Source organism: Streptomyces marianii (assembly GCF_005795905.1).
In the GTDB taxonomy this organism is placed as follows: Bacteria; Actinomycetota; Actinomycetes; order Streptomycetales; family Streptomycetaceae; genus Streptomyces; species Streptomyces marianii.
The window spans coordinates 230687-286480 of the sequence record NZ_VAWE01000001.1; the positions used below are offsets into that span (position 1 = coordinate 230687).

The following is a 55794-nucleotide window of genomic DNA, read 5'->3' on the forward strand; positions in this document are numbered from 1 at the left end:
TTCGGCGATCCGCCGGCCGACTACGCCGTACCTGTCGACTGGGCGGCAGTCGAGTCCTGGTTGGGGACGAGCCTGCCCGCCCACTACAAGGCCATCGCCGCCGCGTACGGCCCACTCGACATTGGCGCCTGGCTCTGGCTTCACATGCCATGTGTCAACCGCGGTTGGTTCGACTACGGGGCCTGGGTCCAGCAGACTCGGCGTGACGCCCCGGGCGTCCTTCCCTTCGGGGCCACCCGTACCGCCGATACCCTCTACTGGGACACCACAACATCCGACGACCCCGACCAGTGGCCGGTCGTCATGCACTGTCAGGATGACGAGAACGCGGGCCGCGACCCCTGGCGGCGCTTCGCGACCCCGCTCGTGCCGACGCTGGCCCGTCTCGTAGCCGACGGCATGCGCCCCGTGGCCGCCCGAAGTGGCATGCAGACCGACCTGGAGCACACCCCGTGGACACCGCCGCCTCGGCGACCGGAGCCAACCGCTCAGCAGCGGGCGGCGCTCACCACAGGCAGCGGGCTGGAGACTTTGACCGCACTCGTGACTCTGTTGCTGAATTGCCTGCAGAGGCACGGGCAGGTCGGCATGATCGTTGGTGCGGTCGTTCTGTCTGCTCCGGCCGCAGGGGGTTGGCGCGGTGTCCATGCGGCCGGGGGGATTGCCGTCCATTCCTGAACAGACGGCCAGAACGGCCCGTGCGGCCTTCCCTGGTGGGAGCCTGCCCATGCGCGTGCGTGACCACCTTGCCGAGGTTTTCGACGACGCGTTGTTCACCGATGCGTTTCCCGATCGTGGGGCTCCCGCCCAGTCTCCGGCCCTGCTCGCGCTGGTGACGGTGCTGCAGTTCACGGAGAACCTGACCGACCGGCAGGCGGCGGACGCGTCGCGGGATCGCCTGTCGTGGAAGTACGCGCTGGGCGCGGAGCTCTCCGATGCCGGCTTCGACTTCTCCGCGCTGTCGAAGTTCCGTGCCCGGCTGGTCGGGCACGGCCTGGAGCGGACACTCTTCGACAGGCTCGTCGAGCACTGCCGCGAGGCCGGGCTGATCAAGGCCGGTGGCAAGCAGCGCACGGACTCCACCCATGTGATCAGCGCGGTCCGTGACCTGAACCGGACCGAGCTGGCCGGGGAGAGTGTGCGGGCCGCTCTGGAGGCGCTGGCGGTGGCGGCGCCGTCCTGGCTGGCCGGCGTGATCGACGTCGCCGAGTTCGCCGAACGCTACGGGCCGCGCGTGGATGGCTGGACGATGCCGGGCTCGAAGACCAAGCGGGACCGGCTTGCCCAGGTCTTCGGCCAGGACGCGCTGGTCCTGTGCCGGGCGGCCTGGTCCGATACCGCGCCGGTGTGGGTCCGCGAGATCGAGGCGGTGGCCCTCCTGCGGCAGGTCATGGTGCAGACCTACATCATCCGTACCGATGGCCGGGGACGGGAGGTGATCAAGAAGCGGGACGCCGACGACAGCGGGGTCCCGCCCGGCCATATCCGCCTGGCCTCCCCGTACGACCCCGACGCCCGCTGGTCGGCCAAGGGCGACGACCTGTTCTGGCTCGGATACAAGGTCCACCTCACCGAGACCTGCGACACCCTCCCCGAAGCCGAAGCCGAAGCCGAAGCCGAAGCCGAAGCCGAAGCCGTGAGGCTTCCATTACGGCTGATCACGGATGTCCACACCACCGAGGCGACCGTTCCGGACGTCAAGGCCACCGCGCCCATCCAGCAGAACCTGGCCGAGCGGCAGGTCGCACCGGGCGAGCACTACCTCGACTCCGGATACCCCTCCGTCGACCTGGTCGTGGAAGCGGCGGGCCGGGGCATCGGCATGGTCACCCCGCTCCTGGCCGACCACTCCCCGCAGGCCAAGGCCGCCGAGGGCTTCGCCAAGAGCGCCTTCCGCGTCGACTGGAAGGCCCGCCAGGTCCACTGTCCCCAGGGGGCCACCAGCGCCGGCTGGTACCCGGTCACCCAGCACCGACGAGACGCCATCGTGATCGAATTCGCCCGAGCCGACTGCCGTCCCTGTCCCTCCCGGACCAACTGCACCAGCTCGGTCCGCGGTACCCGCATGCTCACCCTGCGTCCCCGTGAACTCCACGAACGCACCACCACAGCCAGAACCGAACAGGACACCGAGTCCTGGAGGGCCAAGTACGCCCTCCGCGCCGGCATCGAGAGCACCGTCAACCAGGCCCTCGACGTCACCGGCATCCGCCAGGCCCGCTACCGCGGGCTACCGAAAGTCACCCTCCAACACGCCTTCTCCGCCACCGCCCTCAACATCGTCCGCCTCGACGCCTGGTGGACCACCAACCCACTACGCAAGCCCCGCACCAGCCGACTGCAGCGCCTCAGCCACCAACTCGCCGGCTGAAGGATTCAGCAACAGAGTCACTCGTCCCGCCGCCGGAGACACCCGCGCTCGGTAAGCACAACTGGGACTGGCTGTACGCACGACTGGGTACACGTCTGCCCGGGGAGTACATACAACTGATGGAGCGTTACGGGGCCGGCTCCTGGTGCGGCTGGCTGCGCTTCAACGTCCCCTTCGGCGAGGACCAGTACGCGCTCGCACCGTGGGCCGGGTGGTACGCGGAGACCTACCAGGGGCAGCGAGCCGAGTTCCCTGAGTATCATCCCCTGACTGTCTATCCCGAGCCCGGGGGATTCCTGCCCTTCGCCGACTCCATCGACGGCGACCAACTGTGTTGGCTGACCGAAGGCGCCACGCCGGACGACTGGCCATTGATCATCGTACCGCGCCATACCGACCAAGGCCCACCGCTCAACCCCGACCTCACCGAAACCCTGCTGGAGTGGCTGCGCGGCCGGTTCGCGACCGAGGGCCTGCCCCCGCTCGGACGCCGCGACGAGGACCCCCTCGACTACATCGGATTCGAGCCCTACGACGCAGAACCGGCCGCTGATGCCCAATGATCCAGCGCCGCATTGAGAAGTTTTCATCCTGATTCCGCAGGTCATGGGGCTGGTGTGAGGCTGCGGTAACGTACTCGCGCCGGTCAGGGGCGTGATCTTCTGCGGGAGATCGTCTGTCACCTGTGGACTTCGGTGTTCGCGAGGACGAGCAGGGCGCGCAGGAGGGTGGTGGCGTGCCGCGGTGATCTCGCTGGACGGGCCGGGCTTGGCCGCGGAGATCCAGATCAGGTTGCCCTTCTCGTCGGTCAGCGCGAGAAACAGCAGGCCATGGGCTTTGTGCTTGCCGGAGAAGTTCTTCCGGTTGTCCGCCCCGGTGCGGCGGCGAGTGTGCACGAGGGTGCCGTCCAGCAGCACTACGACGCCGCCGCTGTGGGCGATCTTCCTCAGCGCCCGGTCCAGCCGCGGGGGCGCGGGCGGACAGCAGGGTGAGGACTTCCAGCACCCAGCGGCGCACGGTGGAGGCGGAGAGGTGGTTGCCGCCGGCCATGTCGGTCAGGCGCTGGTCGTGCCGGAGCACGGCGAGCACGATCACCGCCTGGGCGCCCGGGGCGAGCTTGCGCCACCGGGTGCCCAGCTGGTTGCGTCGGCGGCGTATCAAGCCGGCGACGAGATCGATGGTCCGCTTCGACAGCGGGAGGCGGACCTGGTAGACAGCATCCTGAGGGCCTTCGGCGGGCTGGTTTTTCGTCACAGATTCACCAACTCCCGCTGGGGACCGTCTTGTTACGGCCGAAATCGGCTGGTCCGCCACTGCCCTGACCGGTCAGCGCGTCAGATAGCGTCCCGCGCCGGTCCGCGAGATCCAGCCCCGGTCGGCGAGTTTGCGCAGCTGCCCGCGAACCGGATCCACCTTCGCCGGTGTCGTCTCCCTGCCCAGCGCGACCGCGACGTCCTTGGCCGTCACCGGACCGTCCGAACTGGCCACGATCTCCATGATCCGCCGGTACTCCGGGGTGAGGACCTCCACCCCATGCCCTCGACACGGTCCGGCACCAGCCGCATCCCACCCGCACCCGGGCCAGCCACCACCGGCTCCGGCTCCGGCTCCGGCTCCGGCTCCGGCTCCGGCTCGATGATGCCGCACGGCTGTCGTCCGCCGTCGGTCGCCTCCGCCCACTGCCCGAAGACGACCTCGGCGGCCTCCAGCCGGGCCACCTCCACCTCGATCCCCGCCAATTCCTTGCGCAGCAGTTCAGCCCGCTCGGCCAGGTACATCCGCCGCTCGACAGTCCACGTCAGCACGTCCACGATGACGATCCCTCCCGCGGCCGAAGCTACGCGGCAAGCCGAAGCCCGCACCCGGGAACCGCGGAAGGCGCCCCTGACGGACGATCAGGTGCTACCGATCTCCGCTCCGACCAGCACGAGAACCCCATCGAGACGGCACGCCAGCACCGCTGACCAGCAGGAATCAGGATGACGGGTCCTCAATCAGGGCGATTTCAAAGTCTGGCTGTTCGCGCGTCTGTGCTGGTCAGCGGGGTCCGAGGAGTGTCAGGGGACGGGTGAAGGGCTCGTAGGACATCTCGCGGAGTCCAGCGGCGATGTTGTGGTGGCCGGCGGCACGGAGGCAGTTGATCGCGAAGCTGCGCAAGGTGGCCATGTTCTCCGGGCCGTGCTCGGTGTGGGCCTTGGAGGCGTCCTCGCGGAATGCGGTGTCGCGGACGAAGTGGAGCCGGATTTCGATGACCCACTGCGAACGAATGATCTTCGCGAGCCGCTGCGGGGAGGCTTCCCGGCTGGTCAGATCTGTGATCACGTACGCCGTCTCGCGGCTGCGCCTACCGGTCTTCAGGCAGGTGCGGTGGCGTACGCCCCGGGCGACCTGTGCGGCGTACGGGAAGTCGAGGCCATCGACGGTCAGGACCTGCACCACGCGGGTCTCCTTGCGGCCGTGCCCCTCGGTGCGATCGTAGAACTTCGCGGTCACTTCCCTCCAGGGCAGCGTGTGCAGCCGCTCGTAGAGACCGGCCTGGTTCTTCTTCACGCACAGCGCGTAGTGCGCGTTCTTGTCCTCGACGAGGAAGCGGGCGTGGCCCCGCTGGGCGTGCAGGGCATCGGCGGTCACGGTCACCCCGGTCAGGTCGAACGGTGCCAACAGGCTGGCGAAGCAGGTGATTTCATTCGTCTTGTCCGGGACTCGCAGTTGCGTGACGGTCAGCCCGCCACCGGTCATAGCGGCGAGCAGACGCGCGGCCGGGGTGTCACCGTGGCGGGAGCCGCGAGCGCTCTTGCCGTCCACCGCGAGGGTGTCGGACCCGGCCGGGTCCGTGCCGAGCAGGGCCGGCAAGCCCGCCGGGACAGGTGCGGTTGATGATCCGGCGGATGGTCGCCGAGCTTGGCGCGACGCGGACGGCGAACACGCTGGTGGCGCGGGCACCGAGCCGGGCGAGAGCCTCCTGCGGGGCATTCCTGGCCCACGGGCCGATCGCGGCGAACGAACGCGCTCCGCTCAGCACGGCCGAACACGCGATCAGCAGCACGCTCACGAACGGGTGACGCTTCCCGCGCCGGTGCCGCGGATCGGCCAGCGTCGCCAGCCGCTGCGGCAGTCCCGGCAGTGCACGGTGCTGACGCGAGGGCGACTTGATCAGGCAGACGCTGGCAGACTGACGGCACATCGAAGCTCCGGTTCGGCAGGGCGACTTGAGAGGTCACCCACTCCAACCGGAGCTTCGATGTGTGCGAGACGGGTCGACCGACAGTCGTCACGCCGCCGTGACCTGCGACTTCGCACCATCACTCGGACTTTGAAACAGCCCTGGGTCCTCAATGATCACGAACCCTCGTGCCTGCACTGCTATCCGTTCCTACCGGCCCTGATCGTCAACCACCCGCGCATCCGCGGAACTTGACGGAGCCCTGCCCACCACCGAGATCAAAACCCCTGGACCGGAATAATCCAGGCAGTCGCCGGGCTCTGGCGGGAACCTGTGTTTTCAACCGGACGATCACCCCGCGGAAGCAGCCGCATCAAGGCAGCAGTGCCCCGTCAGGCGATCACGCAGAAGAAGACACAGCAGTCTCTCATCAATCGTCGAGAGAACTGTAGAGAGCGACCGCCAAGGCGTTGAACTGCGAGGATTCCAAACTACTCGAGAGAGCCTGCAAGAGGGGCTGCGTCACCGGGTCCGGAAACTTGAAGGCGAATGTCCCGCTGACAGCCGAACGCGGATAGACGATCATCCGTCCGTCGAATCCTTGACTGCCCGTCCATTTGTCGAAGTCGGGCAGCGCTATCATGCGTCCGTCACTACCTGTGCCAAAAGTCCAGTTGTAGGGGTAGGCAATCAGTCGTCCGTCTCTGCCTGTGATCGTTCGCCAGCTGCCGTCATAGGGGAGCGCCACCATGCGGCCGTCAGGACCCCCGTCAAAGGTCCATCCGGAAGGCGGGTAGGCGACCAGTCGTCCGTCTCTGCCTGTGATCGTCCGCCACCCATAGGGGAACGCCACCATGCGGCCGTCAGGACCCCCGTCAAAGGTCCATCCGGAAGGCGGGTAGGCGACCAGTCGTCCGTCTCTGCCTGTGATCGTCCGCCACCCATAGGGGAACGCCACCATGCGGCCGTCAGGACCCCCGTCAAAGGTCCATCCGGAAGCTGGGTAGGCGACCAGTCGTCCGTCTCTGCCTGTGATCGTCCGCCACCCATAGGGGAACGCCACCATGCGGCCGTCAGGACCCCCGTCAAAGGTCCATCCGGAAGCTGGGTAGGCAATCAGTCGTCCGTCTCTGCCTGTGATCGTCCGGAATGTCGGGATGCTGCCGGAGAGCGTGGCGAGGAGGCTGTTGGTGTCGGCCGCGCTGCCGGCGTCGGCGGCGCGCGCTTGGGATGTTGGGACGGAGAACGCCAACGTCATCAGAACGGCAAGTAGCCACGGTATGAGCCGATGCCCGGATGAGCCGGTTCGGGCCTTCCTGGAAATGAGCACAGGTCTTCCTTTCTCTGGTGAGCCGCGCACCACGCGGCACGGCGGACTTGACGGCTGACAGGGTGGGTGTGGTTCCGCTGTTCGGTCTGGCCGGCGGCTCGGTGGAGTGACTGTGGATGGAGGTACGTCAGCGCCCTTGCGTTTGCACCCTGAGTGGCAGGTCAAGTCCTGGTCAATGGCGCAACGGGAGCCCTGATAGGTCAACTTGTTGCTGAAGCAAGGCGATCACCGGGAGTCCCGCTGCGGGAGAAGTTTGCCATGACCAGGACGGTCGAGGTGGCCGGAGGTGTGTACGCGCCAGGGCACTTGGGTGAGAAGCCGTTGTCTTTCCGGATGTGAGGGTTGAGTTTCCGATGTTCAGGCATGGTTTCGGGGTTGCTGCGGGAGAGTTTGGGCGATCAGTCCGTTCTCGTGACTTGGAGATGATCGATCAGGCACGGACCACCTCATGATCGTTGAGCTTCGACACCCCAATGAGGACCCGTCATCCTGATTCCTGCTGGTCAGCGGTGCTGGCGTGCCGTCTCGATGGGGTTCTCGTGCTGGTCGGAGCGGAGATCGGTAGCACCTGATCGTCCGTCAGGGGCGCCTTCCGCGGTTCCCGGGTGCGGGCTTCGGCTTGCCGCGTAGCTTCGGCCGCGGGAGGGATCGTCATCGTGGACGTGCTGACGTGGACTGTCGAGCGGCGGATGTACCTGGCCGAGCGGGCTGAACTGCTGCGCAAGGAATTGGCGGGGATCGAGGTGGAGGTGGCCCGGCTGGAGGCCGCCGAGGTCGTCTTCGGGCAGTGGGCGGAGGCGACCGACGGCGGACGACAGCCGTGCGGCATCATCGAGCCGGAGCCGGAGCCGGAGCCGGAGCCGGAGCCGGAGCCGGTGGTGGCTGGCCCGGGTGCGGGTGGGATGCGGCTGGTGCCGGACCGTGTCGAGGGCATGGGGTGGAGGTCCTCACCCCGGAGTACCGGCGGATCATGGAGATCGTGGCCAGTTCGGACGGTCCGGTGACGGCCAAGGACGTCGCGGTCGCGCTGGGCAGGGAGACGACACCGGCGAAGGTGGATCCGGTTCGCGGGCAGCTGCGCAAACTCGCCGACCGGGGCTGGATCTCGCGGACCGGCGCGGGACGCTATCTGACGCGCTGACCGGTCAGGGCAGTGGCGGACCAGCCGATTTCGGCCGTAACAAGACGGTCCCCAGCGGGAGTTGGTGAATCTGTGACGAAAAACCAGCCCGCCGAAGGCCCTCAGGATGCTGTCTACCAGGTCCGCCTCCCGCTGTCGAAGCGGACCATCGATCTCGTCGCCGGCTTGATACGCCGCCGACGCAACCAGCTGGGCACCCGGTGGCGCAAGCTCGCCCCGGGCGCCCAGGCGGTGATCGTGCTCGCCGTGCTCCGGCACGACCAGCGCCTGACCGACATGGCCGGCGGCAACCACCTCTCCGCCTCCACCGTGCGCCGCTGGGTGCTGGAAGTCCTCACCCTGCTGTCCGCCCGCGCCCCCGCGGCTGGACCGGGCGCTGAGGAAGATCGCCCACAGCGGCGGCGTCGTAGTGCTGCTGGACGGCACCCTCGTGCACACTCGCCGCCGCACCGGGGCGGACAACCGGAAGAACTTCTCCGGCAAGCACAAAGCCCATGGCCTGCTGTTTCTCGCGCTGACCGACGAGAAGGGCAACCTGATCTGGATCTCCGCGGCCAAGCCCGGCCGGTCCAGCGAGATCACCGCGGCACGCCACAACAAGATCACCGGCCATCTGCGCGAGGCCGGGCTCGGGGCCCTGGCCGACCTCGGCCTCGTCGGCCTGGACGACGATCCCGATGACCCGGTGATCATCACCGGCCGCAAGGCCACCCGCGCCCACCGCCTCACCGGCGCGGAGAAGGAAGCGAACCACCTGCTCAATCGCGAACGCGCCGCCGTCGAGCACGGCTTCGCGAACCTGAAGTCCTGGCGCTTCCTGACCAAGATCCGCATGAACGCCCGGCACGCCACCACCCTCCTGCGCGCCCTGCTCGTCCTCGCGAACACCGAAGTCCACAGGTGACAGACGATCTCCCGCAGAAGATCACGCCCCTGACCGGCGCGAGTACGTTACCGCAGCCTCACACCAGCCCCATGACCTGCGGAATCAGGATGAAAACTTCTCAATGGTCGAGTTGCGGAAGCCGAGGTGTTCCATCATCCGCATCACCAACCTGGCTCGGGCCGTCCCTGGCGACCGCGCAGGCACATCTCACGCGCCGGTGACTCCGTCGATCTGCTCGCGAATGAGATCAGCATGACCGTTGTGACGTGCGTATTCCTCGATCATGTGCACCATGATCCAGCACAGGGAAACCCCCGGATCGCCGACGAATCCCGCTTCCTGTTCGGACAGGCGACCGGAATCGTCCAGAGATGCGTCAGCGATCAGCTCACGGCGTCGGGCAACCTCGGCTTGCCAGACAGCCGTCGCCTCGTCGAACCCTCGGTCCGGTCGGAGGGCATATCCGTCGACGTTGTTTTCCCCGAAGACCGGCGGCACGTCCTGACCTGCGAATACACGCTGGAACCAGTTGCGTTCCACCTCAGCAAGGTGCTGAACGAGACCGAGCAGCGTCATTGATGAGGGTGACACTGCGGCAAGCCGTAATTGATCGTCCTTGAGGCCAGAACACCGGGCCTGCTGCGGCGGGAGCCGATGACGGCGCCCCACCTCAACGGCACGTCCCTCGGCCCCACCGACTTCATGGCAGTAGTCGAGGAGAGGCCGCCGCCTTCGCGAGGGTGACCTCCGCCTCCACGACAGTGGCCACCTGGGATGGACCCACGCCCCTCTCATCTCCCCGAACCACATGAAGCGGCTCGTCGGCGAACTCGTCGACGGCCGACAGAGCCGCGTGCGACCCGCCGAGGAAGCGGCGAGGTAGACAACCAGGGCGGACTGAGTCAGGGCTACCCACCCCGGCGAGCGGCACGCGCCCAGTTGCGCTGTCGGGAGCCAGACGAGGAGGATTGCCGTGCCCACGGCCGACGGACTGATCAACGCACACACCACCGACAGGCTCGCCTCCGTCATGGCGGCGGCGGGCGCCCCGCCCGCGACCGCGATCCACGACTGCGGGACCGCTCCTGGAGGGCCTGACCGTCAGCGAGCGGGTCGACGCTGCGAAGGAGGCCGTTCTCGCCGATCTGCCCGACGTCTACCCTGACTTCGCGGAGATCGTCCGCACGGCTCTGCGCGACTCCGCCTTCACCGGTTGGATGACCTTTCCCGGGAACGCCGCAGTCAGCGAACGCGCCCTGACACGCGGTGTGTTCGAGCCCGCTCTGGACCTGCTCGCGACGAGCGGGCCAAGGCCGCCGAGCTGTCGGCGGCCGGGCACAAGCTGCCGGCCGGCGGCATCGAGCAGCGGCGCCAGCCGGGGCCCGGGCCCGCACTCCCCTCGCGCCGCCGGCCGGGGACGCCGGGTCAGGCGTCGGCGGCCGGATCGCGGCCCTCCAGGGCCTGCACTCCGGTCGCGGGCCCGCTCAGGGGAGTACTCAGGCGCTGTACCCGGGCCGCGCTCGCCGACCGTTCCTTGGTCTCCGCGAAGCACCGGCTGTTGCGCCTGCGCTGCTCGTCGAACCACTCCCTTCCCTCTGCGGCCACCGCGACCAGGATGCGGCTGGCGGTCGAGATCCCCGACGCCTCCTGGGACAGGCTCAGCAGGTGCGACAGGTCCTCGGCGGAGGACTGCTCGGTCGTGGTGAAGTTCTCCACCAGCAACCGCGTCTCGTGGCTGCTGTCCCGCTCGATGACCAGCTCCTCGCTCAGTGTCAGCTCACCGGACTCCGCGTTGCCGCGGATCGACCCGTCCGGCAGAACGGTGACGGCCTGCCGGAAGCCCGACCGGCGATCGGTCAGCTGCACGCTCTTCCGGTCCACCTTGACCGACGAGATCGACTCGTAGCGCTGCGAGGTGTCCGAGCGGCCGTGGTGCGTCCCCTCGGCGAAGTCCACGGTCCAGGTGGCGAGCCGGATACCGCGCTCGGTCATCACGTAGAGGCGGATCCGGTAGACCGAGTACCGCACCGGGCCGTTGCTCACCTTGGCCCGCCGGGCACCCTCACCCGCCTCCAGGACGAAGAAGTCGTAGACGATCTGGTGCGGCCGCAGTTCGTAGTGGTGCAGTGCCTCACGGCGCAGGTGACGCATGTCGTAGTTGAGCCAGCGCCCCATCTCCCAGTCGTGCGGCTGGTGGGCGTCCAGGAACGCGCGCCACTCGTCGAACGTTCGCTGCTCGCCCTCCCAGCGTGTCCGGAACTCTTCACGGTCCACGGCGCGGCGCAACTGTTCGCCGCGGAACGCGGCGGCGCCCTTGACGCCCAGGTACCCGCCGAGCGCCCACAGCGCGAGGGCCTGAAGGAACGCAACAGGGTCGGCGGCGGCCGAACCGCCCGTCAGAACGCCTCCGGCCAGGGCCAGCAGCCCTCCGAAGAACCCGGCGTGCACGGCGAGGGGGACGTCGCGCCGCCGGCGGCCGCCGGTGAGCAGCCCGGCCCTCCATCGTCCGGCGGTGTCCTGCGCGTGCTTGCGGATCAGCCAGTCCAGTCCGTACGGGTCGTTGTCCGGCCCGTACATGTCGCTCAGTTCCTCCAGCAGGTCGGCCCTCGGGACCGCGGTGACCGCGCACCAGGCGTCGAAGTCCTCGCCGGACCGGACCTGCCGGGCGAAGTGGCCTTTGATGATTTGGTCGACGGTCGCGGCGAACGCGAGCTGCGCCGGGGAGGGGCCGCCGGGACCCGACCCCGGATAGGCCTGCCCGTACCGGCGGGTGGCCGGGCCGCCGTTCGCCCTCCAGCCGTCCTCCTGCCGGGCCCGGCCGCGCCGCCACGCCCGGTCGACGCCGAACCACGTCGCCGCTGCCCCGCCGCCCACGAGCAGCAGCAGGGCCGCCAGCGCGGAGCCCGCCGAGTCGCGGAACATCGTCGGGGCGCCGGTGACGAGGCCCGACAGCACCAGCAGGACGCCGCCTGCCAGCATGGCCTTGAACCGGAACGTGACCGGTATGAGGACGGCCGGCATCTGCAGCGGCGACAGCGGGTCGGGCTCGAAGAACAGCGGTACCCGCTCCGCCCGCCGCGTGTCCGTCCGGTGGGCGCGGATGTCGTCGGCCTCCTCCGCGTCCAACCGCTCGCGCACGATCTCGGAGAGGAAGTGCCGCAGGTGGTCGAGGACCTCGACCCGCCTGGCCTCCGGGAGCGAGTCGATCGCCTTGGCGGCGGCGTCGCCTCTGCGGGCGGCCAGCTCGTCCGGGCCGACATCGGCCGGCGCCTGGCCGAAGGCCTCGTTCAGCAGCAGCAGGACGACGCGTGCGGCCCGCCCGTACGAGTCCGCCGGGCGCTCGCCCAGCAGGTGCTCCAGGGTGTGAAGCTTCTCCATGTCGTCGGTGGTGAGGTCCTCCACTGCCCGGCGGCTGACGATGGCCAGCGCCCAGCGGTAGAGCACCTCGGTGCCGCTCAGCCGCTGGGCCACCGCCTCACCGATGAGTTCCTCGGCGCGGGCCCGCAGACCCGCGTCGAGCAGCAGCCGCCCCTTGCCGAACCGTTCCTGAGGAGTGGCGTCGGGGTGGACGACGTACTGGGTGACCGTGCCGTGGTTGACGCCGACAGCCTGTTGTCCGCCCACGGACGCACCGGGCGCCGCCGACTGGTGCACGCGGCCGTCCTCCGGCCCGGGGGAGAAGCCCTGTCGGTGCGGTGTGCCGTTCATGGTCACGCCCCCTTCACCGCCGTGATGACGGCGGCCGCGGCCGCCGCGAGAGCGGCCACCGGCTCCACCAGGCCCCGGAAACTGCGCAGGGCGAGCACGAAGCGGTTCCGCCCGGACGGGCCCGAGGCGGCCTCCCGGGTGGCCTCGTCGAGCGCGTGCGAGGCGCCCTCGAAGGTTTCCTCGTCGACCTCGTGCCGCTCGTGCGCCTCCCGCAGCGCCCGGCGCAGCGCGGTGACGTGCGCGAGTAGTTCGGGGTCGGCGGCCGGGCCGTCCCCGCCGTTCACGCTCTGGGTGACGACACCGTCGTTCGTGCCGACGTACTGCTGGGCGACACCACCACTCTGGTAGACGATGGGGCGCTCGTAGTCGTCGGATCGTTCCGCGGTCATATGTGTGCTCCTAACGGTGCGGTCCGGCGCCGTGCACTCCGCCGGGGTGGACGAGGAGTGCTGCGGGGCGGGACGGGCGGTCTCCTCGGCACGGCCCACAGCGACGAGAGGGGGGCCCGCCGCGGGCGAGGCACCGTCGAGTCCGGGCGGGACGGCGTATCCGGGCACCCGGACCCAGACCGTCGCGTCGTGGATCTCCTTGGTGTCGAACCGGACCGGCCGGAAGGAGTCGGTGTCCAGTTCCGGGTAGTCGTGCCGCAGGACGGCGCGATGCCAGGCGTCGGAGATCCCCAGCACCAGGTGGGCGTCCGCGGCGGCGGACAGCGCGTCCCGCAGCGGCTGGTGGTCCACCATGCGGCAGGCCGTGTTGAGGTCCTCGCCGACCCAGCCCCGGCCGTCCCAGCCGACTTCGCCGGAATGCAGCACCACCCGCAGCCGCAGCGCTGCCGTGGCGTTGCTGGTCTGCGCGTGGGCCCGCAGACCGATTCGCAGCCGCGCGACGAAGGGACCGACCAGATCGGTCTTGGCCACCGACCCCGGCAGCAGGAGGAACATCCCGTCGCCGCGGTCAAACGGCCGCGAGGCGCCGAGGCGGTCGATCCCCGCCTCGTCCAGCGCCCGCTCCATCAGTCCGTACAGGCTGTCGCGCAGGAAGGACTGGACGGGGTTGGGCCGGGCGCCGAACTTCTCTATGTCGACGACCAGAATGTTGAAGTATTGCGGTTTAACTGCCACGTGCCGTCAGCCTCTTCTCCCGGTACACGGCGCCCGTGGGGGCGGTGACGGTGCCCGTGGCACACGCCCCCTTCCGGCCCCGCCGCCCGCCGTTGATGTGATCTGGATATCGAGTGCCCGGTGCCGTCCGCAGCGTCATATGACGCAACTCCGGGGTGTCACCGGACCTGTGTCAGCCGGAACCCCATTGCGCCAGCCCTTCGGGATCGGTCACGAGCAGCCGGCCGCGGACTGTGGTGACCAGGCCCTCCTCGTGCAGGTCCCGCAGGATGCGGACCACCGACTCGCGCGAGGTGCCGGCTGCCCCGGCAAGATCCTTCTGGGTGACGACGACGGCGAGCGCGCCGGCCGGAGCAGGCACGGGGACACCGTGGGACACGGCGAGTTCCACCAGTACCCGCGCCACCCGGACGCCGGCAGCGTAGGCTCCCTGGTCGGCCCGCCTGCGGTCGGCGTCGCGCAGCCGCCCGGCCACGGTCCGCAGGACCGCGAGCGCCAGTCCGCCGTGCTCCTCCAGCAGCCGCAGGAACCGGCCGGCGAGCACGGACACCCCGGTCACCGGCTGCATGGCGACGGCGCTCGCCGACCGCGGCCGGCCGTCGAGACAGGACAGCTCGCCGAGCAGCTCACCGGGGCCCCGGACAGCCAGCACGCTGGTGTATCCGTTCGGCGACTGCCGCACGACCTTTACCAGCCCGGCGCCGATCAGGATGACGTCGTCCGGACTCGACCCCTCGGACAGCAATGTCTCGCCCCGGCGCCAGGAACGTTCCCGGCCCGCTTCGTGCATGAGTGTCAGTTCGCCCTGCGTGAAGGGAAGCTGCCGCATCCCGTACCCACCCCCTGTGCCACGGCCGTCGCGCAGGCATATACGACTGATATCGAGCGGGGCGACCACGCCTGAACCGGATGCCGGAACATCACTCTTTCCGATGAACCGTCATCGTTACGCCTACACGGGCATGGCCGATGTGATGGACCCCAAGCCCACCGACTCGCGACCGTCTCTCTCCCCCGGACACCGCGAGCGCCCCCGATACCGTGAACGCCGTCATCACCGAGCCGTCCTCCCCCTGGGACGCAGCAACGCCCACGTGGCCGCCGGGGTCCCGCCTCCCCGACCGGCCGGGACGGGCGGAGAAGAGCCGACCACCCACATCAGCACTGTGAGGCCCGCGGAAGCATCGCCTCCTAGCGCAGCGCAACTGGACTACGTACGACGGACAACGTCAGCCCGTCACGGCGGCCACCTGGACGACCACTGACAAGGTGACCGGCCTCGGGGGAGCAGAATGGGGCCCGCCACGCCCCTCCCCCTGCGCGCTCGCCGGCCTGCTTCCGCCAGGCCCGTCTACACCTGTTTCGCGCCCAGTCGACGCCGAGCGCGAGGGAGATTCGGAAGCTGGGTGCGGGGGTTCGGCTCGGCCGGCCCAGAGGGCGGCTTGTGTGATCTGGTCTTGTGCCAGCCCGCCTTCCACGGCGAGTGCATAGAGGCTGAGGCCCTGGGACTGAGCGGCCAGCACACGGGCGCCATCTTCCCTGCCCACAGTTCTTCGTCCAGGAATGGCGGTCGTCGACGGTGCCGACGGGGCCGTCGGTGGCCATGACGGACCAACCGGTCAGGCACATGCCAGGCCGCCGATCGGGGAACTGGAACTCCAGGTGATGGCTCCGCATGTGGTGGGTCATGGGTCCTCGTCCCCCGGCGCGGAAGCCGGCACAAGCGGGGACGGTGACCGACTGCCGCGTGGTGTCTGCCGGGTCGGCGAGGGCGATCAGCGGCCGAGGGCGTCGCGGAGCTGCTCCTTGTTCATGCTGGAGCGGCCCTCGATGTTCTTCTTCTTGGCCTCTTCGTAGAGCTGGTCCTTCGTGGGCCCCTGGGAGCCGGAGTGGGAGCGCTCCCCGCCCCGCTGGTAGGCGGACTTCGGATCGCCCGTAGAGGTCTTGCTGGAGGACTTCGCCTCCCCCGACCGTGCCCTTTCCTTGTTGACCGTGCGTGCGGCGATCTCCTTCGCACGGCTCTCGGAAGCGCCGCGCCTTTCGGCACCTTCCTTGATGTGCTCGTACTGACGCTCGCGCTTCCTGCTCGATCCTGCCGGCATGACGCCTCATTCCTTCCTGGTCCCTGGTCCGGGCGGCTGCGCGACCCGGGTACCCGGTAGCGTCTTCCTCGACGCTACCGTCAGCCCCCTCCCACTCCACACCCGTCGGCCACGGTCCGCTACCCGGACCCTCGCCGTGCTCTCCCGCCCTCAACGCCCGGTCCGGAGACGCTGGACGAACTCACCGGCGCGCGCAGCTCACCGCGCCGCACCATCTGGGCTCCCAGGCCGGCCGATGGCTGGGTACGGCCTCGCGGCAGCGTCGTCCTCGACGCTGCCGCAGGGACCTGCACGCCACGGCCAGGGTCAGACCGCGATCGCCCGTCCGCGCCGGGTCGCACGAGGGAGGCACCGGCCCGGAGCTGGGTCTCGGCATCGGGTTCGTCCGGCAGCACGGGGAGTGGGCCGAGCAGGCCGGAGCCGATGTCGACGACCACCGGAACGCCGAGGGGCGTCAGGTCCCCGGCGTCGGCGGTCCGGGTGCATCCGGTGATGCGGAAGTTGGAGGGGTGCGCCTTCAGCACCAAGGCCGTCCCAGGGCCGACCGCGGCGGCGTAGTCGCCGACGGTGGTGCGGTTCGTGGTGCCTACCTCGCGCAGCCGGGCTCCGGTGGACACCAGCAGGTCCGGAAGGCGGAAACCGTCCCCGATCTCCACCATCCCCCCGGCTGATCACGATCTCCCTCCCGGCGGCGAGCGCGGTCGCCGCCGGGACGAGGGCGGCGGCGCCGTTGTTCACGACGTGCACGGCCGCGGCCGACGGCACCCGCTCGAGCCTGGGCTTCCTTGCGGACTACCTCCCGGAGCTCACCGCGGTCCTGGGATGAAGCGACCGCGGATCCCCACGGGGTCACAAGCAGCAGGGTCGCCGTCCGTCGCAAGCCCCGACAGACCGTGGCGGCACGGGCATCGGCACATGCGGGACTCGCCGAGAGATCGCCCGGGGCTCGGGGACCGGCCCCCTGCACCGCAGGGCCCCGCGGTCCTTCCGGCCGCGGGGCAGCGTGGTCGTCCGGTGCGGGTCAGGCGCTGCTCACCGCGCACTTGCCGCGGTCGGCCTTCATCGGGCCTTCGGCGGTGGGCCGGACATCGAAGTCGAATATGGCGGTGGGGACGTACAGCGAGCAACAGGCATTGGGAATGTCGACGATACCGCTGATGCGTCCCTCGATGGGTGCGGAGCCGATGAGCAGGTAGGCCTGCTCTCCGCTGTAACCGAACTTCTTGAAGTACTCGACGGCGTTGAGGCAGGCCCGGCGATAGGCCAGCGTCGCGTCCAGATAGAAGTTGGTGTCGGTGTCGTGGTCGACGGAGATCCCGATGAAGGTGAGGAACTCCGTGTACCTGGGCTCGACGTTGCCCGGGACGAACACGGGGTTGGTGGAGATGCCGTACGTCTCCATGCCGCCCTTGATCAGGTCGACGTGGAAGTCGATGAAGCCGCCCATCTCGATGGCTCCACAGAACGTGATCTCTCCGTCGCCTTGGCTGAAGTGCAGGTCGCCGCCGGAGAGTTTGGCGTCCTTGACGTGTACGGGGTAGTAGACCCTCGAACCGCGCGTGAAGTTCTTGATGTCGTGGTTGCCTCCGTTCTCGCGGGCCGGCACCGTACGAGCACCCTCCGCTGCGATGCGGTTGGCGAGGTCGCCGGTCGCCGTGCCGGCGAGGGCGTTGGTGCTGTCCGGAGGTACGGCGAGTGGCGGGACCCGGTTCGGATCGGTGTCGATCAGCGCCTGCTCACGGGTGTTCCATCGGGCGAGCATCTCGGCCGACGGTGCTGTTCCGAACAGCCCGGGGTGGGTGATCCCGGTGAAGCGGATCCCGGGCAGATGGCGGGACACTGCCTGCTGCCCGTGGAAGTCCCATATCGCCTTGTAGGCGTCCGGGAAGTAATCCGTCAGGAAGCCGCCACCGTTGGCCTTGGCGAAGATGCCGGTGTAGCCCCAGTTCTGGCCCGCCATGTCGCCGGTCTGCTGAGGCACGGGACCGAGGTCGAGTATGTCGACGACGAGCAGGTCGCCGGGTTCGGCGCCCTCCACGCCTATCGGGCCGCTGAGCATATGGGGGATGGTCAGGTCGATGTCGCGTACGTCGTTGGCGGAGTCGTTGTTGCCTACCTGGCAGTCGGTCCAATCGCGGCACTCCACACGGAACTCCGCTCCCGGCTTCACCATCGCGACTGTGGGGACGTCCGGGTGCCACCTGTTGTGCCCGGGAACATCCTGATCACGCATCGACTTGCTCTGGTCCACACTGAATACCACTTCGGGCATGACAGCTCCTTATTTCCGATCAGGTCACGTTGGTGTGCTCACGTTTCTGGCCCCGGAGTTGCGGGGGCAGGTTGCCGTGAACTCCGGGTGAGCGGCCATAGCGCCGCGAACACCACGACGCCGAACACCGCCAGAGCAATGGCGATCTCGGTGGGGTGCTTCCAGTAGCCGGAGAGCAGCAGCCCGGCGGGAATCACTCCGGTAACCCAGCCCTGAATGGCCGTGACCCAGCCCGTATATTCCCTCAGGGCATCTATCTTGAGACCGAGCAGCAGGAAGAACAGGAACCACAGGAAAGCCCAGTAGAGCCAGATGACGCCGAAGGCTTGGTCCTTGAAGAGCCTGAAGTTCACGAACGCGTATCCCAGGGCGGAGATGGCCACGAACAGCGAGTAGTAGCCGACACCGGTGCTGTCGAGACCGGTGAGCAGGCCGATACCTACGTAGAGGTAGGTGAAGCCGAACAGATAGATGCCGGACGCCGCCAGGATCTTCATGGGGTCGTCGCCGGCGGTGAAGATGAGGTAGGTCGGTGTCAGTACCTGCAGTGCGCCTACGAAGAGGTTGAACACCGCCCCCGCCTTGGCGTCAACCTTTCCGAGAAGCAGCAATCCGTTGATGAAGAGCACCGCACCGACGAAGAGCAGTCCCACGTTGCCCACCGGGGACGCACCTCCTCAAGCCGTATGGAGACGGAACTACCGAAACCCGTCTGACAACGTTCTCTGCCTTGCCGAAACCCGCCCTCAGGGTCGCGGCAACCTCGAGAGGGCAGGATGCGGGCGCCGTGGGACCCTTTTGCCCGGCGGCACTTCGGAAACCACTGCCGGGGCGTCACGGGAGCGCTCGTCCCGCTCGTGGAGGGCGGCGACCGTGTGCGAGGTCAGCGCGAAGCCGGGCGAGGAGTACACGCGTCGTGCGGTGCCCGTGCAAACAGGGCAGCCGTGACTGGTGGGTGCCGTCCCGATCGCCAACGTCACGTCGAAAGGCCCACAACGGCTGCATAGGTATTCATAGGTTGCCATCAACAGCCTCCGGGTGCCGGTGGGTGCTGGCAAACCAGGTAAAGTGTGGCGTCGCTCTGATCAGCGTCTGCCACGACGTGTCTTCTCCTTCAAGGAGACGACTCGCGAATCCGCCTGTCAAGTCCCGGACATCCGGGCCGCGCTGTTCCCCGGACGGCGTTCTCAGGACGGTCCGACTGCGGTCTCAGAACGTCCCGGCGGCAAACCCGGCCGCAGCCGCGGGCAATCCCACCGCGAGGCTCGACGCGCCGTACAACAGCGATTTCCCGACCCCGCCTTGCTCGCACAGACGGACCAACTCGTAACTGAATGTGGAAAACGTCGTGTAGGCCCCGCAGAAACCGGCACCGACGATGGTCAGGACTTGTTCGGGCAGCCCGTGCCGCGTCCAGAGGCCCACGAAGAGCCCCAGGACGAACGAGCCCGTGATGTTGATCAGCCATGTGCCACGCGGAAACGCACCTGGCTTCCGGTACCGCACGTACTGGTCGAGCACGTACCGCGCGACCGCCCCGAGAGCCGCCGCCGCCCCGACACCGAGCAGAGTGATCATCTTGCCCTCCGGAACCAGCTCCCGGTCCGGGCGCGGCCGCTGGTCCAGGTCATTGCCTTCCGACCGACGGCCAGGCCCAGCACGGTGGCGGCCAGGCCGGCCAGCAGACTGCCGAGAACGTTGAGCGCCGCGAGGGTGTAATGGCCGTCGCACAGAAGGCGATCGGTGTCGACCATCCAGGTCGAGAACGTGGTGTACGAACCGAGGAACCCGACGGCGGCGAACGGCCGTACGTACCAGGACCGCGGCAGGCTCTCCATCACGTACACCAGCAGCAGCGCCAGCAAGAACGCCCCGGTCACATTGACGACGAACGTCGTCAGCGGAAACGTCCCCGCAGACGTGGGGAACGCCAGCCCCAGGGCGTAACGGGCCGTCCCGCCCAGCAGCCCGCCCAGCGCGATCACAGCCAGGACCCCCCCGGGCACACGGGGCCGGAAGGGCTCGCGTCGAGTCGTCAACGAAACGTCCGCATCTCTATCCACCGGCACACCCGCCTCAATTATCCACGGGATTGCAGGGCCGACACCCGCTCGACTATGATCAAGATCATCGGTGCAGACTCGTTTTCGGGCCCGAACGGTCTACCGGATCAATGGCCACACCGATGGAGGACGGCCATGGCAAAGATCCTTGCGGTGCTCTATCCGGATCCCGTGGGCGGTTATCCACCCGAGTACGCCCGCGACGAGATTCCCACCATCACCGGCTACCCGGGCGGTCAGACCGCGCCGACCCCGCAAGCCGTCGATTTCACCCCGGGGCAGCTCCTCGGCTGCGTATCGGGGGAACTGGGACTACGCCGCTTCCTGGAGGAACGCGGCCACACGTTCATCGTCACATCCGACAAGGAAGGCAGTGACTCCACGCTCGACCGCGAGCTGCCCGACACCGACGTGGTGATCTCGCAGCCATTCTGGCCCGCCTATCTGACCCCCGAGCGGATCGCCGCGGCTCCCCGGCTCAGACTCGCGATCACGGCGGGGATCGGATCGGACCACGTCGACTTGCCGAGCGCCATCTCGCACGGCATGACGGTGGCGGAGATCACCTACAGCAACAGCATCAGCGTGTCCGAGCACGCCGTGATGCAGATTCTGACCCTGGTGCACGACTACATGGCCGCCCACGAGTGGGTGACCACGAAGAAGGGCTGGAACATCGCCGACGCCGTCGCGCGCAACTACGACATCGAGGGCATGGACGTCGGGGTCCTCGGCTCCGGCCGTATCGGCCAGGCGGTGCTCCGCCGCCTCAAGCCGTTCGATGTCAGGCTGCACTACAGCGATGTGCACCGGCTGCCCAAGGAGGTCGAGGAGGAACTGGAGCTGACGTATCACCCCGACGCCCGCTCGCTGGCCTCCTCGGTCGACGTGCTGTCGATCCATACCCCCCTGCATCCGCAGACGCAGAACCTCTTCGACGACGAGCTGATCGGGGGCATGAAACGCGGCTCGTACATCGTCAACACGGCACGCGCGCTGATCGTCGACCGGGACACGGTGGTGCGGGCCCTGAACAGCGGCCAGCTGGCCGGTTACGCAGGTGACGTGTGGTACCCACAGCCACCACCACCCGACCATCCCTGGCGCACCATGCCGCACGAAGCGATGACACCGCATGTGTCCGGTTCGACCCTCTCCGCACAGGCACGCTACGCGGCCGGTACCCGGGAGATCCTGGAGTGCTGGTTCGACGGACGTCCCATCCGCCCGGAGTACCTGATCGTCGACGGCGGCGGTCTCGCCGGGACCGGTGCGCGGTCCTACACGGTCACCGGATAACAAATAGCAGTCGCGGACAACAAATCAGCGGGAGATTCCGCGAAGGATCCACATACGCGGCGAGTCCCCGTTTGCCGCTGTGAGCGGACTCACGCCGAATTCACTGGACTGGCGGGCGCAAGGGTTTTAGCGTCCTTAAATAGTTTGTTCTTTCACTATGCGAAGGCACCGGCGCCGCGCATACTGTTTCGCAGGTGAACAAGGCGAAGGAACGCCGGGAAGGTGGGTCAGTGAGCAGCATGGACGCCGTGTGGGTACGGGGCGTGAACGGCATTCAGTTGCATCACGTGACCGACCTTCAGGATGCCGGCAGATTTCTCGGCAACGCAGCGATGGCACTGCGCGCCGCACACGTGAGGACGGGCGCCGACCGTTACGTCGGACTCGCCACAGAGCTCAAGGCCCTGGTGGAGCGGGTGCGCGAGTTGGAGGACGAGGCGCGGTCGAGCATGCACGACCTGCATTCCAGCGACCCCGAGCGGTTCGCCCGCTGCCGGGACGGCCACGAGCCCTGGCCCGGCGAGATTCCGGCGGGGTTCATTCCGCGCCACACCTGCAGGGACGAGTGCCTGTACCACGACCGCGACGTCCTCAACGCGATCATGCAGTGCACCTGCGGCCGGCCGCCATGCCAGGCGTGTGAGATCGGCGGGCCGCTGACGCCCTGACCACAGGCACGCCCTAGGTGTTCCTGTCCCGGGAGGTTGTGGACGGTGAGGCAGATCCCGGCTGAGGGATCTTGAACGGGTGAGGGCCTTCCGGTTCGGTGTGGATTGCGACGTCTACACCAACAGAAAGGCCCTCGTGCCCCACCGTAATGCACCCCTGACCGAGACCGGGCGGCTACGCCTGGCCCGCTGCGTGGTCGAAGACGGCTGGCCGCTGCGGCGGGCCGCCGAGCGTTTCCAGGTCTCGCCGACCACGGCCCGGCGGTGGGCCGACCGCTATCGCGTTCACGGGGAAGCGGGCCTTGCCGACCGGTCCTCCCGCCCGCACCACAGCCCGCGCCGGACCCCGACCCGCACCGAACGCCGGATCATCAAGGTCCGCGTCCTGCGCCGGTGGGGCCCGGCCCGCATCGCCCACCTGCTCCACCTGGTGCCCTCCACCGTGCACCGCGTCCTGACCCGCTACCGACTGGCCCGGCTCACCCACCCGGACCGGGCCACCAGCCACGTCATACGCCGCTACGAACGCGAGCGTCCCGGCGAACTCGTGCACGTCGACATCAAGAAGCTCGGCAACATCCCCGACGGCGGCTCCCACAAAACCCTCGGCCGCCGGGCCGTACGCAAGAACCGCAAGAACGCCGGCTACAGCTACCTCCACACCGCGGTCGATGAACACTCCCGCCTCGCCTACAGCGAGATCCACGCCGACGAGAAGAAGGAAACCGCCACGCGCCATCGCGGTGGACGGCAAATCCCTGCGGGGCGCCATCCCCACCGACGGCCGAGCAGCGGCCGGAACGCGGTGATCTCGTTGCTCTCGGCGTCGACCTCGCGCTGGGCGAGCCCGATGCCACCGACTGCGCGGCCGCGCCCGGCGGCCGACTGACCGAGGACGTCTGGAACACGACCGCGCCGCTGGACTACCAGCCCTACAGCTACTCCAAGCTGCCGGCCGAACGGACGGCATGGGACATCGCCGAGGCACAGGACCGCTGGCGACTGGTCGTCGTCAACCCGTCCCTGGTCATCGGCCCCTCGATCAACGCGCAGCCCACGTCCGAGAGCTTCTCGATAGTCCGGCAGCCCGGCGACGGCACCATGCGCCGTGGCGCTCCCAGGGCCGTACGGAGAGCCGACCTCCTTCCACCGCGCCCTGCGCCGGTGGACAGGCGAGACACCAGGCGGCCTGCGCCCCCGCGTGAACGCTCCCGTACTCAGCGGTCGGCACTGATCCGCGACGGCGTCAGCCCGGTCCAGGAGCGGAATGCGGGGTAGCAGGAATCGGGCCGCTCGTATCCCAGGAGACAGGCGATGTCCCCGGCACTCGCCCGGACGCCGAGGATGTCGCGGGTGCCGTCCACGGTCACCGCCGCCACCACCACATAGATCGGCGAGACGAGCCGCCGGTCAGCCGGCTTCTCTGGGGGTAACCGTGTGGAGCGAGGCGAGTGGAGACCATTCCATGCAGCTCAGCGCCGGTGCGAACGACAGTATCGAGTGCAACACCTGTGGCGCTACTTGATGTCGGGTAAGGTCGCCGATCATGAGCGATGACTGGCGGAAGGACCGGATCGGCAGCGCTCTTCGGGGTGAGAACCCCGCGGTGCTCCGGAAGTTGGAAGCGGGAATCGCGGTGATCGGGGACGTCCAATTCCTGCCGGGATACTCGGTGCTCCTGGTCGATGACCCCTCGGTAGAGCGGCTGTCGGAGCTTCCGAAGAGTAAGCGCCTGGCGTTCCTCTCCGACATGGACAAGCTGGCTGAGGCCGTCGAACGCGCTTGCAGGCGGCTGGACCCGGCTTTCCGACGGGTCAATCTGGAGATCCTGGGGAACACCGATCCGTTCCTGCATGCGCATGTGTGGCCGCGGTTCGAATGGGAGCCCGCCGATCTTGTGGGCCGACCGGTGTGGCTGTATCCGCGTGAGAGGTGGCATGACGAGCAGCATGTGCTCGGTCCACAACACGACGCGGTGCGCCAGGCGATCGCTGATGAGCTGGACCGCCTCGCCCTCTGATGTCTGTGGGACGTCACCGAGATCGGCATCCGCTCCTACCGCCTCGGCAGCGCGAGGCGATAGGGCTGCGTTCCGTCAACAAGCCGCGGACACGGAAACCGGTTTGTGTCCTTGGTTGACCTTCTCCATGACACGATCGCGGAGGAGTTCGTACTCCTCTGCGGAGCCTGCGCCACTCGGTGATGGTCGGGCGGAGAGTGACGATGCCTCCGGCGACGATCTCCTCCGGCCGGAACTGCTCTCGGGTGAGGTCGAGGTGGTGGTGTCCTTCACGCCCGGCGGAGGTTGCGCAGGGTGAGGTATGGGCGCCTACTGGAATGTTGTGATCAGGGGTGTGGTGTTTCGTCTGATCAGTGCGATGGCCGTGCCGGCGCAGAGGGTCGCGAGGGCGAGGGCGAGGGCGAGGACGGAGTCGCCCTCGTAGAGCAGCCAGGCCCATGGCTGGGGGTGTCCGCCTGTGCGCCAGCCGGCTGCTGCGCAGATGAGGGGCACGGTGGCCAGTGCGGCTCCTGCGAGGCGATGGCCGAGCAGGGGTGTCAGGAGCAGCGCGAGGCCGATGTATCCGGCGGTGTTGCGGCCGAGGACGAGGGCGATGTCGGTGGGCCACAGGAGGTGGCAGAGGGTTGCCGCCGCCAGGGTTGTGGTGGCGGTTGTCAGAGCCAGGGCCACGTCCCAGGTGTGGAGTGGGCGGATGGCGACGCTTTCCGTGCGCTGATCTGCGCGTCCGCTGCCGTAGAGGAGTAGGACGGCTGGGACGAGGGTGATGAGGTGGCCGACGAGGAAGTGTCCTGCTTGACCGGCCAGTGCCGGTACGGGCAGTTCTGCGCTGCCGATGAGCAGGCCCAGCGTGAATGTGGCGGTGGTTCCTGCGAGGAGTGCGGGCAGGGCCCGTAGTTTGAGCCACCAGATCATCGCGGGCTCCCGGCGATGGCGAGCTGGGGCGGGGTGCTGCAGGACTGCAGGGCTTTGCGGTTGCGCTCGTACCAGTCGAGCTGCGCTGGGCGCGGCTGTTTCATCACTGCCGTGGCGAGGCGGGCTTCCTCGGGCCCGAATCGGCCTGCGACGACGTCGGAGGGTTCGCCGGCGGTCGCGTACAGCCAGGCTGCTACGGGGCCGGCGGCTTCGGCGGCCGGGTACGGTTCACCGTTCAAGGCGCAGGTGGGTGGTTCGGGCAGGAGCCCGGAGGCGACGCCTGAGGGAATGTCTGCGAGGCGGGGGTTGGTGGGAATGCCGAGTTTCGCCGTGCCGGGCGAGGGATGTTGGGCCATGGTGAGGGTGGCGGGCATGCTGACGCCGGCCTTGCGCAGCCGGTCCACGGACTTGGCGGCTTCGCGGTGCACGAGTGGCTGGTCGTCCACTTCGGGCCACAGGCAGATGCGGGGCTGCTGTCCTTCGCAGACCAGGGCGCTGGTGTCGCGTGCCTGGACGGGTTCGGGTCCCAGGTCGCGGGCGATGTAGGCGGCGAGTCCGAATCCCGACGCGGCCAGGACGACGGCGGCGGCCAGGGCCGGGACGTGTCCTTGTCGCTGGATGGTGAGGGTCGCGGCCAGGCACACGGCCACGGTGAAGACGGCTGCGCTCCACAGGGCTCGGTCATCGAGGACGGTGTCGGCGGCGCAGCAGCTGTCGAGGCCTCCTCCTACGAGGTGGCGGAGCCAGTAGATACTCCAGGAGGAGGGGTGGGCGTTGAGGAAGAAGCCGGCGATGAGGGCGAGGGGTGCGGCCAGGACGCCGGACATCGTGCGGCCGATGAGGTAGCCGGCGAGGGTGTTGGCGGTGATGACGGTGAGGGAGATCAGGATGACGCCGAGATCGGGGATGCCCCAGCCGGTGTCGGCTGCTGATGCGGACAGCAGCAGAGCGGTGACCATGCCGAGGGTGCCCATGACGGCCACGGGCAGCAGGACGGGGACGGTGATGGCCAGGGGACTGCGTACGGGTGCCTGGTCGAAGACCGCCCCGCGGTGCAGGCGGGCTCCTTCCCATGCCGCGGTGGCTGCGCATGCGGCGCTGACGAAGGGCAGCGCGAACGTGGAACTGCCGGTGGCCGAGGGCCAGTAGTGGGGGGTTACCCAGGCTGACAGGTCGTCACCGAGGGCGACGAGCACGAAGCCGAGCAGGAACGGCATCACATAGGTGGCCGCGGAGGAGCGGAGGGTGGTTCGCAGCAGCACGGGGCTCATGCCTCCCGGCCGACGAGCTGGGCGTAGGCGGCTTCCGCCTGCCCTCGAGGGGATTCCGCGCCGGCGGCGAGGGCATGGAATTCCTGGGTGGTGCCCTGAAAGCGCACGGTGCCGCGGTCGAGAACGATGACGTGGCTGTAGAGGTCGGCGAGGTCCTCGGTCTGGTGGGTGGAGACCAGTACCTGCACGCTCTGGCCGAGTTCCTCCACCAGCGAGCGGAAGACGGCCCGCTGCTGTGGGTCGAGACCGGCGGTCGGTTCGTCCATCAGGATCAGTTCACTGCTGTGCGTGAGGGCGCCCGCGATGCCCATGCGGCGCAGTTGGCCGCCGGAGACCTGGTGGCTCTTGCGGTCACTCAACTCCCCCAGGCGGACCCGTTCAAGGGCACGCGCGGAGGCCTCCCACGCGGTGGTGCGCGTGAGGCCTTTGAGCCAGCCGGCGTAGGCGACCTGCTCGCGGACGGTGAGTCCGGGCACGGGGGTGATCTGCTGCGGGATCCAGGCGACTGCTTTGCGGTAGGCGGTCCGCTCGCGCCGGGACGCAGGCGCGACGTCACGCCAGCTGATCCGCCCGCGTACGGGCGTCAGCTGGGATGCGGCCAGCGCCATCAGCGTGGACTTGCCGGCCCCGTTGGGGCCGAGCAGGACGGTCGCCGGGCTGTCGACGCGCAAGCCGAGGCCGGAGAAGACGTCCGTCCTGCGTCCGTAGCGGAAGCAGAGATCGGTGAAGACCAGAGCCATGTGTGGGGCGCAATCCGCCGATCCCGCGCAGCGCAGGAGCGGCATTTGTTCGAGGGGCGGGTGTACTGGCGCAGCGCCGGGACACCCGAATTATGGCGATGCCGGTCAGTACCTGGTCACGACGCGGTTGACATCGAGGATGCTGTCGTATGCGAAGCCGGCGAGCTCGGAGTAGTACGTCCCGCTGACCTTGTCGCCCCACGAGACCGTGTTGCAGTAGTTGGTTCTGGTGCCCTGGTCGTCGTCCGGGCCGAACACGTCCTTCCAGAGCTTCACCTGGGCGGCGCTGAAACGGTTCGAGTCCGTGCTGCACCCGGGGAACGCGACGCTGGTGCTGACGGCGTCGCTGTTCCGGTCGGTCCAGCGTCGAGACTCCTTGCCGGAGGTCCAGTTGGCGATGTACGAGCTCCAGCTGCCTTCCGCGAAGGCCGGCGTCGCCCCGGCGAGACCGAGGAGCGCTGCTCCGGCCACCAGGCCACGAGCGAGACGGTGACTGTTTGCGTGCGCAGTGCTTCCCCTCCGTAGATTGACGCCCCAGCGGCAGGGCGTCACATGGGCAGGCGGAGGGAGGGTGCGCTCGCCTCCCCCCGGTGCGGCGCAGCCATGTGACCGGCTGTGCCTGGCGATTGCCCCGTGACCGTAGCAGTGAATGCTCGACCACCAGGAGCCTTTTTCGAATCCCTGTCCGAATATCGTCGGTTGAGGTGTCCAGACCGACGGAGCCGTGCGAGTACCCGTCTACGATCTCGGGAAGCACCAGGCTTCGAGGACCGAAGGGGAGCTTCGTAACGCAGTTTGTGCGGCACCAGCGGGTGACTGCGTACGTGGGGTATCACGCTTCGGGCTGCAGGAGTCCGACGACGCTGATGGCTTCCGGGTCGTACTCGGGTTCCGCGGCGCCTTCGTGGGTACTGGCGAAGGGGTATACATCACACTCGTTGCCGCCGTTGGTACAGTTGCGCCCCCAGTAGCGTTTGCACTGCGCACACCACTCCCCCGGCTGGGACCTGTCGTTCCTTCACAATGCCTTGGTGGACGCGGCGATGTCCTGCTTGACGCTCGTCTGCATTCCGCGGCGGGAGCAAGCCGAGACCTGGTGGCCGAGGTGCGCCGGGTGCTGCTGCCGGCGGCCGCTTTGCCATCCTCAACGCCCACCCCGGCCACGCCGGGGGGACCTTCGACCGCTTCCAGATCGGTCCACCGGTGCGGCCTACCGGCGGGCGACCGACACCGGTACGGCTGCATCGACGGACGGCGCGTGGGTGACAATCGTGGACACGTACTGGCCTGCCGAGAGCTACCACGAGGTGCTGAGCGACGCAGGCTTCGCCCTCGTGTGGCGGACTCTACCGCGGCTGGCCGACGTCCAGCGGCGGCACGCCCCGGGCCACCGCACCCGAGCGCTGGGGGACGGAGTCGACGACGCCACCGTTCCTCCTGGTCGTCGGTGAGAAGTGAGTCCGCTGCCTGCCTGCCGCAGGCACCGGAGTCAGTCACGCGGGCCATCGCGCATGCAGATCCGCTCGGCCCGGGAAGGTCGGACACGAGCTCGAGGCCCGTGTCCGGAGGACACGGGCCTCGACTGCCCGTCACCGGGCTCATTGCGGTCTAGCGTGCGGTCATGACTGTGATCGGTACGGACAGCACGGGCGACATGTATGAATCGCCTTACGCGGAGAGCCCGGCGCGGCTGGTCGCTCTGTCCGACGGGATTTACGCCATCGCCATAACGCTACTGGTGCTCGATGTCTCCATCCCCGAGGGCTTGAACGCCACCGGCTTCCGGCACGAGTTGAGCCAGGTCTGGCCCAAGCTCGGTGCCTACGCGCTCAGCTTCGCCGTTCTCGGCGCCTTCTGGCGCGACCAGCGCCAGATCCTCCATCAGGTGCGGCGTGCCGACATCCTCACGGTACGCCTGACCCTCGCCAGCCTGGGCGCGGCCGCACTGCTGCCGTTTCCCACCGCGTTGCTGTCCGAGTACGGAGGCGAGCAGCCACTGGCCGTGTCCTCCTATGTAGCCACCATCGCTGTGATCAGCCTGCTGCACCTCGCGCTTTTCACCAGCATCTGGAGGCGCGAACGCCTTCAGGCCCGAACGATCCCCGACCGTGTCGGCTGGACCACCGTTACGGAGCAGAGCGCGGTCGCCCTGCTCTGCGCGGCATCAGTGGTGATCGCCTTCGCCGTCTCCCCTCGGGTGGCGCTGGGGACCTGGCTTCTGTCACTCCCCCTCAAGCATGCGATCCGCTGGCGTAGCCGAACACGCGGTACATCCAGCACGTGGCTTCGTTGATCTCTAGGAACTGCGTTTGACGTCCGGTTCCGGAGGCAGTTGGTGATCAACTGGCTCACGGATCTCGATGAGAAACGACGGCACTGTCGTGTCCGCGAACGGGGGCTGCCTGCCGCTCGTCAGAGCGGCCGGCCGTCGAAGGGGCGGCCGCCGGAGCCGGGCTTGAACGTCGTTCCGAGGTCGTACTGCGCGATCCCGAACGGTTGAAAATCGGCATCGGCAAGGATGCGGTAGAGGAACTCAGAGGTGGATATGTCGTACCGGTGCCATGGGCCGCCGTCATGGGACCGCGCGAGGACGGGGTAATCGCCCGGCCGCTCGGCATCGATCAGCCAGCAGTACTCGTCGGCCCATTCGGTGGAGCCCCACTCAACCAGCCCCTTGCCGCCCGGCGCGTGGATGGCATAGGGATCGACGGCGGAGACGTCTCCGTACTGGCTGTCCTGGTCGACCGACAGGGAGACCCGCCACTGTGTCAGGAAGTCGAACAAGACGCCCTCGTCGCGCCCCAGAAAGTAGACGGAATCGCTGAAGACGCCGCCGCCGAACACCTCGCAGAGCGCCATGTAGTCCGCTGGCAGCGGAACCCCCAGCTCGCCCTTGATTGCCGCCCAGTCGACGGAGATCCCGAGCGGCTTCCACCCGGTCAGTTCGATCACTCGCTGAACCCACATACAGCAATCTTTTGGCACCGGTCTCCGTTCCGGTGTCCCTCAACCCCCTCGTCGTCACGCCAAGATCGGCAGCTATCGCGCTCAGCCGGCCTTGGCGCCTTCCTCAGCCCGGGCTCGTGTGCTCGCGAGGCGGTAGGAGTCGGTGCCGGTCTCGATGATGGTGCCGTTGAACGTCAGCCGGTCGACGATGGCCGCTCACAGCCGCGGATCCGTGAACGTCTTCGTCCAGCCGCCGAACGACTCATTCGAGGCGGCGCTCATCTTCGGCGGGAGCGGATGCCGCAGTGCTTGAAGGCGCTCTAACAGCGCTCGTGACAGAGGCGCACGAGGCGATCGGCGGGGTAGCGGTGGGCGTCCAGCAGCGTGACCACCAGGCGGTAAGTGCCTGCGAAGCCGCTGCCGTCCGCGCAGGTGACGCTGACCTGGGCCTCGATGATGCGTACCGGGACGCCGCCGATGGCCGACAGGTAAGGGGAGATCCAGGGCGTGCGGTCAGGCACGGGGCGCGCTGGCATGCAGGCGAAGCGCCCCGTAGCCGCCGCCCGTCCCGGCGGGCCGCAGCATCCTATAAGCCCGCGAGAGCGGCGGCGGCGTGTCCGGAGATGTTGTCGGAGAGCGTTCGGATCCGGGCGAGAGCAGCTGCTCGGGTGTTCACCCGTCCGCCAGAGAACACGCTCCCGTGCCCGTCGGCAGAGACCACCACGGGGTCCGTACCGCCCGCCCGTGAACGGTGACCCACACCGACTCAAGGGCGGCGCGCCGCCGGCCCCGGCCCGTTCCCGTTGGGCAGTGGTGGAGCGAGCGGTCGTCGTGCGCGGGGCGGGCTACCTGGCCGTGATGCCGGCCCGCTCGGCCGCCTTGTTCAGCGAGTGCAGGGCGGCGAAGAGGATGCCGATGTCGTCGAGGTAGATCGGATCGGGCAGCAGGTCGATCGGACAGATCGCGTAGACGATCGACGCCCAGAACGCGAACTTGTTCTGGAACGGCACTTCCTCGCTGCTCAGCAACTGGAAGCTCTTCCGCAGTCTCAGGATCAGGGTGATGACTACACCGAGCATTGCGATGACGGCCAGACTGCACATGATGGCGGCCAAGTAGAGCCAGTTCTCCACGACTTCCCCCGTATCCCCCTCATTCACTCACCGTGTCCCCACGGTAGCGGTCTGCGATCCGGGTGTCAGCGAGTTCCACCGTTGCCGTGGCGACGAGGGGACGGTGATGTCACCGGGCGGGGTGGCTGTTCCCCGTGCGCCGCCGCGGATGGACTGCTCGCCGTCCGCCCACCTTGTACATCCTCGGAGACCGAGCATGAGCCCCTGCCACGACGCCGTTCGCCGCGCCTGGACGTCGAACCGCGCCCGGGCGAAGGCAGTGAGGGCGATGTCCGGCTTCTCCCCCAGGGCCAGCTGAGCTAGGCACTCCCCGATCGCCGGGGCGAACTCTGAAACCGTGCCCGGAGCATGAGGCGGAGTACACGAGCCGCGGCGCGGACCGCACCCGGTCGATGACGAAGCGACCGTCCGGCGTCATCGTGTAGAAGCACATCGCGGACCGCACGGGCTCGGGGTCGATTTCAGGCAGGAACCGCGACACCGCCTCGACGAGCTCGTCCTGCCGCGTCGACCCGACCGGGTGAGGAGTCGGGTCGGACGGATCGCCCGGGGTCTGCCGCCTGTTGTGGAAGCCGATCTTGACCTCCCGGCCGCCGCGGCCCCGCTCCGGGCAGCTGTGGACGACACCCCCGGAAGCCGACTCGTAGACGAACGCGGGCATCCCCTCGTCAGCCCTGGGGACTCGGTGGTGTCGCCCATGAAGAGGCCGCCGGTGCGCACGGTCAGGACGTCGCCGTGCGCTCTCTCGAGTTCGCTCCACATTCGATCGGCCCGGTCCAGGAGCGGCAGGTACGACGTTCCCTCCCCGTACGTGCGCCGGAAGATGCGGCTCGCCGTGGGAGGGGCCGACCGGGGGGTCGGGCATGCGCGTCGACGGCGAGGACGGAAGCTCCGCGCGCCGCCAACGGTGAGACGGTGGCGGATCCGGATATCCCCAGGCCGACGACGACGTCATAGGTGCTGGTCACGAACGGTGGTTCCGTTCATCAATCTCGTGGACGGCTGCTGGTTCTTCGGCTGTCGGCGCCGCTCACCGAGAACGGCCTCCAGGACGAGGGAGACGAGCGAGAGCCAGACCAGTGCGAAGCAGACGAAGGTGTTGGCGGACGGCACCTGTCCGTAGACGCTGAGAGCGATGACGAGCTGGGCGGTCGGGTTCAGGTACTGGACGAAGCCGGACACGGTCAGGGTGATGGCCTTCTCGCCGAGCGAGAAGAGCCAGAGCGGAGTGACGGAGATCAGCCCGCAGAGCCCGCATTCGGTTTCGTCTTCATCCGTTCACTCCCCGAGATTCCGGTACCAGACGGGCCGCCCCTCTCGGGCCCCCGCTCAGGAGTCCCGTGTCGGTCTTCGGCCATACGGAGGAGCTGCCGGGGTGGGACAACTGCGAGTCGCGGCCGATGCTCTCACCGTCACCGAGGTGGGGAACGGGACACGGCCTTTGTCCCGTCGGGGCCGCCGGCAGGGCCGCGGTGGTGATGTGCGATGCGGTCATGGCTCGTCGTGGCGCTGCGCGCCGGAGCCGCCTGACGGTGCGGGGCGCAACACGCTGAGCACAACGGATGTGATCAGCACGGCAGCGATCACTGCGAGGCTGACGAGCGCGTGCACCTCGGGAATGCTGAGGCCGATGGTTTCGTGGGCGGCTTGAAGGGCCAGTTTGACGGCGATGAAGGCCAGGATCAGCGCCAGGCCCTTGCTGAGGTAGTGGAAGCGGTTCAGCAGGTCGGCCAGCAGGAAGTACAGGGCGCGCAAGCCGAGGATGGCGAATGCGTTGCTGGTGTAGACGATGAAGACATCGCTGCTGACCCCCAGCACGGCGGGCACGCTGTCGATGGCGAAGACCAGATCGGCGCCTTCGACCGCCGCGACGACGGCGAGCAGTGGAGTGGCGACGAGCCTGCCGTTCTCCCTGAGGAAGAACCGTTTCCCGGCGTAGTCGTCCCGTACGGGCACGAACTTGCGCAGGAGACGTACGGCGATGCTCTTTCCGGGGTCGACGCTGCCCTCCCCCGTGGTGAGAATCTTGTACGAGCTGTAGAGCAGGAAGGCGGCGAAGACGAACATCACGGCGGCGAAGCGGCTGACGACCGCCACTCCGGCGGCGAGGATCAAGCCGCGGAACACCAGGGCCCCCAGAACACCGAGGAACAGCACGCGGTGCTGGTACTCCCGGGGCACCTGGAAGTAGCCGAAGATCAGGGCGAAGACGAAGAGGTTGTCGGCCGACAGACTCTTCTCCAGCAACCAGGCGGTCGTGTACTCCACACCGGCGGTGGTGCCGACCACGAGGTAGACGACCACGCCGAACACGATCGCCAGGCCCACCCAGATCGAGCTCCATACGGCGGCCTCCTGTACGCCGATGACGTGTGCCTTCCGGTTCATCAGCAGATCGACCGCCAAGGCCACCGCAACGGTGACGGCGAACACGATCCAGAGCCACAGCGGAACATCGTGCACGAACTCAACCTCTCAGACGCGAGCGACCACAGGCCCTCCTCCGGCCGGAAGCGCTTCGTCACGGGGCGGGGATCTCGAGCACGCCCTCGTCGTAGTCGACGGTGATCGAACCGAAGTCGCTGAGCACATCCGAACCGAGCAGCCCCTGAATGCCGTCGCCTCCTCTCGGCGGCCCCAGGTCGATGACCGCGACCTCCGCCGGGTCGAGAACGATGCTTCCGAGTTCCCAGCGTTCCACCCGGGCGACCGGTACCTGTCCCGCGTCGAGGATCCCGCTCACCACGCGTTGTTCGCCCGTGCGCTCCAGACCGGCCCGGTCCGCCACGTCGTCGTCGACGACGCTTATGGAGGCGCCAGTGTCGAGAGCGAACAGGAACGGACCTGTGCCTTCGATGCTCACCGGGACGAACGCGAGCGTCCGGCCACCCTCCTCCGCGACCCTGAGCGGCACCTCGCGCGTCACTCCCGGCGAGCGCTGTGCCGCACCGCGGTCTCCGCGGTCCTCGTACACCAGGCAACCGATGAGCAGCAACGGAGCCAGAAGCGCCACGACGAATCGCAGCCTGCGCAGGGGCGTGGGCCCGGACGCTGCGGTCTCCCACATGTCCATGCGTTCGGAGTCCCCGCGCTACGGCCACGTAAACGGGCGCTCGGCTTTCATGTGCGTTCGCGAACGGACCGACCCCACGCTGGGGATCGGGCTCCGCCTCCGTATATCAGGCATCGGAGATGAACAGCTCAGTCCATGATCACAGTTGCGTTTCGTCCCGGATTCGTCGGGTAGTCGCCGAAGAAGTCCGAATGAGGAGGTGAGAGCGGTGATCGTGCTGGGATTCCTGCTGGCACTGACCGCCGGCGGGTTCGCGGCCATAGGGGTCGCGGAGAACTTCCAGGGTGGCTCGCAATACGCGGTGGAGATCTTCGGCAACCAGATCGCGACGCTCGGCCCGTCAGGGCTGTTCCTGTCCGGTGTGGCGCTGACACTGATCTTCTGCCTGGGGCTGGCGATGGCAGCTGCCGGACTCAAGCAGCGCAGGCGCGTACGGAGGGCTCTCTCCTCCACCGCTCCGACGGAACCGGAGGCGCCGCGGTCACAGCCGGCACACCGGCACCGCAGGCTCCTCGGCCACTGACCGGGCCGCGCAACGCCGAGAACCCGGTTCCGGGCAGGGACGCGCCCCCGCTCTCTCGCGGTGCGGAGCCGACGCACAAGACCGGGGCAGAGAGGTGGCTGGTGTGCGAGCGACACTCTCACTGGGGCAGGTGCGCGGTATTCGGGTGCGCGCGCACTGGAGCGTTCTCTTCGTCTTCGCTCTGATCCTGTTCGGGCTGGCGGAAGGCGGATTCCCGGAGGCCGGTCCGGGTCGCCCGACGTGGCAGTACTGGTTCGTCTCCGCTGTGACCTCGGTGGTCTTCCTGCTGTCACTTCTGGCGCATGAGATCAGCCATGCGCTGGTGGCTCGCCGCAACGGCGTCTGCGTCGACGACATCACCCTCTGGTTGCTCGGAGGACTCGCCCGGCTCAGGAGCGAGGCAGCCGGCCCAGGTGCCGAATTCCGCATCGCCGGCGTGGGACCTCTGGTCAGCCTCGCACTCGGCGCCGTGTTCGCCCTCACGGCCGGGCTGGCCGCCGAACTCCTCGGGGCAGGGCTCGTGGTGGAGGCGCTGGCCTGGCTGGCGGGGATCAACATCCTGCTGGCCCTCTTCAACGCCCTGCCCGCCGCGCCCCTCGACGGCGGACGGCTGCTGCGAGCTTTCGTGTGGTGGAAGACCGGAAATCGGCTGCGCGCCACTGCGGTGGCCACGGTCGCGGGACAATGCCTCGGGTGGGTGCTGGTCGGTATCGGCCTCTACCTCGTCGTCGCCGGGGCTGCGTTCAGCGGCATCTGGCTCGTCGTCATCGGCTGGTTCGTCATCGTCATGGCCACCATGGAAGGCAGCCAGGCGAGACTGCGTGAACAGCTGGGCGGAATCGCGGTGAGCGAGGCGATGACGCCCGGTCCGGAGACCGTCCCGGGGGCCGCCACCGTCAGCGACTTCCTCACCGACCCTCACTACCGCTTCCGCCACTCGGCCTTCCCCGTCGTCGACGACGGGGGTACCGCAATCGGCCTGATCACACTCAAACGCGCCGACGCGGTCCCGGTGGAGGAACGTCCGTCCACCTCCGTCGCACGCGTCTCGATGCCGCTCCAGGAAATACCGACACCCCACCCCCGTGACCCGCTGGCGCGGCTGGTCCCCGACCTGCAGGCAAGTCCCGCCCACCGTGCCCTCGTGCTGGAAGGCGGACGGCTGGTCGGCATCGTCACGACATCCGACATCAGCCGTGTCACCACCAGGCCGAACGCCTCGTCCCTCTGGCCGCGCAGGACCCTGTGACCAGGCCGTGCACCTCACGCACGAACGCCGCGCCCACTCGCGACTCCCATCGCAGGAGGCGTACGCCCCAGGGCCAATGCCCGATGCCTTGGTGATACGGCTTCCCGGCCACCGCACGTCGTGAGGCAACACGCCCACGGAGCCTGCACGGCTCGCCGTCGGACAGCAACCGCCTGCAACAGCCCTACGCTACGTCTCCCACCAGGCAACGACAGGGCCGGTCGGCGGAGCGAGTCCCCGCAGACGTCAGTACCCGTCGCGCACCCTCCCCTGCCCCTCGGGCCACCCCTGGGCCGGAATCCGCAATCCGCAATCCGAGCGAATCACATACGACCGGGTGCAAGTACCACTGGCCCATCGCACGGCAAAGGGCATCAGTGGGCTCCCGGTCTGCTGTTCCCTGCAGCACTTCGGCCGTATTGCGCTGTGCCACCGTGGCCCCCTCGCTTCTGCCCGCCGGCTTCAGGAAGAAGCCGCCAAGCACTCACCGTCGCAGATCCGTTCCGGGAGATGACTCCGACACGCTGCCGGATGCCACGGCTCGGATCCGATCCCCACCGGGGCGCCAACCGTGAACGGCACAGGTGCAGCAGAACGTGCATCACGGCCCACGCGTCTCGCGGCCTCGGCGGTCCGCCCCTGTGGCACGCTCCCCCGGCCCGTGCTGAGCTTGCTCCGAGACCGGTCGGGCCCCGGCCGACGAGCGAGCCCCTGATCACGGGATTGGGAGATGAGTCAACGGGGCCCGATCCCGACGTGGCAGATGCGGTGCTCGTCGGGGCGGCCGATGCCGAGGGGCAGGCAGCGCTGGCCCATCGGGCTGCGGAGGAAGCGAACCATCGTGGAGCAGGCCTGTTCGTCATACATGCGGCCGAGTGGCCCATGCCTGCGGCCGTGCAGCCCCCACTCGCCGTGCCCATGCAGACCGACTGCTTCGAGCGGGGCGGGGTGCGGAAGAGTACGCTCACCAGGCCGCGGCGCTCGTCGACGTTTCCACCCTGTCGACCGAAGGAGGCGACGGTGAGCGGGCGGCCGCGCACGCCATCAGGCCGACCGTTGGCAGGCTGACGAGTGCCAGGGCGAGCACGGACCAGTCCAAGTGCTTCCGCGGCCCAGGGTCGTCCGGGACATCGCCGCAGAATTGCTGGTTGAGCAGATCCATGCGCGCATCCAGGTCAGGGGCCTCTCGTGCGAGGCATCGCTCGATCTCGGTCAGCATGTCGTGCTCGTACGACTCCATGGGCATCGCCTCACGCGTCGGCGAGGCCCGACGGCGCCGGACTCGCAGGCCATGACTCTCCCGCGGTACTGCGGGTAGCCCGCAGGGCTTGGCCCATGCTGGAAACGCTCTCTGAGATCCCCGCCTCACTCCGGCGCTGCCTCACGCGTTCTTCACCGCGCCTTGCCGAGCAGATCAACAGGAGCGAAGATCGCGGGGTATCGAAACCAAAGGGGAGGCGCTGTGAGTTTGGGAACGGTGGCGGTAACGGGGGCGGCAGGCGCCATCGGCTCCGTGGCCCGGGAGGCGCTGCGAGGCGAGGCGGCGCGCCTGGTGCTGCTCGATCGCGCGCCGCTCCGTCAGGAGAGCGCGAACGAGGATGTGCGCACGGTGGATCTGCGGGACGCCGCCGCGGTGGAGGCGGCCCTCGCGGGAGCCGATCGGGTGCTGCACCTGGGCGGTCTCCCCGACGAGGCGCCCCTTGCCGCTCTACTCGAAACCAACGTGCTCGGCACGCACCACGTCCTTGAGGCCGCGCGGCGAACAGGAATCAAGCGGGTGGTGCTGGCCAGCAGCAATCGAGTGACCGGCTTCTACCCTGCCGAACACCTCACCGGTCCAAAGGAACCGGTACGTCCTGACGGTCTCTACGGGGTGAGCAAAGCCGCCGTCGAAGCGCTCGGGCGACTGTATGCCGACAAGTTCGGTCTGTCGGTCGTCTGCTTGCGCATCGGCAGCTTCGAACGTCAGCCCACCGAGCCCCGGCACCTCGCCACCTGGCTGAGCCCGCGCGACGCCGTCGGCTACATCCGGGCCGCCCTGTGCGAAACACCCTCCACCCGCTTCGCCACCGCGTACGCCGTCTCCGGCAACACCCGCCGATTCTGGGAACTCCCCGACCCGGCGGAACTGGCCTACACCCCCGTCGACAATGCCGAACTCCATGTCTCAGCCGTTCCCGCAGCGAACTCCCCGACCGACCCGACCGCGCCCCAGGCCGGCCCCTACGCCCTCGCCGAATACACCCTCAAACATCTCCGACCATGAGGTTCACATCCATCGCCGTGATGTGTGCCCGCAGCACCTTCTGCCGAGGAACGACGAGCAAGGCCCTGGCACCTGCCGCCCAGCGCCTCGGTGTCAGCGCAGGCCACCATGTCAGCGGCCCAGCTTCACCGGCAATCGATCCGGGTCGGAGGACAGCGGCTTTGTCGGCCGGTAGCGAGAGCGTTTGTCGTCCAGGAGTGAGGGCACCTTGCGGTACGGAAGACGATGTAGCCGAGTTTCAGCAACGCCCGGTTGCCTGAATCGCCTCGGATGTCGTGCATCCGCCGGCCCGGGTGGATGCGGAGCCCGGCGGTAGGCCACGCAGGTCGGGGTGCGCGTCACGAGCAAGGCAGACGGCGGCCCGACGCTGAGAGACGACGCCCACGTAGCAATCACGGGCATGGCAACCGCCGTCGGCCATCGCCCATCTCCTGGGCCTGGACGTCGCGACCGCCGAGGGCTACGCGGGCTGGCGGGCAAGAGGGTTGCTCCGGCCGCTTCCCTGAAAGTGGCTCAGGCTTCCAAGGCCGTCGGCCTGGTCACCCTCGGCGAGGGTGACGAGCAGATCACGCTGCATCGGACCCGGTTCATTCGCCTGCGGTGTCCTCGGGCTCCCAGCGCAACAGGTCACCCGGCTGGCACTCGAGCACCTCACAGAGCGCGGCGAGCGTCGCGAAGCGCACCGCCTTGGCGCGGCCGTTCTTGAGCACTGCCAGGTTGGCGGGCGTGATCCCGACGCGGACCGCGAGGTCTCCCACGGACATCTTCCTCCTGGCCAGCATCACGTCGATGTCGACGGCGATCGGCATCAGATCACCTCGTCCAACTCGGCCTGCATCTGCGCTGCTTCACCGTCGCGTGTGATGGCCTGGGCAAGCAGCATCCGCAGCACGAGCACGATGAGCGCGGCCCCCAGGATCCCCACGCCAACCCCACCCATGATGACGGTGACACCCGGGTCATCCCGCTGGCCCGGCGCGTTGATGGCTGTGACCGCGAACCACACGAGGGCAGCCGCCACGATCCCGCCGATCACGCCGTCCACGTAGCGGAACGCGGCATGGGAGAACACGGTTCCGCGTCGCACCATCGCCGCCAGTCGCCATACGCAGACCAGGACGGCCTGGACCGACACCAGGCCCAGGATCGTGATCACACGGAGTGGGGTCAGCGGGAGCGACCCGTCCTCCGGGTCGCTCCCGCCGACCAGGGCCCACACCATTCCTGCCTGCACGAACAAGGTGCCGACGAGCACCACCACGAGCACGGCGCGCAGCGCACCCACGGCCAGCTTTCCCATGACACACCCTTTCATCGACTCGCGATGGAAATCTATCGAATATCGATAGATAAAGCAAGGGCTGGGACGGAGGGCAGGGGCGGCGGTTTCGCACCAGGCGCAAGGCCGCCGTCTCCTTCCCATGGCATGGCGTGCACGCAAAGGTTTCCGATCTCCCCGAAGTCGGCCGCGCTTGGCCACAATGGGACGCCCGACCATGCCGAAGCCTTGGGATGCCGGTGGAGACAGCGCCCCGGGGACGCCGTTGATGGCGATCGACCGCTCTGCGGACGCCTCACCTCACTCCTGGTGCGACTACCTCTGGAACCTCTGGGAAATAAACGGCAATTCGCCTACACCAAGCGCCCTCTCAGAACAGCGCCAGGCCCTCACTGCTGGTGTCCGCAATGACCGGAGCGACCCGGGTGGGGAGGCCGTCCAGGCTGTCGGGCCCGGCCGCGGCGGCCACGGCAGGGGCTGCCTCCGTCAGCCAGATGCGGAATCGCTCGGCGGCTTCGCGGTAGGGGACCCTTGCCAGGACGCGGTGCTCGCCGGAGGGGCAGAAGTCGACGGCGACGGTGAGCAGGCAGGAACGGGGCGCGTTCTGGCTTCCGGTCCAGGACACGCGCAGCACACCGCAGGGTGTGCGCCCGCGGGAGCGGCGGGGGTCGCGGTGGGCCGGGCGCAGTGATTGGCAGGCTATGCGGGCGGTCCAGGCAGCGAGGTGCGGCAGCGGCAGGGTGGTGCGAGCGCGGCAGCCGGGGCAGCGGTGCCAGTGCTGGAGCCAGTCGGCCGTGTGGGTCTGGAAGAGGCGTGTGTAGTGGTCGGCCACGCGGATGTCGTTGCGGTACAGGTGGTCGGGGCGTTCTTGTGCGTTGCAGGAATGGCAGACGGGGGCGCGGACGTAGGCGTGTTCGTGGCAGTGGTCGAGTACGGCGGCGGGTGCGGTGCGGCAGACGGCGCAGGTCCACCCGGCCACCTTGCGGGAGATACCGGCTCTCCGGCTGAGTACCGAGTACAGCTGGCCTTGCAGTTCCCCGTTGTACGCGCGCGGTGGGCTGGTTGGGCCGTCGGGGCCCGTCGTCTGCCGGCCGCCAGCCGCCGGGACCTGCCCGGAACGGGAGGGCGGCCCGGCGGCGGCCGCACCCTCCCGTCGGGTGAGCGCGGCTTGCAGCCACCGCGTTTCGGCGTGCTCGGCGGCGTCCAGCAGCCTGACCACGGCGCGCGGCAGCCACCATGTCCGCGCCGTATCGTCACGGGTTTGCTCCACGAATACCCGCCGCCAGTCGACCCCCGCCAGATGGCATGACCGACCGCCTTCACGGCGTGCCCGCTCGGGATCGCCCAACTCCTGCAGCTCCCGGGTGACGCGCCGGCGCCAGCCCAGCGTCATCCCCTCCATGTGCTCTTGCTTCGGCGCGCCACGGAACGGACCGATGCGGACCAGGTCCCGGACGTCCATCTCCACCGCGTTCAGTTCCGCTGCCGCCCGGCGCACCTCCCTCTCCGGAACACCCCATGGACCGCCGCCACTCACCTTCTCCGTCGCCACCACACGGCCACCGAGCAGGACGTACCCCGCGTGGGCATCGGCAGGAAAGCAGGTCAACGCCGCAGACACCGTCGGCACGGCGCTGCCGGCCGTCGAGCCAGCCCACAGTGCATCCGCGGCATCCAAAGTGATCAGGCCGCCGCTGCGCCCCGGGATGACACGCTCTGACATACCGACAGGCTAACGGCAGCACCGACGTACCGACAGTCGTTGATCGACACGCTGCTGAGCAGAACGGCTACGTACCCGGCGAGCATCGCGCCGTCACCTCACGAGATCTGCCCGGCTCGACCACGGTCGGCTTCACCCGGGACCAAGGGCACCACGAACACGGTCCCGATCACCTCCACCCTGCGCGGCTCGACCTGTACGACGGTCTGACCGGCAGGCCGGCGGCGGGGGCACGCACCTCCGCCGGCCGGGACGAGCCCCGGCGGCTTTGCCGTCTCTTTACAACCTGCTTCGCCGCCGCCTCGTCTCTCCGCTCGATTCGTCACTGAGCCCGCCGCGTACCTGAAGCACCGGGCGAACCGAAGAAGGAGAGCGATTCGATGCGCCGAACAGTCCTCAGCGCCCTTGCACTTGTCTGCACCGCCGTGCCGGCGAGCACCGCGCCCGCGTTCGCGGACGGGCCGTCGCCCAGCCCGACCGCCACGGTCGCCCCGACTCCGAGCGCCGAACCGACCCGGGCGCCGACGCCCGTCCCCTCAACTCCCGGCACCGAGGCGCCCCAGGAGCCGGCCCCGGGCCAGGTCTCCGTGATTCCGAGCGGCGCGCCCGACACCGGAGTGACGGCGGTGCCTTCGGACTCCGGGGTCCAGGGCAAGCTGATCGGCGGGGGCGCAGCCGCAGTGCTCATCGCGGGCGGCGCGGCGTTCCACGTCGTACGGCGCCGGCGGGCGACCGGGGCATGACCCCGCTTCCCAGGCGCGCGTTCACCACCGCGGCACTGGGCTTGCTGCTCGTGGGATGCCGCGGTCACGGGGGTGGTGCGGACGCGACCGCAGGCCCGAGCGGTGCGCGACGGCATCGGCCCTCCGTGAAGTCGGTCCAGCCCCTGCGGCGTTCGGTGCCGGTCGGGCTGCACATCCCGGCCATCGACGTGGACACCCCGGTCGTACGGCTGGGCCTGGACCCGGACGGCAGCGTGCAGGTGCCCCCGATCGCGGCGCACGACCGGGCGGGCTGGTACCAGCACTCGCCGACGCCGGGTCAGAACGGTCCCTCGGTGATCCTCGGCCATGTCACGGTCGGTGCGTACGGGGACGGCGTCTTCCGCCACCTGTCCCGCCTGCACCGGGGCGACCGGATCGAGGTGCGTCTGGAGAACCGCACGGAGGCGGTGTTCGCCGTCAGCGCCGTACGGACGGTCGCCAAGGCGGACTTCCCGGCGGACGACGTCTACGGGGACGTGAACCGCCCGGAGTTGCGGCTGATCACGTGTGGCGGACCCCGTACCGGCGACGAGTACCGCGACAACGTGATCGTCTTCGCCGAGCTGAGTGCCACTACCACCTGACCCGCCAGCAGAACGGATCCCGGGCCCGAGGAACGTGCACCGACGGCCCGGCATCCTCTCCTCCGACAGCCCCCACGACCATGGAGAACGTTGAAACGGTCCCGCGACAAGGCAGCGTCCGAGCTGTTCGCCGCCCTCTACCCGCGCCTCGCGGGCTGGTGCCGCCGGCTCGTCGACGACGACGAGACGGCCCACGAGATCGCCTCGGAGGCGTTCACCCGGCTATGGGCGCGCTGGACGAAGGTCGAGGAACCCCGCGGCTTCCTCTACGTCACCGCGGCCAACCTCGTTCGAGACCACTGGCGCAAGCTGGAGCGCGAGCGCAAGGCCATGCGTCGCGTGACGTCGGAGGTCGCCGTCCGCCCCCACCCCGAACAGGCCGACCCGTCGGTGCGCCTGCTGGTGCAGTCGCTGCCGGAACGACTCCGCGTCCCGATCCTCCTCCACTACTACGCTGACATGTCGATCCGGGAGGTGTCCGCGCTGACCGAACGCAAGGAAGGAACCGTCAAGGCCGACCTCCATGCGGCCCGCGAACTGCTCCGTGTCCATCTGAGGAGAAGCCTTGACCACACGCTTTGACGACGGCCCGGGTCTCGGCCCCGACGACCCCCTCTCGGTGATCCTCCGGCCCACCCCCCAGGACCTCGGTCCGCCCCCCGGACGCTACGAGACGATCCGCCGCGCCGCGACCCGCCGGCGCGCGCTCCGCGCGGCGGTCGGCGTCGGCCTGGCCTCCGCCGTCGCCGCGCTCATGGCCCTGCCGCTCCACCTGACGGCACCCGGCACACCCCCCTCCCCGACGGTCCCGCTGGCCCCGCCGCCCGCGAGCAGCCCGACGCCGCCCGCGTCCCCGCACCCGTCCCCGCACCCGTCCCCGCACCCGTCCCCGCACCCGTCCGTATCGGCGGCCCCGTGGACCGACGGGTCCCGTGGTCCGAGCGGCTCGACGGTCCGCCCCACCCGCGAACCTGCGGCGGAACCGACTCCGTCGCGGCGACCCACATCGCCACCGTCATCGAACTGGCCGCGAATCGAGCCGTCGGCGAGCCGGTGAGCTGTCCGGGGAAGATCAGCCGTCCGACTCGGGTGCCGTGATGAGTGACGGCCTCCTGGAGGTAAGCCAGGACAGCACCCCCGCCCGGCGGGCGTTCCAGTGCACGAAGCCGAAGCCCCTTCTGCATCCCCGGCACCTGTAGGCCGCACGAGCGCCTTGTACCCCGGCTCCGGTACGTGCGGCCGCTCCAGCGGCAGCGGGGCGCCGCCGGACGACCGAGCGCGTCGCTACTTCCGACAGCCCGCCCATCGGGCCGCGCCCTCGCCCTCAGCGCACCGGCTGGCTCACTCGCTCGACCCGCTGGGTTCCGCTGCGGGTCCGATAGGAGCGGACCCAGCGGGCCGTCGCGTCGGCCTTCGTCCGGTCGGACAGGACGTAGTAGTCCATCTGCGACCGTTCGGCGGTCACGTCGAGGACGCCGTAGCCGTGGTGGTCCAAGTCGACCCACTTCACATGGCGGTTCGCGACCTTGACCGCGGTGGCCGCGACCAGCGAGACGGTGCCGGGGGCGACGTGCAGGATGTCGTCCAGGTTCTCGGTGGTCACCGACGCCACCACGAACTCGGTGGCCGCCGACCGCGACAGCGGGTACGTCGCGGCCTTCACCGGCACGTCGTTGGCCCATGCCGTGTGGATGTCGCCGGTGAGGAAGACGGTGTTCTCGATCCCCCGGTCCGTCAGGTGCTTCAGCAGCTCCTTCCGGTCGTCCGTGTAGCCGTCCCACTGGTCCACGTTGACCGCGAGGCCCTCCTTGGGCAGGCCGAGCAGTTCGGCGATCGGCCCCAGCAGATGGGCGGGCAGCGCGCCGAAGGCGAGTGGTGAGATCATCACCGAGGTGCCGACGAGCTTCCAGGTGGCGTCCGAGGACGCCAGGCCGGACTTGAGCCAGTCCAGCTGGGCGCGGCCGGTGATCGTGCGCTCCGGGTCGTCGACCTTGCCGCTGCCCACGGACGCCTGCTCGGAGCGGAACGAGCGGAGGTCCAGCAGATGCAGGTCGGCCAGCTTGCCGAAGCGCAGCCGGCGGTAGACGGTGCCCTCGGTGGAGGTGCGCACGGGCATCCACTCGAAGTAGGCCCGCTTGGCCGCCGCGGCGCGGGCCGCGTAGTCGCCCTCGGTGCCGGGCGTGTGGTTTTCCGCGCCGCCCGCCCAGGCATTGTTGGCGATCTCGTGGTCGTCCCAGATCGCGACGAGCGGATGGGCGGCGTGCAGTGCCTGGAGGTCGGCGTCGGTCTTGTACGTGCCGTGCCGGATACGGTAGTCGGCGAGGGTCGTGATCTCGTGCGCGGGCTCGTGCCGGCGCACGACGTACTCGTCGGCCGGGAGGTGTCCGGTGCCGTACTCGTAGATGTAGTCGCCGAGGTGCAGGATCGCGTCCAGGTCGGCGCGGGCCGCGAGATGGCGGTACGCCGCGAAGTATCCGGACTCCCAGTTGGCGCAGGAGACCACGCCGAAGCGCACCCCGGGCGCGGCGGCGTCGGCGGCGGGCGCGGTCCTGGTGCGGCCGGTGGCGGAGACGGTGCCGCCGGAGGCGAAGCGGAAGAAGTAGGCGGTGGCCGGGGAGAGCCCTCTGACGTCGACCTTGACGGTGTGGTCGGTGGCCGCGGTGGCGTTGGTCCGGCCGCCGGCGACGACCCTGGTGAAGCCCCTGTCCTCGGCGATCTCCCAACTCACTTCGGTGTCGGGGCCCTTGCCGGAACCGGGCAGGGCGTCGGGGGCCGGGGTGACCCGGGTCCACAACAGCACGCCGTCGGGGAGCGGATCCCCGGAGGCGACCCCGTGCACGAAAGCGGGGCCCCGCTCGTGGGCCGACGCGGACGAGGACTCGGTGCCGGCCATAACGGATCCGGCGACAGCGGTGGCGGCAGCGGCCTTGACGACCGTGCGCCGGCTCGTGGTTGTGCGGACTCTGCTAGTCACGTCGGATCAGGTTACTGACGGGTCTCACGAACGGGCAGTCGTATTCAGGCCGCCGCCCGCGTGCGCGCCGCCTCAAGTCGCGACCGACTGCTCCGGACCTCACGGGCACGGTCGAGAGGGCCGGACTCCCCCCGCGTGCGGCGGTGGTGGGCGGGCAGGGGCCCACGACGAACCGTCGCGCAGTACCCGGCACAGGACAGCCCACCGGCCTGAACGTCCCCCGCGGGGTCAGCGCTGGGCGCCGACCGCAGGGACACGGGTCGGCAGCCCAGAGGTCCCCGCCCCCACCGCCGACCGTGAGCAAACGGCGGAACCTGCTGAAGCCCGTCCTGGCAGCCCGGCGTGGCCCGCATGCACACCCGCCCTTCACCGGCCGGGCGACTCGCCGCCGTACCGGAGACCCGCTTTCGCCTGCCTGGATACCACCCCCGTCCGCCGCCAGGCGGGCGCCGGATCCCCCTTTCCGCCATGTACACGACCCAACTCGCCGCGTCTGCAAAGAAGTTGACAGGCAATCCAGGACGACGCTTTGATCTGGCACTCATGACGACCCGACACCTACAGGGGGAACGCCCGATGAAGCGCAGGATGGTAGCAAAGGCCGGTATGGCTCTCGCGGCGAGCGTCATCATCATCGGGGGCATGGCGGGCTCGGCCTCCGCAAGCGGAAGCAATGTCACCATCTCCCGGACCTGGGGCACGGCGACCTTCAAGACCTACGGCGACGAGCTGTGGGTGAAGGACCTGTCCGCGGACGGCTACTCCGTGCGGGCCAAGATCCAGCGCTGGCAGAAGGTCAACATCGACGCGTGGAGCTGGGTGGATCACCGGACCGGCTGCTACGACACGACCTCCAAGAGCGACACGACCGACGGCTACTCGTTCTGCAACTACGACCTGATCGAGAACGACCCGGTCCGGGTCTGCATCGTCCGCTCGAAGGACGGCGTCCGCTACGGCGACTGGGTCTGCAGCGCCCAGACGAAGGCCTGATTCCTGCCGCCCGTCGCGCCCCGCCCACCACTTGCCGCGGGCGCGGGCGCGCTGGACGCGCCGTATCACCGTCCGCGGCGGAAGACAAGACGGCGTTTCCGCTCTCAAGCACCCGCGACGGGCACGGCGGGTGCCGCGTAGCCGAATGCTGCGGCAAAGGGCTGTGCCGCAATCCCCGGGAAACCGGCGCGCGGCGTCGGATGCGGTGCATCGCAAGGCGGAGAGTCGTCCTCGTACTGGGTGCATTCGGATGATCCGACAACGCGGCGAGGCGCCGTAGCCGTCGTCACGCGCCCGCCGGGGATTGCGGTACAGCCCAGCTCCTCGGCCAGTACGTCGCCGGGCAGCGCAGCCTGCAGCGGCTTCTCCCCGGCGGTGCGCACTCCGTCGCGACCGCTCGGTGTGGTCGCCCGCCTCCACGAACACCACCGGCACCGTCCTCCGGCACCGTCAGGACGGCGTCCGCGCGCAGGCTCCCCGCCCCGGGCGGTGAACGTGCCCACCACCGGCACCGCCGCCTAGTGCCGCGCAGGCGAGGTTTGCCCGTCAAGGAGCGGCGTCCGGTGCACGGGGCCTCCCCCGGCCCTCGGGGCCGAGGGGGTGGGGCCTCCCCCGGCCCTCCGGCCGAGGGAGTGGGGCCTCCCCAGGCCCTCCCGGGCCGAGGGGAAGATCGCAAGGCCCCGGATCGACCTCGTAGTGGACCTACTCGGTTGATCCGGCAACGCCGCGAGTCGCCGTGCCGGGCCCCGCGACGGGGCGAACGTCGCCTGACGCGGCACCAGGTCTCCCGCCCGCGCAAGTGCTCCGGCCCGGGCGGACGGGTCGGGAGTTCCCGGCGCCGGGACGGGACCGCCGCGCGGTGGGCGACGGGCCCGTCGGCAACGGCGGCGACTCGCCGGACGGCGTGAACCGTGTCGGTCACCGCCGGCGCATGCGCGGCGCCGGCCCGAGCAGCCTCCCGCGCCGTCCCACCCATCTCCCCCACCGCGCCGCCCAGCCCGCTCGCGCCGCCAGGCCCGCGGTGCTGAGATTCCAGCGGTGGAGCGACACCGGCCGGCCACCCGCACCCGTGCGCGAGGTCTTCCCCACCGGCTCGACCAGCCCGGCATGCCCCAGGTCCTTGCGCGCACCGCGGACCGTCCGCAGATCCGCCGCACCCGGCAGCACCGTCGACCTGAGCTGCTCGACCGTCGCGGCTGTCCACCACACCCGAGGCCAACGGAACCAGCGCCCGTGCAAGGCCCGTCGACCGGTCACTGTGCACGTCCGCCGAGTACGAGACCTGCGTCTACGAGAGGTAGCAGCCCCCAACAGGTGGAGACAGCCGACGGCGAGCACACGGACCATGCCCGCCCCACTCGTCGTGGCTGGGAGCGGCCTTTCCGGGTCGCGCGCGTCGGAGTGCGCCGGGCTCGCACATGTTCCACCCGGGCGGGACGGGATGCGCCAGGAGGGACCGTGCCCGTCCGTATCCCCTGGTGACGGCCTTCGTTGGTGTGGTGCCCGTCGATAGCACCGAGCTGGAGGAGCCGTGCCCGCTGAAGCCGTCCCCCGTCCGCCTTCCGACCTCCTGGCGAGCCGCATGCGTGATCCCTACCCGTACTTCGCCTGGCTGCGGCGCCACGCCCCCGCCTACGTGGAGCGGCGCCCCGGCCGGCCCGCGGTGTGGCAGGTCTCCCGGTACCAGGACGTACGCTCCCTGCTGGCCGACCCCCGGCTCAGCAAGCACCCGGGGAGGGTGCCGGGATACGTGCCGGGGCCGGCCGGGCTCAACCGACACCTGGTCCACTCCGACCCCCCGGCCCACACCCGGCTGCGGACCCTGGTCAGCACCGCGTTCCTGCCCCGCCGGATCGCCCTGCTGGAACCCTTCATCGCAGGGGTGGCGCACCGCCTCCTGGACCGGGTCGAACACCAAGCGCACGTCGACCTGATCGCGGACTTCGCGGCGCCGCTGACGTTCCGGTTGATCTGCGCGATCCTCGGCGTCCCCGAGCACCTGGACGCGGCGTCGACCCGGAACACGCTCATGGCCACCATCGCCCCCCGTACGTCCGCGGATCCGGAACGTGCCGAGCGCGATCTGCACGCGCTGCTGGACGTCCTCATCGCCGGCAAGCGGTCCGGGGACGAGCCCGGCGGCGTGGACCTGCTGGGTGCCCTGGTTCGGGCCGGTGACGAGAGCGGGGTCATGAACGAGGAGGAGTTGCGCTCCACCGCCTACCTGCTGCTGCTGGTGGGGCACGACACCACCATGAACCTGATCGGCAACGGCATGCTCGCCCTCCTGTGCCATCGCGCCGAGGCCGAGCGCCTTGCCGCGCGGGGTGCTGCTTCGGCGCTTCTCACCACGGCGGTCGAGGAACTCCTGCGCTACGACTCCCCCGTGCGGGATGCCACGTTCAGATGTGCTGCCGAGCCGATCTCCCTGCACGGCCGGACAATCCGCAAGGGAGACATCGTCAGCCTTCTGATCGGGTCCGCCAACCGCGACGGTCAACGCTTCACCGATCCGGACCGCCTCGACCTGGGCCGGACGCCCAACAACCACCTGGCCTTCGGCTACGGGCCCCACTTCTGTGTCGGCGCCGCCCTTGCCCGCCTCGAAGGCGCCGTCGCCTTCCCCCTGCTCCTCGAGCGCCTCGGCGGTGCGCAGCTGGCCAAACCGGCCGGCGAACTGCCCTGGCGCCCGGCCCGCGTCATGCGCGGTCTCGAGGCGCTCCCCCTCGTCCGGCGATGAAACGGTCCGCCGACCTCCCCACCCCCTTCTTGGAGGACATGATGAGCACCGCCGCCCCTGAGCCAGTAGTACTGACTGCCCGACGCGAAGGCACCCTGGTCATCACCCTCAACCGGCCCGGCAGCCGCAACGCCGTCGACCAGGCCCTGGCCGGCGCCGTCGACACCGCGCTCACCCTCCTGGAGAACGACCCTGCGCTCGAGGTCGGCATCCTCACAGGCGCCGGCGGCCACTTCTGCTCCGGCATGGACCTCAAGGCCTTTCCCGAGGAGGGAGTGCCGAGGATCGCCGACCGCGGACTTGCCGGGCTCACCCGCGCCCACCGGTCGAAACCGGTCATCGCCGCCGTCGAAGGCGCGGCCGTCGCCGGCGGTTTCGAACTCGCCCTCGCCTGCGACCTGATCACCGCCGCCGACACCGCCTTCTTCGCGCTGCCTGAAGTCGCCCGAGGCCTCATCGCCTCCGAAGGCGGAGCCATCCGCCTCCCCTCCCGGCTCCCCCATCACCGGGCCATGGAAATGCTCCTGACCGCATCACGGCTGCCCGCCGCGGACGGCTTCCGGTACGGACTCGTCAACCGGCTCACCGGCGAGGGCGAAGCCCTCGACGCCGCGATCGCCCTGGCCGAGCGCGTTCGCGCCAACTGCCCGCAAGCGGTCCGGATCACCCGGCAGGTCGTCACGGACACCCAAGGCCTCGACGACCGCACGGCGTTCACCGTCCAGGACCCGCTCACCGCACCCGTCTTCCACACGAGTTCGGCAGCCGAGGGGGCCCTGGCATTCTGCGAGAAGCGGCCCCCGGCCTGGACACCCTGACCACCCGGCCGAGCCCGGGGGCGTCGAAACCCCTCCCCGATCGGACACCGACCGGGGAGGAGCCGCCTCATCCACCCGGCGCCCCTCCGCTGAACACCCAGCCCGCAGAGAGCGCACGCCGCCTCTCCAGCGCGGCAGACGGTGCCGGTCGCAGAAGCCATGTCGAGCGCGATCCTCAACCCGTTCCGCCGGGCGGGGTCGGCCTGGTCGTCGTGGTCGGCCCTGCGGGCCCCCGACCTCGTTGTGTCGAAATCCAGCCAGACTCGTGGGCCGATTGTGAACAATCGGCCCACGATGCCGTTCTTCCCGCGCCGTGACCCGGCGGGAACGACGGGACGGTAATTCCGCTGCGGACCGTTCGGGCAACGGCCCGCAACACCCTCACGAGAAGTTTCCGCATTCAACGGAATCACTCGTTCCGAATATGCACCGTCATCGTGCCGTCATAAGCAGCCGCCGATTTCCCGCCATCACGCACAGCGACCCCGCGCCGACGACGAGTGGTGATCGTCACAGGTCCGCAGCGTGAGACCGCCCGGATCGGTGCGATAGCGTCGACGTGCAGCGCACCGAGGTCCGGGGTTTCCTGTCACCGGACCACGTCCCGCCGGCGGTGAAACCAGAATTTTTCGATGGCTTCACCACACGAGAACATGACGCGGACAAGAATTTCCTGACGTCTGTTCATTATTCAGCGCGACGACGCGCCGCGTGAACGAGAAACCACCGGGAGAGTTTTGTGTACAACAGTCGCTTAGAGTCCATCGGGGCATATCTGCCATCGGCTTCCATGAGCACTCCGGAACTCCTCACCCGCATGGAGAAAGCGCCTGAGTTCGACCTTCTGAAAATTACCGGAATGGCCGAGCGCCGGGTCGCGGACGATACCGCCGACACCCCCGAGGACTGCCTCACCATGGCCGTCTCGGCGGCCCGCGCGTGCCTCGGCCGCTCGCGCTACGCCGCCGACGAGATCGACATCGTGATCTCCTGCTCCATCAGCCGTACGACGGACGGCCGACGCCACCAGTTCGAGCCTTCCTTCGCCCGCCGCATCGCCGCGGAACTCGGCGCGGACAGGGCGATCCACTTCGATGTGTCCAACGCCTGCGCAGGCATGATGACCGGCGTCTATCTGCTGGACCGGATGATCCGCTCGGGTGAGGTGCGCAGCGGTCTGGTGCTCAGCGGAGAGCACATCACCCCGATCGCCTTCACCGCCGCGCGCGAGATGGAGGACAGCCGGGACCCTCAGTTCGCGTCACTCTCCGTCGGTGACTCCGCCGTCGCCGTCCTCGTCGACCGCGCCACCGACGACGCCGACGTCATCCACGACATCGAGCTGATGACCTGCTCGGAGTACTCGCACCTGTGCCTGGGCATGCCGAGCGACGACACCGGCGACCTGGCCATGTACACCAACAACAAGGAGATGCACGCCAAGGACCGTCTCTCGCTGTGGCCGGCCTTCCACCGGGACCGACTCGCCGACGACGGCCGCCGGTTCGCCGGCGAGGGGTACGACTTCGTGATCCAGCACCAGGTCGGCAGCCGCTTCATCGACTTCATGAACCACGTGGGCGAGAGCATGTTCGGGACACCGATGCCCGAGTCGCTCTCGGTCGTCGAGAGGTTCGCCAACACCGCGACCACATCCCACTATCTGGCCCTGCACCAGGCACTCATGGAACGCCGCATACCCAGGGGCTCGAAGGTCCTCATGGTGCCCGCCGCCTCCGGCGTGGTGACCGGGTTCCTGTCCGCGACCGTCTCCTCCCTGGAGGTATGACCATGGCCACCGTCATCACCTCGACGGCACTCAGCCCGGCCGACGAGACCGGCAGCGCGATCGGATACGCGGCATCCGCCGGCCGTGCGTGTCTGCGGCGAGCGGGTCTCACACCCGCGGACGTCGACGTGCTGATCAACGTCGGCGTCTACCGCGACTCCAACGTCTCCGAGCCGTCCGTCGCCGCGCTCATCCAGAAGCGCATCGGCGTCAACCTGGACTACCTGCACGCCACCGACAGGCATGCCGCGTTCTCGTTCGACCTGATGAACGGTGCCTGCGGCGTGCTCAACGCCGTCCAGGCCGGGGGTTCGCTGCTGGCGGCCGGCAGCGCCCGCCGGGTGCTGGTGGTCTCCGCCGACACCCACCCCTCGATGGACCCGGCCAGAGCGGGGACGGCCGCGTTCCCGTATGCGAGCACCGGTGCGGCAGTGCTGCTGGAACGCAGTGACGACGCCCGCGGCTTCGGACGGGTGCACCACCGTTCGCTGCCGGGCGGCCATGGCGTCAACGGATATCTGCCGCTGTACGAGGCCGGCTCCGAAGGCCGGAACACGATAGCCGTCGACCGCGACAGCGGCGTGGTGGAGCGGATGCTCGATCTCGCCGTCGACTCCGTGCGCGACGCGCTCGCAGCCGAGTACGGTGCGGAAGCGGCCCAGGCGCCGACGGTCCTGGACCGCACACTGCTGATCACCTCCCAGCCGTCGCACGACTTCGCCTCCCGCCTGTCCAAGCGCCTGGGCCTGGCATCCGATGCCGCGGTGACCGTCGAAGGGCTCAAGGGCGACCCGCACACCTCCGCACTCGCCTACGGCTTCACGCAGGCCCGGGACTCGGGGCGGCTCGCGGGCCACGACCGGATCCTCTTCCTCGCCGTCGGCGCGGGCCTGAGCTCGGCGACGTCCCTCTACCGTCTGACCGGCGGCACCGAGGGAGCCGCCCGCTGATGTCCGGCACCATGACCGAGCCGGCCCGGAACGCGTCCCTGGCCGAACTGCTCGCCCGGCACGCCGCGCGTGACCCCGACAGGGCAGCCGTCATCCATCCGGCCGGGAGGCAGGGCTCGTCGGGGCCGGCCGTCTACACCTCGGTCGGCTACGGCGACTTCGCCGCCCGGGTCACCGCGTGCGCCGCCGGTCTCAGCGCTCGTGGTATCGGCCGCGGTACCCGTACGGCCCTGCTGGTGACTCCCGGCGCCGACCTGCTCATCCTGGTCTTCGCCCTGATGCACACAGGCGCGGTCCCCGTGGTGGTCGACCCCGGCATGGGACTGGGCCGCATGCTGGACTGCATCCGCCGGGTGGGGGTCCAGGCCTTCATCGGCGTACCGTCCGCGAACATGCTCCGGCGCCTTCGGCCGCGTGCCTTCGCCGGAGTGAAGAGCGTGATCACGCTGCCCCGGGGGAACGGCACCGGACTCGCGGAGCTGTCCGCCCTCGGAGCGGGCCGGCCGCGCCTGCCTCCGCAGGCGTCCGGGCCGGACGACGTCGCGCTGATCGGCTACACCACCGGCAGTACGGGTCCGGCCAAACCGGTCGAGATCACCGTCGGCATGCTGCGGGGGATGGCGCACGGCGTCGAGGCCGGCCACTTCACCGCTGACATGACCAGCACTCTGGTCACGATGCCGCTGATGGGTGTGTTCGACCTCGCGGCGGGCCGCACGGTGGTGGTGCCGAGGATGAACATGGGCCGGGTCGGCGCCGCCGACCCGGTGCTGCTCACCGACGCCATCCGGCGTTTCGGTGTGAACGCCATGTTCGCCTCGCCCGCCCTGCTGGGACCGCTCTCGGCCCATCTGGCGAAGACCGGTGCCCAAGTGCCGTCACTGCGTCTGATCGTCTCCGGTGGAGCCCCGGTGAGCCCTGGGCTGATGACCGCTCTGCGCACCGTACTGCCGGACGAAGCAAACGTGTTCAGCACCTACGGGTCGACCGAGGCACTGCCGATGGCGCTGGTCGAGAGCAGGGAGGCACTGGCCGGACCCGCCGACGGCCCCGCCGCCGCCCTCGGTGTCTGTGTGGGGCGGCCCGCGCCCGGGACAACAGTCCGCACCATCGAGGTCAGCGACGGACCGGTTCCCTTCTGGACGCCCGAACTTCCCGTCGCAGAAGGTGAGATCGGCGAGATCGTGGTCAGTGGCCAGGCGGTCAGCCCGCGCTACTTCCGCTCACCCGGGGCCGATGCCGAGCACAAGATCCAGGATGGCGGGCGTCGCTGGCACCGCACCGGCGACGTCGGCTGGATCGACGGCGAGGGCCGCATCTGGTTCTGCGGACGCAAGAGCCACCGCGTCCGCACGGCGAACGGCGACCTGCACACCGTGCGATGCGAAGGCGTCTTCAACGCCCATCCGCAGGTCAGGCGCACAGCACTGGTGGGCTTCGGCCCGCACGGCGGGCAGCGGCCCGTGCTGTGCGTGGAGCTCGAGCCGGACACGGGGCCGGGGCACTGGCCGCGGATCGAGCGCGAGTTGCGCGCCCTGGGCGTCGGCACCGCGGTGACCAAGGGGATCGAGGACTTCCTGCCGCATCCCGCCTTCCCCGTGGACATCCGCCACAACGCCAAGATCCGCCGGGAGCTGCTGGCAGGCTGGGCCGAGGACCGGCTCACCGGAAGTCGCCGTCCGACCGCCGCGGACCGGGCGTTGCGCACCGTCCCGCTGCTCGGCTGGGCCTATCTGCCGGCCTGGCCGCTGCTGCCCTGGAACCACGTGGCGCTGACCGCCCTGTGGTGGATCGACGCCTTCCTCAGCGTCGTCGTCCATGCACTCCAGATACCGTCCGCCCTGCGTGTGGAGCAGGAGCTGGCCACCGGGCGAAGGCCCTGGAGGACGGCCGCGCTGACGATGCTGTTCGGTGCGACCTGGTGGCGCCGGCGCGGCGGCAGGGCGAAGGGGACGGCCTCGTGAAAGTGCTGGTGACGGGCGCGTCCGGGTTCCTGGGCAGCCACATCGTCGACGCCTGTCTGCGCGCGGGCGACACGGTGCGGGTCCTCGTCCGCGAGGAGAGCGATCTCAGCCATCTGCGCACCGTCACGGGCGTCGAGTTCGCGTACGGAGATCTGCGTGACGCCGCGTCCCTGCGAAGGGCGGCGGAAGGCGTCGACGTCGTGCACCACAGTGCGGCCAGGGTCACCGACCGAGGCACCCGGGCCCAGTTCCGGGACGAGAACGTCGAGGGCACCGAGCGCCTGATGGCGGCGGCCCGGCGAGCCGGGGCACGGCGCTTCGTGTTCATCAGCAGCCCCAGCGCGCTGATGGGCGTTCGCGGGGGTGACCAGATCGACATCGACGAGAGCGAGCCCTACCCCGCACGGCACCTCAACCTCTACTCGGAGACCAAGGCCGAAGCTGAGCGTCTCGTCCTGGCCGCGGACCGCAGGGAGTTCACCACCGTCGCACTGCGCCCGCGGGCCGTGTGGGGCCCGCGTGACCACTCCGGTTTCATGCCTCGGCTGATCGCGAAGATGATGACGGGAAGTCTGCCCGACCTCTCCGGCGGCAGGCCGGTGTACGCCTCGCTGTGCTACTGCGAGAACGCCGCCGACGCCTGTGTACGGGCGGCACGTGCCGACGGGGTCGGCGGCCGGGCGTACTTCATCGCCGACCGGGAGCCGGTGGAGGTGTGGAGCATGCTCGCCGTCCTCGCCGGACGGTTCGGGGGCGAGCCCCCCACCCGGCAGGTCTCCCACGGTCTGCTGCGGGCGCTCGCCGTCACGGCGGACACGCTCTGGAAGCTGCCGCCGCTGGCCAGGCACTCCTCCCCGCCGCTCTCCCGGTACACGCTGGCCCTGCTGACGCGTTCGGCGACGTACGACACCTCGGCCGCACGGCGGGACCTGGCGCCGCCACCGGTCGCCCACGAC

The 55794-nt window shown here is 69.3% G+C and carries 58 protein-coding genes and 5 pseudogenes (2 of these 63 only partly in view); 25 read left to right on the forward strand and 38 right to left on the reverse strand.

What is annotated here, in order from left to right; genetic code table 11:
- The 3 genes in view from FEF34_RS01010 to FEF34_RS01020 are tightly spaced (each overlapping or abutting the next) and all read left to right on the forward strand, a layout consistent with a single transcriptional unit that may run on beyond the window.
- A protein-coding gene (locus FEF34_RS01010) for a hypothetical protein (protein WP_138051442.1) crosses the window boundary here: on the forward strand, positions 1–678 show its 3' portion. It extends 42 nt beyond the left edge of the window; the window shows 678 of its 720 coding nt (coding positions 43–720); its start codon lies beyond the left edge, outside the window; it ends in the stop codon at positions 676–678.
- The gene (locus FEF34_RS01015; protein WP_138057202.1) at positions 647–2371 is read left to right on the forward strand and encodes an IS1182 family transposase; all 1725 of its coding nucleotides are present in this window, start codon (positions 647–649) and stop codon (positions 2369–2371) included. The genes FEF34_RS01010 and FEF34_RS01015 overlap by 32 nt, the downstream gene beginning before the upstream one ends.
- Entirely contained in the window at positions 2299–2934 is a 636-nt protein-coding gene (locus FEF34_RS01020; protein WP_325063610.1) for an SMI1/KNR4 family protein, read from the forward strand. Before FEF34_RS01015 ends, FEF34_RS01020 begins: the two co-directional genes overlap by 73 nt.
- Positions 2935–3156: 222 nt before the next feature.
- On the opposite strand, the pseudogene FEF34_RS42355 reads toward FEF34_RS01020, so the two are convergent.
- The 6 genes and pseudogenes from FEF34_RS42355 to FEF34_RS01045 all read right to left on the reverse strand — a co-directional run.
- Positions 3157–3288 (reverse strand): annotated as a pseudogene (locus FEF34_RS42355) (IS5/IS1182 family transposase); the annotation flags it as partial.
- A 409-nt stretch (positions 3289–3697) separates the two neighbouring features.
- Complete coding sequence (locus FEF34_RS01030; RefSeq protein ID WP_171052773.1) at positions 3698–3859, reverse strand: hypothetical protein; 162 nt, start codon at positions 3857–3859, stop codon at positions 3698–3700.
- Entirely contained in the window at positions 3835–4182 is a 348-nt protein-coding gene (locus FEF34_RS40960; RefSeq protein WP_171052774.1) for a hypothetical protein, read from the reverse strand. Before FEF34_RS40960 ends, FEF34_RS01030 begins: the two co-directional genes overlap by 25 nt.
- A gap of 226 nt (positions 4183–4408) precedes the next feature.
- Positions 4409–5224 (reverse strand): ISAs1 family transposase, encoded by an 816-nt coding sequence (locus FEF34_RS01040; protein ID WP_234042198.1) that lies wholly within the window; start codon positions 5222–5224, stop codon positions 4409–4411.
- Complete coding sequence (locus tag FEF34_RS42360; protein WP_234042199.1) at positions 5139–5555, reverse strand: transposase family protein; 417 nt, start codon at positions 5553–5555, stop codon at positions 5139–5141. Before FEF34_RS42360 ends, FEF34_RS01040 begins: the two co-directional genes overlap by 86 nt.
- 409 nt (positions 5556–5964) lie before the next feature.
- Positions 5965–6864 (reverse strand): hypothetical protein, encoded by a 900-nt coding sequence (locus FEF34_RS01045; protein WP_138051445.1) that lies wholly within the window; start codon positions 6862–6864, stop codon positions 5965–5967.
- Positions 6865–7520: 656 nt separating this feature from the next.
- Between FEF34_RS01045 and FEF34_RS40965 the strand changes: the two genes are divergently transcribed.
- From FEF34_RS40965 to FEF34_RS42365, 3 genes are all read left to right on the forward strand, one after another.
- Positions 7521–7868 carry a hypothetical protein gene (locus FEF34_RS40965; protein WP_171052774.1) on the forward strand — a complete coding sequence of 116 codons (348 nt, stop codon included), beginning with the start codon at positions 7521–7523 and terminating at the stop codon, positions 7866–7868.
- Complete coding sequence (locus FEF34_RS01055; RefSeq protein ID WP_171052773.1) at positions 7844–8005, forward strand: hypothetical protein; 162 nt, start codon at positions 7844–7846, stop codon at positions 8003–8005. The genes FEF34_RS40965 and FEF34_RS01055 overlap by 25 nt, the downstream gene beginning before the upstream one ends.
- A 430-nt stretch (positions 8006–8435) precedes the next feature.
- Positions 8436–8909, forward strand: a complete 474-nt coding sequence (locus tag FEF34_RS42365) for a transposase family protein (protein ID WP_234042200.1) — start codon at positions 8436–8438, stop codon at positions 8907–8909.
- 189 nt (positions 8910–9098) lie between these two features.
- On the opposite strand, the gene FEF34_RS01065 is transcribed toward FEF34_RS42365, so the two are convergent.
- The 11 genes and pseudogenes from FEF34_RS01065 to FEF34_RS01120 form a co-directional block, all read right to left on the reverse strand.
- Positions 9099–9686: a DinB family protein gene (locus FEF34_RS01065; protein ID WP_407698334.1), complete on the reverse strand. Its 588-nt coding sequence runs from the start codon at positions 9684–9686 to the stop codon at positions 9099–9101.
- A gap of 630 nt (positions 9687–10316) precedes the next feature.
- Positions 10317–12599: a hypothetical protein gene (locus FEF34_RS01075; protein WP_138051447.1), complete on the reverse strand. Its 2283-nt coding sequence runs from the start codon at positions 12597–12599 to the stop codon at positions 10317–10319.
- 2 nt (positions 12600–12601) lie between these two features.
- Positions 12602–13723, reverse strand: coding sequence for a hypothetical protein (locus FEF34_RS01080; RefSeq protein WP_138051448.1), 1122 nt, complete (start codon positions 13721–13723; stop codon positions 12602–12604).
- Positions 13724–13895: 172 nt separating this feature from the next.
- Positions 13896–14552, reverse strand: a complete 657-nt coding sequence (locus tag FEF34_RS01085) for a Crp/Fnr family transcriptional regulator (protein WP_234042201.1) — start codon at positions 14550–14552, stop codon at positions 13896–13898.
- Positions 14553–15498: 946 nt separating this feature from the next.
- Positions 15499–15825, reverse strand: a complete 327-nt coding sequence (locus FEF34_RS01090) for a plasmid stabilization protein (RefSeq protein ID WP_138051449.1) — start codon at positions 15823–15825, stop codon at positions 15499–15501.
- Between the two features lie 323 nt (positions 15826–16148).
- Positions 16149–16596, reverse strand: a pseudogene (locus tag FEF34_RS01095) (L-seryl-tRNA(Sec) selenium transferase); the annotation flags it as partial.
- 250 nt (positions 16597–16846) lie between these two features.
- Positions 16847–18097: a formamidase gene (fmdA, locus tag FEF34_RS01100; protein WP_138051450.1), complete on the reverse strand. Its 1251-nt coding sequence runs from the start codon at positions 18095–18097 to the stop codon at positions 16847–16849.
- A 38-nt stretch (positions 18098–18135) separates the two neighbouring features.
- The gene (locus FEF34_RS01105) at positions 18136–18759 is read right to left on the reverse strand and encodes an AmiS/UreI family transporter (protein WP_138051451.1); all 624 of its coding nucleotides are present in this window, start codon (positions 18757–18759) and stop codon (positions 18136–18138) included.
- An 84-nt stretch (positions 18760–18843) separates the two neighbouring features.
- On the reverse strand, positions 18844–19122 hold the full coding sequence (locus FEF34_RS44080; RefSeq protein WP_138051452.1) for an FmdB family zinc ribbon protein: 279 nt from the start codon (positions 19120–19122) through the stop codon (positions 18844–18846).
- Between the two features lie 184 nt (positions 19123–19306).
- Entirely contained in the window at positions 19307–19675 is a 369-nt protein-coding gene (gene crcB / locus FEF34_RS01115) for a fluoride efflux transporter CrcB (protein ID WP_138051453.1), read from the reverse strand.
- Positions 19672–20136, reverse strand: a complete 465-nt coding sequence (locus tag FEF34_RS01120) for a fluoride efflux transporter FluC (protein ID WP_234042202.1) — start codon at positions 20134–20136, stop codon at positions 19672–19674. The genes crcB and FEF34_RS01120 overlap by 4 nt, the downstream gene beginning before the upstream one ends.
- A 159-nt stretch (positions 20137–20295) precedes the next feature.
- Here FEF34_RS01120 and FEF34_RS01125 point away from each other — a divergent pair, with 159 nt between their 5' ends.
- The 3 genes and pseudogenes from FEF34_RS01125 to FEF34_RS01135 form a co-directional block, all read left to right on the forward strand.
- Positions 20296–21459 (forward strand): NAD-dependent formate dehydrogenase, encoded by a 1164-nt coding sequence (locus tag FEF34_RS01125; RefSeq protein ID WP_138051454.1) that lies wholly within the window; start codon positions 20296–20298, stop codon positions 21457–21459.
- Positions 21460–21698: 239 nt separating this feature from the next.
- Positions 21699–22127, forward strand: a complete 429-nt coding sequence (locus FEF34_RS01130; protein WP_138057205.1) for a hypothetical protein — start codon at positions 21699–21701, stop codon at positions 22125–22127.
- 136 nt (positions 22128–22263) lie between these two features.
- Positions 22264–22857, forward strand: a pseudogene (locus tag FEF34_RS01135) (helix-turn-helix domain-containing protein); the annotation flags it as partial.
- Positions 22858–23344: 487 nt separating this feature from the next.
- Here FEF34_RS01135 and FEF34_RS01145 read toward each other — a convergent pair.
- Positions 23345–23497 (reverse strand): helix-turn-helix domain-containing protein, encoded by a 153-nt coding sequence (locus tag FEF34_RS01145; RefSeq protein ID WP_138051455.1) that lies wholly within the window; start codon positions 23495–23497, stop codon positions 23345–23347.
- A 176-nt stretch (positions 23498–23673) separates the two neighbouring features.
- On the opposite strand from FEF34_RS01145, the gene FEF34_RS01150 reads away from it, so the two are divergent.
- Positions 23674–24147 carry an HIT family protein gene (locus FEF34_RS01150; RefSeq protein WP_138051456.1) on the forward strand — a complete coding sequence of 158 codons (474 nt, stop codon included), beginning with the start codon at positions 23674–23676 and terminating at the stop codon, positions 24145–24147.
- 309 nt (positions 24148–24456) lie between these two features.
- On the opposite strand, the gene FEF34_RS01155 is transcribed toward FEF34_RS01150, so the two are convergent.
- The 5 genes and pseudogenes from FEF34_RS01155 to FEF34_RS44445 all read right to left on the reverse strand — a co-directional run.
- Entirely contained in the window at positions 24457–25059 is a 603-nt protein-coding gene (locus FEF34_RS01155) for a hypothetical protein (RefSeq protein ID WP_138051457.1), read from the reverse strand.
- Positions 25056–26330: a DUF7224 domain-containing protein gene (locus tag FEF34_RS01160; RefSeq protein ID WP_138051458.1), complete on the reverse strand. Its 1275-nt coding sequence runs from the start codon at positions 26328–26330 to the stop codon at positions 25056–25058. Before FEF34_RS01160 ends, FEF34_RS01155 begins: the two co-directional genes overlap by 4 nt.
- Positions 26327–27070, reverse strand: coding sequence for an ATP-binding cassette domain-containing protein (locus FEF34_RS01165; protein WP_138051459.1), 744 nt, complete (start codon positions 27068–27070; stop codon positions 26327–26329). The genes FEF34_RS01160 and FEF34_RS01165 overlap by 4 nt, the downstream gene beginning before the upstream one ends.
- A gap of 105 nt (positions 27071–27175) precedes the next feature.
- On the reverse strand, positions 27176–27541 hold the full coding sequence (locus tag FEF34_RS01170; protein ID WP_138051460.1) for a hypothetical protein: 366 nt from the start codon (positions 27539–27541) through the stop codon (positions 27176–27178).
- Between the two features lie 361 nt (positions 27542–27902).
- Positions 27903–28046, reverse strand: a pseudogene (locus FEF34_RS44445) (hypothetical protein); the annotation flags it as partial.
- Between the two features lie 286 nt (positions 28047–28332).
- On the opposite strand from FEF34_RS44445, the gene FEF34_RS01175 reads away from it, so the two are divergent.
- Positions 28333–28521, forward strand: a complete 189-nt coding sequence (locus FEF34_RS01175; protein WP_138051461.1) for a hypothetical protein — start codon at positions 28333–28335, stop codon at positions 28519–28521.
- 170 nt (positions 28522–28691) lie between these two features.
- Entirely contained in the window at positions 28692–29363 is a 672-nt protein-coding gene (locus FEF34_RS01180) for a TMEM175 family protein (protein ID WP_234042203.1), read from the forward strand.
- 119 nt (positions 29364–29482) lie between these two features.
- On the opposite strand, the gene FEF34_RS01185 is transcribed toward FEF34_RS01180, so the two are convergent.
- From FEF34_RS01185 to FEF34_RS01215, 8 genes and pseudogenes are all read right to left on the reverse strand, one after another.
- Positions 29483–30022, reverse strand: a complete 540-nt coding sequence (locus tag FEF34_RS01185) for an SMI1/KNR4 family protein (RefSeq protein ID WP_138051462.1) — start codon at positions 30020–30022, stop codon at positions 29483–29485.
- A gap of 96 nt (positions 30023–30118) precedes the next feature.
- A pseudogene (locus FEF34_RS42370) lies at positions 30119–30298 on the reverse strand (ATP-binding protein); the annotation flags it as partial.
- 38 nt (positions 30299–30336) lie between these two features.
- Positions 30337–30552: a hypothetical protein gene (locus tag FEF34_RS01195; RefSeq protein ID WP_138051463.1), complete on the reverse strand. Its 216-nt coding sequence runs from the start codon at positions 30550–30552 to the stop codon at positions 30337–30339.
- A 309-nt stretch (positions 30553–30861) separates the two neighbouring features.
- Complete coding sequence (locus FEF34_RS01200; RefSeq protein ID WP_234042204.1) at positions 30862–31176, reverse strand: YkvA family protein; 315 nt, start codon at positions 31174–31176, stop codon at positions 30862–30864.
- Between the two features lie 82 nt (positions 31177–31258).
- Positions 31259–32104 carry an FAD-dependent oxidoreductase gene (locus FEF34_RS44085; RefSeq protein WP_407698247.1) on the reverse strand — a complete coding sequence of 282 codons (846 nt, stop codon included), beginning with the start codon at positions 32102–32104 and terminating at the stop codon, positions 31259–31261.
- Positions 32101–32331, reverse strand: a complete 231-nt coding sequence (locus FEF34_RS01205; protein ID WP_138051464.1) for a hypothetical protein — start codon at positions 32329–32331, stop codon at positions 32101–32103. The genes FEF34_RS44085 and FEF34_RS01205 overlap by 4 nt, the downstream gene beginning before the upstream one ends.
- Positions 32332–32640: 309 nt before the next feature.
- Positions 32641–33612 (reverse strand): TerC family protein, encoded by a 972-nt coding sequence (locus FEF34_RS01210; protein ID WP_138051465.1) that lies wholly within the window; start codon positions 33610–33612, stop codon positions 32641–32643.
- A 58-nt stretch (positions 33613–33670) separates the two neighbouring features.
- Positions 33671–34222 carry a retropepsin-like aspartic protease gene (locus FEF34_RS01215; protein ID WP_138051466.1) on the reverse strand — a complete coding sequence of 184 codons (552 nt, stop codon included), beginning with the start codon at positions 34220–34222 and terminating at the stop codon, positions 33671–33673.
- Between the two features lie 208 nt (positions 34223–34430).
- Between FEF34_RS01215 and FEF34_RS01220 the strand changes: the two genes are divergently transcribed.
- Positions 34431–34745 (forward strand): hypothetical protein, encoded by a 315-nt coding sequence (locus FEF34_RS01220; RefSeq protein ID WP_138051467.1) that lies wholly within the window; start codon positions 34431–34433, stop codon positions 34743–34745.
- A gap of 103 nt (positions 34746–34848) precedes the next feature.
- Positions 34849–35994 carry a site-2 protease family protein gene (locus FEF34_RS01225; protein ID WP_138051468.1) on the forward strand — a complete coding sequence of 382 codons (1146 nt, stop codon included), beginning with the start codon at positions 34849–34851 and terminating at the stop codon, positions 35992–35994.
- A 735-nt stretch (positions 35995–36729) separates the two neighbouring features.
- Here FEF34_RS01225 and FEF34_RS43585 read toward each other — a convergent pair.
- Both FEF34_RS43585 and FEF34_RS01230 read right to left on the reverse strand, forming a co-directional pair.
- On the reverse strand, positions 36730–36861 hold the full coding sequence (locus FEF34_RS43585; protein WP_267905169.1) for a hypothetical protein: 132 nt from the start codon (positions 36859–36861) through the stop codon (positions 36730–36732).
- Positions 36862–36958: 97 nt separating this feature from the next.
- Positions 36959–37234: a DUF3040 domain-containing protein gene (locus FEF34_RS01230; protein WP_171052777.1), complete on the reverse strand. Its 276-nt coding sequence runs from the start codon at positions 37232–37234 to the stop codon at positions 36959–36961.
- A gap of 222 nt (positions 37235–37456) precedes the next feature.
- On the opposite strand from FEF34_RS01230, the gene FEF34_RS01235 reads away from it, so the two are divergent.
- Positions 37457–38260 (forward strand): NAD-dependent epimerase/dehydratase family protein, encoded by an 804-nt coding sequence (locus tag FEF34_RS01235; RefSeq protein WP_138051470.1) that lies wholly within the window; start codon positions 37457–37459, stop codon positions 38258–38260.
- Positions 38261–38847: 587 nt separating this feature from the next.
- Here FEF34_RS01235 and FEF34_RS01240 read toward each other — a convergent pair.
- From FEF34_RS01240 to FEF34_RS01250, 3 genes are all read right to left on the reverse strand, one after another.
- The gene (locus tag FEF34_RS01240) at positions 38848–39069 is read right to left on the reverse strand and encodes a helix-turn-helix domain-containing protein (RefSeq protein ID WP_138051471.1); all 222 of its coding nucleotides are present in this window, start codon (positions 39067–39069) and stop codon (positions 38848–38850) included.
- A complete protein-coding gene (locus FEF34_RS01245; protein ID WP_138051472.1) occupies positions 39069–39560 on the reverse strand; it encodes a DUF2975 domain-containing protein in 492 nt (163 codons plus the stop codon). The genes FEF34_RS01240 and FEF34_RS01245 overlap by 1 nt, the downstream gene beginning before the upstream one ends.
- Positions 39561–39909: 349 nt before the next feature.
- Complete coding sequence (locus FEF34_RS01250) at positions 39910–41262, reverse strand: endonuclease domain-containing protein (RefSeq protein WP_138051473.1); 1353 nt, start codon at positions 41260–41262, stop codon at positions 39910–39912.
- Between the two features lie 380 nt (positions 41263–41642).
- Here FEF34_RS01250 and FEF34_RS01255 point away from each other — a divergent pair, with 380 nt between their 5' ends.
- The 3 genes from FEF34_RS01255 to FEF34_RS01265 all read left to right on the forward strand — a co-directional run bounded on the left by FEF34_RS01255 (position 41643) and on the right by FEF34_RS01265 (position 43192).
- On the forward strand, positions 41643–42005 hold the full coding sequence (locus tag FEF34_RS01255) for a Tat pathway signal sequence domain protein (protein ID WP_138051474.1): 363 nt from the start codon (positions 41643–41645) through the stop codon (positions 42003–42005).
- Positions 42002–42610: a class F sortase gene (locus tag FEF34_RS01260; protein ID WP_138051475.1), complete on the forward strand. Its 609-nt coding sequence runs from the start codon at positions 42002–42004 to the stop codon at positions 42608–42610. The genes FEF34_RS01255 and FEF34_RS01260 overlap by 4 nt, the downstream gene beginning before the upstream one ends.
- Before the next feature lie 90 nt (positions 42611–42700).
- Complete coding sequence (locus FEF34_RS01265; protein ID WP_138051476.1) at positions 42701–43192, forward strand: RNA polymerase sigma factor; 492 nt, start codon at positions 42701–42703, stop codon at positions 43190–43192.
- Between the two features lie 742 nt (positions 43193–43934).
- Here the strand turns inward: FEF34_RS01265 and FEF34_RS01275 are convergent.
- Positions 43935–45584 (reverse strand): alkaline phosphatase D family protein, encoded by a 1650-nt coding sequence (locus FEF34_RS01275; RefSeq protein WP_138051478.1) that lies wholly within the window; start codon positions 45582–45584, stop codon positions 43935–43937.
- Between the two features lie 576 nt (positions 45585–46160).
- Here FEF34_RS01275 and FEF34_RS01280 point away from each other — a divergent pair.
- Positions 46161–46577 carry a hypothetical protein gene (locus FEF34_RS01280; protein WP_138051479.1) on the forward strand — a complete coding sequence of 139 codons (417 nt, stop codon included), beginning with the start codon at positions 46161–46163 and terminating at the stop codon, positions 46575–46577.
- 918 nt (positions 46578–47495) lie between these two features.
- Here FEF34_RS01280 and FEF34_RS01285 read toward each other — a convergent pair.
- Positions 47496–47786 (reverse strand): hypothetical protein, encoded by a 291-nt coding sequence (locus FEF34_RS01285; RefSeq protein ID WP_138051480.1) that lies wholly within the window; start codon positions 47784–47786, stop codon positions 47496–47498.
- 322 nt (positions 47787–48108) lie between these two features.
- On the opposite strand from FEF34_RS01285, the gene FEF34_RS01290 reads away from it, so the two are divergent.
- The 6 genes from FEF34_RS01290 to FEF34_RS01315 form a co-directional block, all read left to right on the forward strand.
- Entirely contained in the window at positions 48109–49317 is a 1209-nt protein-coding gene (locus FEF34_RS01290) for a cytochrome P450 family protein (protein WP_138051481.1), read from the forward strand.
- Entirely contained in the window at positions 49314–50135 is an 822-nt protein-coding gene (locus tag FEF34_RS01295) for a crotonase/enoyl-CoA hydratase family protein (protein ID WP_234042205.1), read from the forward strand. The genes FEF34_RS01290 and FEF34_RS01295 overlap by 4 nt, the downstream gene beginning before the upstream one ends.
- A gap of 790 nt (positions 50136–50925) precedes the next feature.
- Positions 50926–51924 (forward strand): 3-oxoacyl-ACP synthase III family protein, encoded by a 999-nt coding sequence (locus FEF34_RS01300; RefSeq protein WP_234042206.1) that lies wholly within the window; start codon positions 50926–50928, stop codon positions 51922–51924.
- A gap of 2 nt (positions 51925–51926) precedes the next feature.
- On the forward strand, positions 51927–52874 hold the full coding sequence (locus FEF34_RS01305; RefSeq protein WP_234042207.1) for a beta-ketoacyl-[acyl-carrier-protein] synthase family protein: 948 nt from the start codon (positions 51927–51929) through the stop codon (positions 52872–52874).
- Positions 52874–54838, forward strand: coding sequence for a fatty acid CoA ligase family protein (locus FEF34_RS01310; protein ID WP_138051483.1), 1965 nt, complete (start codon positions 52874–52876; stop codon positions 54836–54838). The genes FEF34_RS01305 and FEF34_RS01310 overlap by 1 nt, the downstream gene beginning before the upstream one ends.
- Positions 54835–55794 carry the 5' portion of an NAD-dependent epimerase/dehydratase family protein gene (locus FEF34_RS01315; RefSeq protein ID WP_234042208.1) on the forward strand. The gene runs 75 nt beyond the window's last position, so only the first 960 of its 1035 coding nucleotides appear in the window; it begins with the start codon at positions 54835–54837; its stop codon lies beyond the right edge, outside the window. The genes FEF34_RS01310 and FEF34_RS01315 overlap by 4 nt, the downstream gene beginning before the upstream one ends.

Excerpts from the sequence above, each read along its gene's own strand:
- fmdA (WP_138051450.1), bottom strand. The coding sequence starts at position 18,097 with ATGCCCGAAGTGGTATTCAGTGTGGACCAGAGCAAGTCGATGCGTGAT.
- FEF34_RS01125 (WP_138051454.1), top strand. The coding sequence starts at position 20,296 with ATGGCAAAGATCCTTGCGGTGCTCTATCCGGATCCCGTGGGCGGTTAT.
- crcB (WP_138051453.1), bottom strand. The coding sequence starts at position 19,675 with ATGATCACTCTGCTCGGTGTCGGGGCGGCGGCGGCTCTCGGGGCGGTC.
- FEF34_RS01065 (WP_407698334.1), bottom strand. The coding sequence starts at position 9,686 with ATGAGAGGGGCGTGGGTCCATCCCAGGTGGCCACTGTCGTGGAGGCGG.
- FEF34_RS01130 (WP_138057205.1), top strand. The coding sequence starts at position 21,699 with ATGGACGCCGTGTGGGTACGGGGCGTGAACGGCATTCAGTTGCATCAC.
- FEF34_RS01090 (WP_138051449.1), bottom strand. The coding sequence starts at position 15,825 with ATGCCGGCAGGATCGAGCAGGAAGCGCGAGCGTCAGTACGAGCACATC.
- FEF34_RS01155 (WP_138051457.1), bottom strand. The coding sequence starts at position 25,059 with ATGATCTGGTGGCTCAAACTACGGGCCCTGCCCGCACTCCTCGCAGGA.
- FEF34_RS01240 (WP_138051471.1), bottom strand. The coding sequence starts at position 39,069 with ATGCCGATCGCCGTCGACATCGACGTGATGCTGGCCAGGAGGAAGATG.
- FEF34_RS44085 (WP_407698247.1), bottom strand. The coding sequence starts at position 32,104 with ATGACGTCGTCGTCGGCCTGGGGATATCCGGATCCGCCACCGTCTCAC.
- FEF34_RS01245 (WP_138051472.1), bottom strand. The coding sequence starts at position 39,560 with ATGGGAAAGCTGGCCGTGGGTGCGCTGCGCGCCGTGCTCGTGGTGGTG.
- FEF34_RS43585 (WP_267905169.1), bottom strand. The coding sequence starts at position 36,861 with ATGTATGACGAACAGGCCTGCTCCACGATGGTTCGCTTCCTCCGCAGC.
- FEF34_RS01280 (WP_138051479.1), top strand. The coding sequence starts at position 46,161 with ATGAAGCGCAGGATGGTAGCAAAGGCCGGTATGGCTCTCGCGGCGAGC.
- FEF34_RS42360 (WP_234042199.1), bottom strand. The coding sequence starts at position 5,555 with ATGTGCCGTCAGTCTGCCAGCGTCTGCCTGATCAAGTCGCCCTCGCGT.
- FEF34_RS01300 (WP_234042206.1), top strand. The coding sequence starts at position 50,926 with ATGAGCACTCCGGAACTCCTCACCCGCATGGAGAAAGCGCCTGAGTTC.
- FEF34_RS01250 (WP_138051473.1), bottom strand. The coding sequence starts at position 41,262 with ATGTCAGAGCGTGTCATCCCGGGGCGCAGCGGCGGCCTGATCACTTTG.
- FEF34_RS01150 (WP_138051456.1), top strand. The coding sequence starts at position 23,674 with ATGAGCGATGACTGGCGGAAGGACCGGATCGGCAGCGCTCTTCGGGGT.
- FEF34_RS01295 (WP_234042205.1), top strand. The coding sequence starts at position 49,314 with ATGAAACGGTCCGCCGACCTCCCCACCCCCTTCTTGGAGGACATGATG.
- FEF34_RS01260 (WP_138051475.1), top strand. The coding sequence starts at position 42,002 with ATGACCCCGCTTCCCAGGCGCGCGTTCACCACCGCGGCACTGGGCTTG.
- FEF34_RS44080 (WP_138051452.1), bottom strand. The coding sequence starts at position 19,122 with ATGGCAACCTATGAATACCTATGCAGCCGTTGTGGGCCTTTCGACGTG.
- FEF34_RS01255 (WP_138051474.1), top strand. The coding sequence starts at position 41,643 with ATGCGCCGAACAGTCCTCAGCGCCCTTGCACTTGTCTGCACCGCCGTG.
- FEF34_RS01215 (WP_138051466.1), bottom strand. The coding sequence starts at position 34,222 with ATGGACATGTGGGAGACCGCAGCGTCCGGGCCCACGCCCCTGCGCAGG.
- FEF34_RS01085 (WP_234042201.1), bottom strand. The coding sequence starts at position 14,552 with ATGCGGCAGCTTCCCTTCACGCAGGGCGAACTGACACTCATGCACGAA.
- FEF34_RS01230 (WP_171052777.1), bottom strand. The coding sequence starts at position 37,234 with ATGGAGTCGTACGAGCACGACATGCTGACCGAGATCGAGCGATGCCTC.
- FEF34_RS01180 (WP_234042203.1), top strand. The coding sequence starts at position 28,692 with ATGACTGTGATCGGTACGGACAGCACGGGCGACATGTATGAATCGCCT.
- FEF34_RS01165 (WP_138051459.1), bottom strand. The coding sequence starts at position 27,070 with ATGGCTCTGGTCTTCACCGATCTCTGCTTCCGCTACGGACGCAGGACG.
- FEF34_RS01195 (WP_138051463.1), bottom strand. The coding sequence starts at position 30,552 with ATGCCAGCGCGCCCCGTGCCTGACCGCACGCCCTGGATCTCCCCTTAC.
- FEF34_RS01015 (WP_138057202.1), top strand. The coding sequence starts at position 647 with ATGCGGCCGGGGGGATTGCCGTCCATTCCTGAACAGACGGCCAGAACG.
- FEF34_RS01305 (WP_234042207.1), top strand. The coding sequence starts at position 51,927 with ATGGCCACCGTCATCACCTCGACGGCACTCAGCCCGGCCGACGAGACC.
- FEF34_RS01075 (WP_138051447.1), bottom strand. The coding sequence starts at position 12,599 with ATGAACGGCACACCGCACCGACAGGGCTTCTCCCCCGGGCCGGAGGAC.
- FEF34_RS01160 (WP_138051458.1), bottom strand. The coding sequence starts at position 26,330 with ATGAGCCCCGTGCTGCTGCGAACCACCCTCCGCTCCTCCGCGGCCACC.
- FEF34_RS01310 (WP_138051483.1), top strand. The coding sequence starts at position 52,874 with ATGTCCGGCACCATGACCGAGCCGGCCCGGAACGCGTCCCTGGCCGAA.